This is a genomic window from Arthrobacter sp. TJ-265 (assembly GCF_058269135.1).
Map to the genome: position 1 here is coordinate 1,350,206 of NZ_JBZCND010000001.1, position 55,257 is coordinate 1,405,462.

A 55,257-nucleotide genomic window follows, 5' to 3' on the forward strand; every position below is an offset into this window, starting at 1 on the left:
CTTCGTGAACCCGCGGCGGCTCGACAGGAGCATGATCACGAGGGTGAGGAGGCGTTCGGTACGTTTTGCGGACACGGTGAAACCCTACCTTCACGGGAGCGGCGGAAGGGACGTACGCCGACCGTGGTCGACGTACGTCCCTTCCGTGTGGTGGTGCGGGGGCGCGGCCGCCGGGTCGCGGCCGCGCGGGTGGTGCTAGCGGACGCCGAGCAGGTCCACGACGAAGATCAGCGCCTCGTTGGGGCCGATCGCCGATCCTGCGCCGCCGGCGCCGTAGGCGAGGTGGGAGGGGATCTCAAGGCGGCGGCGGCCGCCGACCTTCATGCCGAGGAGTCCCTGGTCCCAGCCCTGGATGACCTGCCCGACGCCGACCTTGAAGTCGAGCGGGGCGCCCCGGTTCCAGGAGGCGTCGAATTCCTCGCCCGTGGAGAAGGCCACGCCGACGTAGTGGGTGGACACGGTGTTGCCGGGCTTCGCCTCGTCACCCGTCCCCGTGATGATGTCCTCGATCACGAGGTCGGTGGGGACGTCGTGGGAGGGGAAGTCGATCTCGGGCTTCTGGCGGTCGAATTGGCGGTGGCCGAATGACATGGGTACTCCTTGGGTTCAGTGGTGGGTGGTGCTACTCGGCGGCGGTCTTGCCGGTGATCTCGACGTAGAACACGAGGGTGCCGGAGGGGCGTCCCTCCGGGGCCGGGTCGCCGTAGCCCCAGGCTCCGGGGATGACGAGGAGGACCTGGGAACCGACCTTCTGCCCGGCGAGGCCCTTGGTCCAGCCCTCGATCACTCCGGTGAGCGGGAACTCGGCGGCCTCGCCGCGCTCGTAGCTGGAGTCGAACTGCTCGCCGTCCTCCCAGCGCCATCCGCTGTAGTTGGCGGTGATGGTATCGGCCTCGGTCACTTCCTCGCCCGTACCCTCCTTGAGGACCTTCACCACGAGGTCCTCCGAGGGCTCGTTGTCGGGGATGGTGACCGTGGGCGCGCCCTTGTCATCGAAGGTGAACGTGGGCAGCTGGCCGTCGTCGTCGAGCTTCTTGACGTCTTCCGGTGAGAGGACCTCGGGCTCGGGCGGAGGCTGCTCGGCCGAGATGACCTTCAGGACGATCAGCTGTTCCGGGGTGGCCTGCTGGCCCTCCGCGGGCTCGGGAGCGGGACGGGTGTAGGCCACCTGCGCGCCGACCTTCGAACCCGTCAGGACCTCGTACAGCTCGGCGTCCTGCTCCTTGAGCATGTCATCGACGGGGAGAACCTGGGGGTCGCCCTGGCTGTAGGTGTCACCGAGGACCTCGCCGTCCTCGGCATTGAGCGACACGAGCTGGTAGCGCACCTGCTCGCCGGCCTCGATCGCGTCCCCATCTCCCTCTACGACGGTCTTCACGGCCACACCGGTGATGTCGAGTGGTTCGTCGAACTCGACGGTCGGTGCCTCTTCGTCGGTTCCGCCGGTCACGGCGACCGACTCGAGGATCTCGGCGGCGCCGGCCGACGTCCCCGACGCGTCCCCTGACGAGTCCCCCGTCAGGTCGTCCGTCGTGGGCCCGCCACAGGCTGACAGGAACAGCGTGAGTGCAAGGGAGGTTGTGAGTACTTTTCGCACGAAGCTACTTTCGGGTTGGTGTCCGGTCCGCCCGTGGAACAAAGGGCCCTGACAAGCCTAACGGCAACGGGGGCCGGGTTGCTCCTGTGAATGTCCCGTCAGCACCCTGACAGGACCCTGCGGACGGGATGACGGGCACGGCCGCGGAGGCCGGCGGGCAGCGCCCTCGCCGTCACAGCTGCTGCAGGAGTGCCTCGACGCGCTCGTCGACGGAGGCGAAGGGGTCCTTGCAGAGGATGGTCTGCTGCGCCCTGTCGTTGAGTTTGAGGTGCACCCAGTCGACCGTGTAGTCGCGGTTCGCCTCCTTGGCGCGCCGGACGAATTCTCCGCGGAGGCGCGCCCGGGTGGTCTGCGGAGGGACGTCCACCGCCTCCTTCACCGCCGTCTCCTCGACGACGCGGGCGGCCTCCCCCCTGGCCTGGAGGAGGAAGAACAGGCCGCGCGTGCGGGAGATGTCGTGGTAGGTGAGGTCGAGCTGGGCGGCCTTCGCCGAATCGAGGTCGTCGCCGGAGCGCGCCAGGTAGCGGTCGATCAGCTTCTTCTTGATCGCCCAGTCGACCTCCCGGTCGATGCGCGCGGTGTTCCCCGTCTCCACCGCGTCCAGGACGCGTTCCCACAGGTCCAGGATGGCGGGCACGTGCTGGTTGTGCGCGCCGTCCTGCTCCACGAACGCCGTCGCTTTCGCCAGGTACTCGCGCTGCATCTCGAGCGCGGTCATATGGCGGCCGTTGGCGAGTTTGAGGAGCTGCCGGCCCGTGAGGTCGTGGGAGATCTCGCGGATGCTGCGGATCGGGTTCTCCAGCCGGTAGTCGCGCATCAGCTCCCCCGCCTCGACCATCCGCAGCAGCAGGTCCACGGAGCCCACCTTGAGCAGCGTGGTGGTCTCGGACATGTTGGAGTCGCCGGCGATGACGTGCAGCCGACGGTAGTGCTCGGCGTCGGCGTGCGGCTCGTCCCGGGTGTTGATGATGGGCCGCGAGCGGGTCGTGGCGGAGGAGATCCCCTCCCACAGGTGGTCCGCGCGCTGGGAGAAGGCGTAGATGGACCCGGTCTGGGTCTTCAGGACCTTGCCGGCCCCGACGAGCAGCTGGCGTGTCACGAGGAACGGGATGAGGATGTCGGCGAGCCGGGCGAACTCGAGCTTGCGCGGGATGAGGTAGTTCTCGTGGCTGCCGTAGGAGTTGCCGGCGGAGTCGGTGTTGTTCTTGAAGAGGTAGATCCGCCCGTCGTAGCCCTCATGGGACAGCTTCCGCTGCGCCTCGGAGACGAGATCCTCCAGGATCAGCTCGCCGGCGCGGTCGTGGGCGACGAGCTGCGCGAGGTCGTCGCACTCCGCCGTCGCGTATTCGGGGTGGGACCCGACGTCCAGGTACAGCCGGGACCCATTGGTCAGGAAGACGTTCGAGGACCTGCCCCAGCTGACGACCTTCCGGAAGAGGTAGCGGGCCACCTCCTCGGGGGACAGCGGGCGGGAGTTGGGCCCCGAGTAGGAGATGCCGAACTCGGTCTCGATCCCGAAGATGCGCCGGTCCATCAGCTGTCCTGTCCGCCCTGGAGCATGGTCTCGAGTTCGGGTCCGCCGATCCGGCGGAACGCGCGGTGGCTGCCCCGCAGGGTGTCCGGGTCGCGTTCGAGGAAGGCGACCTCGAGGACGGAGGGATCGAGGGCGGGAGTGCCTGGTCGGTCGCTGTCGGCCCCCGCGGGAGTCGCGAGGGCGCGGGCGGCGGCCCGCACGCCGTCGGTCAGGCCCACGTCCGCGGACCAGGTGCCGCGGAGGGCGCCGACGACGGCGTCGGCCGCGCCGCCCATGACCACGAACCCGGCCTCGTCGGCGATCGAGCCGTCGAAGGTGAGGCGGTAGAGATGGTCGGCGTCCTGGACGCGCCCCACCTCGGCGACCACGAGCTCCACCTCGAAGGGCTTGCTCTCGGCGGTGAACACGGCACCGAGGCTCTGCGCGTACACGCTGGCGAGCCCGCGCGCCGTGACGTCCTCGCGCGCGTAGGAGTACCCGCGGACGTCGGCGTAGCGGACCCCGGCCTGGCGGAGACTCTCGAACTCGTTGTACTTGCCGACCGCCGCGAAGGCGATGCGGTCGTAGATCTCGCCGAGCTTGTGCAGGGAGGGCGACGGGTTCTGGGCGACGAGGGCGATGCCGTCCCGGCAGCTCATCACCACCACCGACCGGCCCCGCCCGATGCCCTTGCGCGCGAAGTCGGCGCGGTCCTTCATCAGCTGTTCGGGCGAGACGTAGAACTGCTGGGTCATGGCCTATGCCTCCCGGCCCGCGGAGGAACGGGCGTCGATGATGTTGTGCGCGACGGCTTCGAGGTCACGCTCCGGGACGCGACGCGTGCCGGCCGCGTCCACGACGTACATCACGGGCCACAGGCCGCGCACGATGTCGGGTCCGCCGGTCGCGGAGTCGTCGTCCGCGGCGTCGTAGAGGGCTTCGACCGCGACGTGGACGGCGGACGCCTCGTCGAGTCGTGGGTTCCACAGTTTCTTCAGGGCCCCACGGGCGAAGACCGAGCCGGATCCGATGGAATGGTGTTCGTGCTCCTCGTAGCGGCCTCCCGTGACGTCGAACGAGAAGAGGCGCCCGAGGTGCCGGTCCGTGTCGAAGCCGGCGAAGAGCGGCACGACGGCGAGGCCCTGCATGGCCATCGGGAGGTTCTGCCGGACCATCGCGGCGAGGCGGTTGGCCTTGCCGTCCAGGCTCATCATGGTCGCCTCGATCTTCTCGTAGTGCTCCAGCTCCACCTGGAAGAGCCGCGCCAGGTCGACGCCGATGCCGGCGCTGCCGGCGATCCCGAGCACCGAGGAGCGATCCGCGGGGAACACCTTCTCGATGTGGCGGCTGGCGATCACATTGCCCATCGTGGCCCGACGATCGCCGGCCATGAGCACGCCGCCCGGGAAGGTGAGCGACACGATCGTCGTCGCGTGCGGGGCGAGATGGGAGGCGTCGGAGGTCGCCGTGACCGGTCCGAGGGTCCGGTTCGACGGCAGCATGCCCGGATGGTGCGCGCCCAGGTAGTCGGCGAAGGACGTCGAGGCGGCCCGCGGGACCGCTGCCGCGGCATCATCCGGAAGCATCCGCTACTGGCCGCCCTTCTGCACGAAGCCGCGGACGAACTCCTCCGCATTGGACTCGAGGACGCCGTCGATCTCGTCGAGGAGGTCGTCCACGCCCTGGGTCTGGCCGGAATCCTGCGCCGCCGCGGGAGCCGCGGGGGCGGCGTCGGGGAGGTCCTCCTCCTCCGCTGCGGAGGAGGCGCCGCTGGTGTTTCTGCGGTCCTGTGTCGCCACGGTATCCACCCTTTCCGTCGTCGTCATCAATTCGGTGGTCAGGCTCCTATGGTGCCACGCGCCGATCCGGGCCGCTCAACAATCGGGCGAGGAAATCCTCGGCATCCGTGGCTGCATCGAACAACGCCCCGGTGAGCGCCTCCGTGCCGCGCAGCGGTTCGCGGGTCTGGACACGCTGCAGCCGCCGCTCCCCCGGGAGCTCGAAGATCAGCGAGTCCCAGCTCGCGCCCACCACTTCTGCGGGGTATTCGGCGATGCACCGGCCGCGGAAGTAGGCGCGCGTGTCCCGGGGCGGTTCGACGGCCGCCCGCGCGACGTCGGCGGGATCGACGAGGAGCTCGATGTCGCCCCGGCGGGCCAGCCGCTGGTAGATGCCCTTCTCGGGCCGCAGGTCGGCGTACTGCAGGTCGATGAGCGCGAGCCGGGGATCCGTCCATGCCAGGCCGTCCCGTGCCCGGTACGCCTCCAGGACCTTCAGCTTCGCGATCCAGTCGACCTCGCGGGCCGCCTCCATCGGATCGCGCCGCAGCGTCGCCAGAAGCGCCTGCCAGCGGTCGACGACGTCGCGGGTCTGCCGGTCCGCGTCCGCCGGCAGCGCGGCCAGGACCGCGTCGCAGTAGAGTTCCTGCAGCTGGAGCCCGGTCAGGCTCCGCCCGTCCTTCAGCCTGACCTCCACCGTCAGCGAGGGGTCGTGGCTGATGGCACGCAGCGCCTCGACCGGGTCCTCGAGTTCGGGCACCGGCGCGAGGCCCTGCTCGATGAGGGACAGGACGAGGGCGGTGGTCCCCACCTTCAGGTAGTTCGACACCTCGCTCAGGTTGGCATCGCCGATGATGACGTGCAGCCGCCGGTACTTCTCCGCGACCGCGTGGGGCTCGTCCCGCGTGTTGATGATCGGGCGCCGCACGGTCGTCTCGAGGCCGATCTCGTTCTCGAAGAAGTCGGCCCGCTGGCTGATCTGGAAGCCGGGCTCCTGGTTCACGGGGCCGAGGCCCACGCGACCGGCGCCGCAGATGACCTGGCGCGAGACGAAGAAGGGGATGAGCGCTTCGGCGAGCTTCGAGAAGGGCACGCTCCGGGGGACGAGGTAGTTCTCGTGGGAGCCGTAGGAGACGCTCTTGTTGTCGGTGTTGTTCTTGTAGAGGATCACGGGCGAGAAGCCGGGAGTGGTCCTGATGCGGTCCATCGCGGCGACGGCCACATGGTCCCCGGCGCGGTCCCAGAGGACGGCGTCGAGGGGATTGGTGACCTCGGGCGAGGAGTACTCCGGGTGGGCGTGGTCCACGTAGAGCCGGGCGCCGTTGTTGAGCACGAGGTTCATGAGCACGGCGACCTCGGCGGGCTCCCCGCGCTCGAGGGCGATCTGTTCGGCGCTGAGCTCCACGGGTTCGTCCGTCAGCTGGCTCGGGTGGGCACTGCCGCGGTCCATCCGGAAACCGCGGGCATCGGTCAGCGGCGTCTCGTCCGTGTAGTCCCAGCGCGTGCCCACGAGGTTGCCCAGCCCCTCGCGCAGCGTGGCGGCGTAGGCGTTGACCACCTGCGAGGACAGCAGCGTGGGGTTCGCCGACGGCAGGGCCGGCGCGATGATGCCGTACTCGGTCTCGGTCCCCATGACACGGTGGACGGAGACACCGTCACCGACGGCGGGCAGCTCCCCCGGCCGTCCGGCTCCCCGTCCACCCGTGACGATCACAGATACTGGCCCGTGTTCGCCGTCGTCTCGATCGACTTGCCCGGCTCCTGGCCGGCCTTGCCCTGCACGATGGTGCGGATGTACGTGATGCGCTCACCCTTCTTGCCGGAGATGCGCGCCCAGTCGTCCGGGTTCGTGGTGTTGGGCATGTCCTCGTGCTCGCGGAACTCGTCCACCACGGCCCGCATCAGGTGCTCGATGCGCAGGCCCTTGCTGCCGTCGAGGAGGAGGTCCTTGATGGCGTACTTCTTGGCACGGTCCACGACGTTCTGGATGACCGCTCCGGAGTTGAAGTCCTTGAAGTAGAGCATCTCGGTGTCCCCGTTGGCGTAGGTCACTTCGAGGTACTCGTTGGACTTGTCCGTCGAGTACATCTGTTCGACCGTGCGCCGGATCATCTCGGCGATGGTGGTCTGGGGGTCGTCGCCGTTCTCGGCGAGGTCGTCCGCGTGCAGCGGCAGGTCCGCCGTGATGTACTTCGCGAAGATCTCGGCGGCGCCCTCGGCGTCGGGCCTCTGGATCTTGATCTTCACGTCCAGGCGCCCCGGCCGCAGGATGGCCGGGTCGATCATGTCCTCGCGGTTGGAGGCACCGATGACGATCACGTTCTCGAGCTTCTCGACGCCGTCGATCTCGCTGAGCAGCTGCGGCACGATCGTCGTCTCGACGTCGGAGGACACACCGGTACCGCGGGTACGGAACAGGGAGTCCATCTCGTCGAAGAACACGACGACGGGGCTGCCGTCCGAGGCCTTCTCCCGTGCGCGGGCGAAGATGAGGCGGATGTGGCGCTCGGTCTCGCCGACGTACTTGTCCAGCAGCTCGGGGCCCTTGATGTTGAGGAAGTAGCTGCGGATCTGCTCGACGCCGGCGCGTTCGGCCGCGCGGGCGGCCAGCGAGTTGGCGACGGCCTTCGCGATCAGGGTCTTGCCGCAGCCCGGCGGTCCGTACAGGAGGATGCCCTTGGGCGGCTTGAGTCCGTGTTCCCGGTAGAGGTCGGGGTGCAGGAACGGGAGTTCGACCGCGTCGCGGATCTGCTCGATCTGGGGGCCGAGGCCGCCGATATCGCCGTACGCGATGTCCGGGACCTCTTCGAGCACGAGGTTCTCCACTTCGCTGCGCGGCACCTTCTCCAGGCCGTAGCCGGACTTCGTGTCGACGGCGAGGGCGTCGCCCACGCGGATCTTCTCGGCCTGCAGGGGGCCGCTGAGCTTGATGACGCGTTCGTCGTCCGTGCGCCCCACGACGAGCGCGCGGTCCGCGCCCAGGAGCTCCTTGACGGTGACGATCTCCCCGGCGCGTTCGAAGCCGAGCGCCGCGACGATGGTCAGGGACTCGTTCAGCAGCACTTCCTGACCGGGAGCGAGCTGGCGGACGTTGATGAGCGGGCTGACGGTGACCCGGAGCTTCCGCCCCGACTGCAGGATGTCCGCAGTGTCCTGCACCGTCGCCTCGGTGGTGGTGCCGGGCTCGGAAGGGCGTTTCGGGTTCACCTGCATCACGGTGGCGAAGCTGAACGGGGCCGCGCCCTCCTTCTCGAGGGCCGCCTTCAGCCGGACGATCTCGGTGCGCGCGGCCTCGAGCGCCGCGACGAGCTTCCCGTTGTTCTGGGTGGCCGACCCCAGCTGGCGGTCGATCTGGCGCAGCTTGTCCCGCAGGACGTTCAGCTGGCGTTGCGCGGAGGAGTGGTCGACGAGAGGGGAGGCCGGCTCGCGCGATCCGGCGGCTGGAGCGTGGTCATCGGATTCCGGCATTTCGGTTCGCCACCTTCGGTTCGACCTTCGGCTGTCTTTCGACCTTAGCGCAGACGTCTGTCCGCCATGCGTACTGTTGCTGCGAGGTGACAACGCACGAGGGCGGCCGGTCTCTTCCCGCCGCCCGTGGGCGGGCCTACTCGACGGTGCCGCCGTCGGCGATCGCGTCGCGGCGGGCCTGGGCCTCCTCGGCGGGTAGGGACCCGCGCTGGATGGTGGACGCCGCATCCCGGGCGACGCGGCGCAACCGCTTGTCGGACACGTCGCGCTCCCCCACGGCCTGCGGCGTCCAGGCGTTGAGGTCCTCCTCGCTGAAGCCCGTCTTGGACGGCCGGCGCTTCGGGGTGAAGCCGGTGGCGCCCTCCGCCAGGCGGCGGGTGGTGAGGAGGAACCCGGTGTGCGCGACCATGCGGTGGTCGGGACGCACGGCGAGGCCCTCGAGGTGCCAGCCGCGCACCATCGACTCCCAGGCCTCGGGCTCGGTGAAGCGGCCGTCCGCGCGGATGGCCTCGGCGGTGCGGGAGAGCTGGGTGACCGTGGCCACGTAGCTGATCCAGACGCCGCCGGGGGCCAGGACCGTGGCGACGGCGTCGAGGCACTCCCAGGGGGCCAGCATGTCCAGCACCACGCGGTCCACCGATCCGGGGGCCTCCTGGGCGAGGACCTGTTCCTGGAAATCGCCGAGCGTGATCTGCCAGGCCGGGTGGGGCCCGCCGAAGATGGTCTCGACGTTGCCGCGGGCGATGTCCGCGAATTCCTCGCGGCGCTCGAAGGAGTGCAGGTAGCCGTGGTCGCCCACGGCCCGCAGCAGCGAGATGGACAGTGCGCCGGAGCCCACGCCGGCCTCGACCACGCGTGCGCCCGGGTAGATGTCGGCCATCGTGACGATCTGCCCGGCATCCTTCGGGTAGACGACTGCCGCGCCGCGCGGCATGGACAGGACGAAGTCCGAGAGGAGCGGCCTCAGGGCCTGGTACAGCTGACCGGTGGTGTTCTCGAGGATGGTGCCCTCGGTGGCGCCGATGAGCGCGTCGTGCTGGAGGAAGCCCTTGTGGGTGTGGAATGCGCCACCGGGTGTGAGGGTGATGGTATTCATCCGGCCCTTCTCGTCGGTCAGCTGCACGCGCTCGCCGGCGCGGAACGGCCCGCGGCGGGCTGCTGCACCATGCGGGTCGGCGGATGCTTCGGGTGTGGGGGTGGTGCTCATGGGTGGTCCTTCGGCGCGGGCCGGCGGGGCCGGCATGAATGAGGCGGGATGACTCGTGAGGAGGTGGGGGCGGGTGGGCTGGAGCGCGGCCGCCGGTCAGGCGTCGGGCGGGGTTCCCAGTGCGCTCTTGCCGGTGATGGCCTGCACCACCGTCCGCTGGTGGAGCAGGCCGGTGACCGCGCCCGAGCGGTTCACGACGGCGTACTGGTTGCCCTCCAGCCGCGCGAGGAACTGCACGAGCTCCTGTCCCTCCGCCCACTCCGGGACGTAGGCGCCGGCGGCGAGGCGGCGTGCGGCGGCATTGACGGGCGTGTCGGCCGCGGCCTCGTCCGGGACGGCGAGCAGCGCGGCGTCGTCGACCACGGCCTCGGGGACGCCGGAGGCCCCGGTCAGGACGACCGAGACACCCGGGTTCTCCCGGAGGATGCGCCGGACGGCGAGCACGCTGGTGCCCGCCGGAACGCCGACGGCGGGTTCCTGCAGTCGGCCCGCGCTGATCGCGGGGAGGCGCAGGCGCATCCGCGCGTTCGTGATGGCGGCCGTCGCACCCATCCACAGGAACGCTCCCATGACCACGGCGATGAGGATGAACGTGAGGTCGGGACCGCGGCCCTGGACCAGCAGCACGCCGACCACGCCGCCCAGCAGCAGGACCACGAGGATGCGTCCGGCCCAGCCGGCGGCCACGGTGCCCTTCTCCTGGCTCCCGGTCACCCGCCAGACCGCGCTCTCGACGAGCCGCCCGCCGTCCAGGGGCAGCCCCGGCAGCACGTTGAAGACCGCGACGAGCAGGTTCGCCCAGACGAGGATGGTCGTCAGGAGGTAGGCGGCACCGCCCGGTGCCACCGCCTGGAGGATCACCCAGCCGAGACCTGCGAGCACGAAGTTCGCGGCGGGCCCTGCGAGGGCGACGAGGAGGGACCGTCCCGGAGAGGCGTTGAAGCTCGCGAACTGGGTGTGTCCGCCCCACAGGTTGAGCACGATCCGCGTGGTGGGCCAGCCGAAGGCGCGGGCCGTGAGGGCATGCGCCAGTTCGTGGACGAGCACGGAGGCCGCGAGGAGCAGGGCATACCCGAGGGCGACGGCATACGCGCCGGCGCCGATCCCGGGGATCAGCTGGCCCACGCGCGGTCCGAAGACCAGCACGATGAAGGCCGTGATCACGAACCAGGACCACGCCAGGACCACGGGAACACCGGCGATCCGGCCGAGCGGCAGGCCGGGGGTCTTCTCCTGCCGCGGTGCGTCCTGGACTCCGCTCACGCGACGTCCTCGCTGTCCTCGAACTCGTCCTCGGCGTCGGCCGCGGGCAGCAGTGCCGCGAGATCCGCAGGCGTGCGTCCGGCGAGTGTGTCCCACTCGGTGCGGCGTGGGTCGGGCGGCAGCGGCACGAAGTGCGGGACGGCGAGGGTGGTGAGCCCGGCGGCGAGGGCGGCGGTCACCCCGGGCAGGGAGTCCTCGATCGCGACCACCTGGTGCTTGTTCAGTCCCGGGTGGTCGGCGGCCAGCAGGTCGAAGCCCAGCTGGTAGGACTCCGGGTCGGGTTTGCCGGCACTCACGCGGTCCCCGGTGACGAGGTGGGTGAAGGTCCCCTCCGGCAGGTGTGCGGCGACCGCGCTCGCGAGGAGGGTCTCGGACATGGTGACCATCGCGCAGGGGATGCCCTCGGCGTGCAGCGCGGCGAGCAGTTCCCGCGCTCCCGCACGCCAGGGGACGGCCTGGCTGACGTCGGCCGCCACGCGCCCGATGAGGTGGTCGATGATGTCGCGGATGCCGAGGTCCACCCCGGCCTGCTGGAGCTGCCCGGCGGAGAACTCGAGGGCCTGGCCGACCAGCGTGGTGGCCTGCTCGTCCGTCCAGGTCCCGCCGTGCGCCTCGACCAGGTCCTTCTCGGCCCGGATCCAGTACGGCTCGGTGTCGACGATGGTTCCGTCCATGTCCCAGAGCACGCCGCGGAGGCCCCCGGAGTTCCCGGCGACGGCCGCCCGCCCGTCGTCGGCCTCGTCGGGGGCAAGGATGTGCGTGCTGCCGGTGGGGTGGGTTGCCATGCCTCCAAGTCTACGGTGGCGGTCCGGGCGGACCCGCCGCCGTGCCCCCGCGGCGGCGGGAGGCCGCCTGACATGGCCGCGCACCGGGGTCTAGGGTGAGAGCGTGGATAGCTTCGAAGAGAACCAGCCGGTCGGCGTGCAGGATCTGTTCCAGGACGCGGACGAGCCCGAGCGCAGGATCACGATCATGCTCGCGGCCTTCGAGGGATGGAACGACGCCGGTGAGGCGGCCAGCGACGCGCTGAAGTACATGGGGCGCTTCTTCGGCAGTGAACGCATCTCGACGATCGACGCCGACGAGTTCTACGACTTCCAGTTCACCCGCCCCATGATCAAGCGGAACTCCTCGGGACAGCGCCGCATCAAGTGGCCCAACACACGCATCAGCAAGACCGTCGTGCCCCACTCGAATGTCGACCTGATCCTTGTCAACGGCGTGGAGCCCTCCTACAAATGGCGGGCCTACACCGCCGAGCTGGTCGCGCTGGCGAAGGAGCTCAGCGTGGACTGCATCGTCCTGGTCGGCGCTCTCCTCGCGGATGTACCCCACTCGCGTCCCATCCCCGTGACCGTCACGTCCGACGACGACCTCGTCCGGCAGAGCCTCGACGTCGAGCCGTCCACGTACGAGGGTCCCATCGGGATCGTCGGGGTGCTGGCGGAGATGGGCCTGCTCGCGGACATCCCCACCATGTCCCTGTGGGCCGCCGTGCCGCACTACGTGGGTCAGTCGCCCTCACCGAAGGCGCAGCTCGCACTCCTGAACAAGCTCGAGGAGATCCTGCAGATCGCTGTGGACACGCACGTCCTCACGGAGGAGTCGGAGGCCTGGGAACGCGGGGTCGATGAGCTCGCCACCGAGGACCCCGAGGTCGCCGCCTACGTGCGCCAGCTCGAGGAGGCGAAGGACACCGTGGACCTCCCGGAGGCCAGCGGCGAGTCGATCGCCCGCGAGTTCGAGCGGTACCTGAAGAAGCGCCGGCGCGAACAGTAGGCCGGCCGCCGCCCGGTACGCCTGGAGCAGCTACGCCTGAAGCAAGTACGCCTAGAGCCGTACGCCGAGCAGGGCGTCGACGACGTCTCCCAGTGCACGTCCACCGGTCCAGCCGCCGGTCCGCGCGGGCTGCGCCGCGGCCCACCCGTCGATCGCGGCCAGCGCGGACGGCGCATCGAGGTCGTGCGCCAGGTGCGCCCGCACCCGGTCCCGGACCTCCACGACGTCCTGCTCCGTCGCGGACCGAGCCGCCCGGCGCCACGTGGCGAGACGGCGGATCGCGGCGTCGAGGACGCCGTCCGTCCACGACCAGTCCGCGCGGTAGTGGTGGGCGAGGATCGCCAGACGGATCGCCGCCGGGTCCACGCCTTCCTGGCGCAGCCTCGACACGAGCACCAGGTTCCCGCGCGACTTGCTCATCTTCTCGCCGTCGTAACCGACCATCCCGGCGTGGGCGTAGTGCTGCGCCAGGGGTGTGCCGCCGGCGGCCCAGGCATGCGAGGCGCTCATCTCGTGGTGCGGGAAGACGAGGTCCGAACCTCCGCCCTGCACGGTGAACGGGGCCGGCAGGAACTGCTGGGCGATCACGGCACACTCGATGTGCCAGCCCGGCCGGCCCTCGCCGAGCGACCCGGCGGGCCAGCTCGGCTCCCCCGGCCGCGCGACGCGCCAGAGGAGGGGATCGAGTGCGTTGCGCTTGTGGGGCCGCCGGGGGTCGCCGCCGCGTTCGGCCGACAGCGCGAGCATGGTCTCGACATCGAGGTGCGAGACCTGCCCGAGGAACCAGCGGGCGGTGTCGTCCGGGTCGAGGGCGGCTGCCGCGTCGAGGGAGAAGTAGACGTCGCCGTCGGGCTCCCCGCCCTCCCCCGGCACCGTGTAGGCGAGGTCGCGGTCCACCAGCTTCTCGACGATCGGGACGATCCAGTCGATCGACTCCACGGCGCCGATGTAGTGATCCGGCGGCAGGACGTTCAGGGCCTCCATGTCCTCACGGAACAGGGCGATCTGGTCGGCGGCGAGGTCCTGCCAGTCCACGCCCGTGGCGGTGGCCCGTTCGAGGAGGGGGTCATCGACGTCGGTCACGTTCTGCACGTAGCGCACCGTGGAGCCCGCATCACGCCAGGTCCGGTTGAGGAGGTCGAAGGCCACGTAGGTCGACGCGTGGCCGAGGTGCGTGGCGTCGTAGGGGGTGATGCCGCAGACGTAGAGACTCTGCTCGGGGAGGTTCCCGAGGGGTGCCGGCCCCTGGAGCGCCGTGTCGAACAGGCTGATACCCGACTGGGTGCCGTCGAGTACTGGGACAGGGGTCGAATTCCACGCAATCACAGTGTCAACCTTACGGGCCGCCGTCAGGCGCTGATGACGCCGAAGCCGAGGAGCACGTACAGGGCGAGGCCGAGCAGGATGCGGTACCAGACGAAGAGGCCGTAGCCGCGGGTCGTGACGTACCGGAGGAACCAGCCGATGATCGCGAAGCCGACGACGAAGGCCACGACGGTGGCCAGGGCGGTTTCCGCGAGCCCGTACGGACCGGTCTCGTCAAAGCTCTTCACGAGCTGGAACACGCCGCTGCCGAACACCGCGGGGATGGCCAGCAGGAACGAGTAGCGTGCCGCGGCTTCGCGGGTGTAGCCCATGAGCAGCCCGGCGGTGATGGTGCCGCCGGAGCGGGACACGCCGGGGATCAGCGCCAGGGCCTGAGCCAGTCCGTACAGGATGCCGTGCCGGTAGGTGAGGCTCCTGAGGTCCCGTGTCTGCCGTCCGACGGCGTCGGCGATAGCCAGGATGATGCCGAAGACGATCAGCATCGTCGCGACGATCCACATGCTGCGGAACGAGCCCTCGATCTGCTCCTGGAACAGGAGCCCGAGCACGACGATCGGCACACTGCCGATGATGACCAGCCAGCCCATGCGCGCGTCCGGGTCGTTCCGCGGAACCGTGCCCCTCAGCGCGCCGAACCAGGCTTTGACGATCCGGACGATGTCCCGCCAGAAGAACACGACGACGGCGGTCTCGGTGCCGAGCTGGGTGATGGCGGTGAACGCCGCACCCGGGTCCTCCGCGTTCGGGAGGAACTCGCCCACGATGCGCAGGTGTGCGCTCGATGAAATGGGTAGGAATTCGGTGAGGCCCTGGACGAACCCCAGGATGATCGCTTCTATCCAATTCACTCTTACGACCCTAAGCCATGCGGCGGGTGGCAGGCTTTAGGCTTGGCCTCATGCAACGGCGAAATGTGGGGATGAGCGGCCTGACCGTGTCCGCTCTGGGGCTGGGCACCATGAACTGGGGCCAGGAAGTGTCCGAGGAGGCCGCCCGGGAGCAGCTCCGCCTCTTCGCCGATGCCGGCGGCACTCTCATCGAGACCGCGGCACGCTATGGCGAGGGCCAGGCGGAGGCAATACTGGGCGGTTTCATCGGCGACACCGTGGCCCGCTCGGAGCTCGTCCTCGTGGTGCAGGGCGGCACCACCCGCACCGGGAGTCGACGCCTCGACGCCTCGCGCCGGGGTCTGCTCGATTCGCTCGACGCCTCCCTGTCGCTGCTCGGCACGGACCACGTCGACGTGTGGCTCGCGCCATCCCCTGACTCCGCCGTGCCGCTGGAGGAGACGCTGAGCGCGCTGGAAGCGGCCTACGTGACCGGTCGGGCGCGCTACGTCGGCGTCTCCGACTACGCAGGTTGGGAGTTCGCCCGCGCGGCCGCGACGGCGTCCTTCCCGCTCCTCGTCAACGACGTCGAGTACTCGCTCGTGAACCGTGGCGCCGAGCGGGACGTGCTCCCCGCCGCGGAGGCGTTCGGGGCCGCGGTGTTCGCCTGGGGTCCGCTGGGCCGCGGCGTCCTGACCGGCAAGTACCGCGGCAGGATCCCCACGGAGTCACGTGGAGCCTCCGATGTGTGGGCGCCGTACGTGGAGCCCTACCTCGCCGGGAAACCCCAGCGCATCACGGAGGCGCTGTGCACGGCGGCGCGCGGACTGGATCTGCAGCCCCACGAACTCGCCCTGCGCTGGCTCCTCCACCGGTCCGGTGTTGCCTCGGCGATCGTGGGCGCCCGGACGCCGCAGCAACTCAAGGAGATTCTGCAGACCAGCGGCTCGCCCGTGGCGGAACCCATCGCTGCGGTCCTCGACGAGGTTTCTGCCTGAAGCACGAGGTCTCCGCCTCAGGGGTCGGGCCTCAGGGGTCAGTTCTGAGGAGTCAGTTCTCCACTTCGGCTTCCACGAGGTCCGGCGCATACTCGGCGTCGTCGTCCTCGTCGTCCGCCTCCTCGTAGATCTCGAGGGGGGTGACCTCCCCGAAGGCGTCGTAGAGGGCCTCCTCGTAGACCTCGAACGCATCGGCGATCCCCACGTAGGCCGCCTCGACGGCCGGGTCGTCCTCGCGCCGTCGTGATGCCGAGGCCGCAAGGTGCTCTTCGAGGGCTGTCACGAGGGACTGGAGCGCGACACGCGGATCTATGCTCATGGCTAGACGTTATCGGTAAAGTGGACCGAATTGGAGGGATATGCGAGAACATTTTCTGAACGCCACAGCCGTCCGGGAGCGCGATTACGGCCGCCAGTACGAGTACCTAGTCCTCACGGTGAACGCCGGGGAACCGCTGCCGGCCGCGCGCAAACTCGTCGCCGAGCACGCCGAGTACGGCAAGTGGGAACTCGAGCGCAGCTGCATCTACATGGGGGGCGGCCGACGGTACTGGCTGCGGCGGAAAGTGCTCCGCGTCGAACGCACCGCCTGAGCCCCCCTGCTTCGAGGAGGTCCCGAGCAGGTGGGTGGGCCCGTCAGCCCGACGGCGGACCCAGCAGCGCGGTCGCGACCGTCGCCCGCGCGGACTCCTCCGTCGACGGATGGAACTGCCCGGCCAGCGCGTCGCGGTGGAGGCGGGCAGCCTCCGACGACGCCGAGAACCCCGACCCCCCGCCCACGTGGAGCGCTGCCGTGGTGGAGGCCACCGCAGCCTCCACCGCATGCGTCTTGAGCGTCACGAGGCGCGCGAACCACTGCGCCGTATCGCCCGCCCGTGCGTCCAGATCCCACGTGACCTGCCGGAGTTCCGCCTCCGCGCCGGTCCGCCGCATGGCGGGCCCGGCCAGCAGGTTCCGCAGCACAGGGTCGTCGGACAGTGCGCGGTCCCCCACGTGGCTCCGGCGGCGCGTCATGGCGTCCACCGTGAGCTCGAGGGCGCGGTCCGCGATCCCGAGGTAGACGGACGCGACGAGCGTCTCGAACGCCGCGAAGATCCCGAAGACCAGCGGGTCCGCATTCGGCCCCACCGGCAGGGTGCGGAAGACCGCGTCCGGGGGGACCCTCACTCCGGCCAGGCGGGTCGTGTTGGACTGCGTGGCGCGCATCCCCAGCGGATTCCAGTCCTCGAGGATCTCCACCCCCGGGGTGCCGCGGGGGACGAAGGCGTGGAGGATCGTGTCGTCCCCGCGGTTCCCGCCCTCGAGCTTCCCGAAGATCCCGAGGCGGGTCCACACGGGTGAGAGGCTCGTGAAGACCTTCGTGCCGGTGAAGCTGTACCCGCCGTCCGCCAGGCGTTCCACCCGTGTCAGCGAATCGAACAGGACGGCGTCGTTGCCCGGCTCCGAGACGCCGAACGCGAAGACCTCTCCTCCCGCGGCGTCGTCGAGGACGAACCGCAGCGAGGAGTCGCCGCGGTCCGCGAGGAGGCCGGCGACGGCCGTCCAGACCAGATGCATGTTGATGCCAAGTGCCGTGGCGGGGGCGGCCGCGGCGAGCCGCCGCTGGGCTGCGGCGGCCAGCGCCATCCCGCCCGCGTCGCCCGGCGGTGTATCCGTCAGGAGGCGCAGGTACCCGAGCGCGGTCAGCTCCTCGAAGTCCTCGGTGAAGAAGGTGTTCGCGGCGTCGTAGCCGGCGGCGCGTCCCCGGAACCGCTCGAGCAGATCCTCCGGCAGGAGCTGCCCGACTCCGTGAGCCGTCGTCGTGGTGGTCATGGCGCCTCCCGGGGTGGTCGGATCCTGCTCAGTAGGTGGTGAGCAGACGGGCCAGCACCTTCGCACCGAAGCGCAGCGAGTCGGTGGGCACGCGCTCGTCCACGCCGTGGAACATGCCCGTGAAATCGAGCTCGTCGGGCAGCTGCAGGGGCGCGAAGCCGTAGCCGGTGATGCCGAGGCGGCTCAGCGACTTGTTGTCCGTGCCGCCCGAGAGCGTGTACGGGAGGACCTTCGCGCCGGGGTCCTCCGCGTGCAGGGCGTCGATCATCGAGTCCACGAGGTTGCCGGCGAACGGCACCTCGAGCGAGGTGTCCTTGTGCTCGTAGCTCACTTCGACGCCGTCGCCCGCGAGCCCGCGGATGATCTCCAGCACCTGGTCCTGCTGGCCGGGCAGCGTGCGCACATCGATCAGCGCCTCGGCGGTCCCGGGGATCACGTTGTGCTTGTAGCCGCTCTTGAGCACCGTCGGGTTGGCGGTGTTCTGCAGGGTCGCCCCGACGAAACGCGCCACGGTGCCGAGCTCCCTGAGGAGCACGTCCGGGTTGTCGGGGTCGAATTCGACGCCGGTCAGCTCGGTGACGCCGTCGAGGAACTGGCGTGTGGTGGGCGTCAGCTCGATGGGCCAGGCGTGGTCGCCGATGCGCGTGACGGCCCGCGCCAGGGCGGTGACGGCGTTGTCGGTGTTGATCTGGGAACCGTGACCGGCGCGGCCGTGGGCCACCAGGCGCAGCCAGGAGATGCCCTTCTCCGCCGTCTGCAGGAGATACGTCCGCTGGCCGCCGATCGTCGCGGAGAACCCGCCCACCTCCGAGATGGCCTCCGCGGCGCCCTCGAAGACCTCCGGCTTGTTGTCCACGAGCCAGGACGCACCGTAGGCCCCGCCGGCTTCCTCGTCGGCGAAGAACCCGAAGATGAGGTCCCGCTTGGGCTTGATGCCGTCACGCTGCATGGACCGCAGGACGGACAGGATCATGGCGTCCATGTCCTTCATGTCCACCGCGCCGCGGCCCCAGATCAGACCGTCCTTCTCCTCGCCGCCGAAGGGGTCGACCGCCCAGTCCTCCTTCTGCGCGGGGACCACGTCGAGGTGGCCGTGCACCACGAGCGCGGGCAGGGAGGAGTCCGTGCCCTCCATGCGGGCGAGGACGGAGGTGCGGCCTGGAGCGGCCTCGAACAGCTGGGTCGGGAGTCCCACCTCCTCGATGAGTCCGGCGGTGTACTCGGCGGCCTTCCGCTCCCCCGGGCCCGCGTTGTCCCCGAAGTTCGAGGTATCGATGCGGATCAGTTCCTGGCAGATCCTGACGACTTCATCTTCGGGTGTGATGCCCACGTGGTCCTCCTCGGTAGCGGTTGCGACTCCAGCCTACCGAGCGCCCGCCCCCCGGGTCCGGCCGACCTGCCTGCAGACACGAGAAGGCCCCGGCCGGATCTGTCCGACCAAGGCCTGACTGGTGCAGGGCACGTGTCTTCGAGGCGTGCCGCGTTCCCGTATTCAGGGTTTGGCGTAGTCGGCGAACCCCTGCCAGTCGATGAAGACACACGGTGTGTCTCCCACCACCCAGGCGTCATGCCCGGGGGCCATGGCGGCGAAGTCACCCGGCCCGTACTCCATCTCCTCTCCGTCGTTCATGACGACTCTCATCCGGCCGGACACGAAGTAGCCCACGTGGGCGGCCTGGCAGCTGTCGGTCTTCGCGATCGGTTTGACGTGCTCGGACCAGTGCCAGCCGGGATGGAAGGTGGCGCGGCCCACCGGGCCCCGTTCCGAATCGACGAGTTGGAGCTGGCCCGAGTCGCCCTCGAACGGACGCGTCTCCTCGGGCGCATCAAGGCTCTTCCGAATCAAACCAGGCATCGTGACCTCCTGTGGGTCGTAGTGATCGTTCGTTGTGGTGAAGCGCCGGCGGCTGCTCCGCGGCTGCTCGTCCGGTCCGTGCACCGTGGGGAGAATGTGCATCCATTCCGAGAAGGCGGCGATGTCGTTTCACCCTCCGGTGACGTCTGCGCAGCTCAGGCGATGCCCCTGCACACGGCTTCGGGCGGGGACATCCAGCTGGTTCTGCCTGTTTTGTGGGACCAGAATGAACCTGCCGTCCCGAGGGGTCAAGAGCACATCGGACCCGATCTCGAGTTCGGCGCCGTTCCGGCGGCAGCACGGGGAGGCGCATGATCCCTACTTCCGCCGTCCTCTCCGTGCCCGAGTGCCCCTGGACGTCGAGAGCGCTGCCTCGGGCACAGCTTCCCCTCCCGGCACGTTTCCGGACCCACGCCGCGGCACTGTCATGGCGGCAACCTCCTTGAGCCGGGGGTGGAGATGGTCGTCACCGTCCACCGTGCCCGACTGCCACGACAGCGTGAGCCCGTCCGCGGTGTCCTCGAGCGACGCGAGGTTGTTGTCGAACCACGGTCCCCTGATGTTCCGCCAGCGGAACGGTGGGTCGGGAACTTTCACGGAGCGCGCCACGAGTGCCCCGAGAGGTGCCGCCACGGCGTAGGACAGGATGGCGGTGGAGGAGCGCAGGAGCCGCGGCAGCGGATTGCGGATCGGGGAGCAGACCACCTGGAGGATACGGCTGCCCGACGTCCTGTCCACCTCCGCGACGTACGAGAAGTGGACGTCTCCCGACAGGAAGGTCACCGTCTCCGGTGCCGGGCCCCGGTTGCCGTCCGCCACGTCCGTCGCCATGAGGGCCACGGCGCGGAAGCTGTTCTGGAAGGCGGCCCAGTGTTCGAGATCCATGCCCTGCCGCAGTTTCTCGCCCAGCCGTGCGCCCAGCGCGCCCCACGCACCCTGAGCGAGGGCCTCGTCCCACGACTCGATGTGATGCAGCCCCAGCGGCAGGAGGAACGGCAGCGAGGTTCCCACCAGCAGGTGCCGGAATCCGCCCACCATCCTGTGATCCAGCCACGCCGTCTCCTCCTCGCTGAGCAGGGAGCGCGCATCGGGTGTCAGCACGCGGGATACGCGGGAGTCGACCACGATCAGGCGCGTGTCATCGAAGTCGCGGCAGTAGCTCCAGCGGTAGCTGGCCGGGTCCTTGTCCGCCCGGTCGGCGAAGGCGTCGAGCTCCTCGCTCAGGTCGAGCTCGGCGGCGTCGTGATGGTCGACGATCCGTTGCCAGATGCGGTCCTCGGCACGCCCGTCCGGTGACAGGTTGCCGAGGTGCTGGTACACCCAGTACGACGCCAGGCCCGCGACGATCCGGTCCTGCCACCAGGAGGTGGCCTCCATTTCCTGCTTCCAGGAGGTGGAGGCGTTCCAGTCATCACGGATGTCGTGGTCGTCGAAGATCATGGCACTGGGAAGGGTGGACAGCAACCAGCGGTTGGCACTGTCGGACCAGGCCAGGTTGTACAGGTGGGCGTACTCCTCGTAGTCCTTCAGCTCGGCGCCGGGCTCCTCCTCGATGTCCCTCCGCCCGCGGATGAACTGCTGCATCTCCTCACTGGTGGAATCGGCGTACACCTGGTCGCCGAGGAAGAGCATCAGGTCCGGCCGCGGTGAACTGTCGTCCTTCATCCGGTGGAGCGCGTACGCACGCATGGCGTCGATGCCGTGGGTCCGATTGCCCTCCTTGGTGTGGGGGACGCTCGTGCGGCAGGACCCGAAGGCCAGTCGCAGGGGCTTCCCCGGGGTGCGTGTCGCGATGCTCGACGGCGGGAATTCGGGAACGGATCCGGGGTCCGGCCAGGCCTGGTGTCCGTCGATCTCCACCGTGTAGGCGGTGACGCTTCCCGGCTCGAGTCCGTCCACCTCGACGAGCGCGTAATGGTGCCCGTGGACCGCGAAGGTGCGTGCTTCCCAGGATCGCCGGGCGGCCCGGACGACGACGTGAGCCGCGGCACCGACCTCCACCCAGATACTGGCCGAGGTTTCGTCGACGTACCGCAGTATGGGGCCGAGGACCAGAGGATTTGGTGTCATACGTATGTTCTACCCTTCGGCACGCAGGTTGATACAGAAGAGCTTGCCTTGCAGATCACCATGCGAACCGCAGGCCCACGGATGGCCGAAGTCGGCACTCGCGTGGTCGGATCCGCCTCCACAAGGTCGAGGGCACAAAAAAACCCCGGCGAACCGGGGTTTTCTTTGTGCGCGGAGGGGGACTTGAACCCCCACCCTCAATAAGAGGACTAGCACCTCAAGCTAGCGCGTCTGCCATTCCGCCACCCGCGCGGGTGGTTTTTCACCGTAGAAACCGGCGAAAGCAACGAGAAATACTCTAACACGACTTCACCCGGGTTGTTGAATCGGCGGGCGCTAGGGGGGCGACCACCGTATCCCCCATGGATCCGGTCGACGACGGCAGCCATACGTACTGCCGGGGAAAGGGCAACATCAGCCGCACCCTGCCCGCCGCCGTCGCCCCACGCCTATGCTGGAGCGAGGACTGACCGGTGCCCGCAGCGCCAGGAGTGGAAGGAAGGAACCACATGGACCACGAAGACCACGCCGATTCCGACCGGGACCACGACACGGAGCCGCACGAGAAACGCGACCGGGAGCAGCACGCCCTGACCAGCGACGCCATGGAACGCGCGAACATCTCGATCGGCGACCTGTGGGAGCACTACTTCAGCATGGGCGGAGGCGTGGACGAGTACGAGGTCACCGCCTATCTGCACGGCCTGATCGAGCTCCCGGCACACGAGCGGGACTGCATCTCGCAGGCCGTCAACGAGCTCTACGACGATCTCTGCCGGCAGCAGGGAGCCCCTTACAGTTCAGGGCACCTCCGCCGCGGCGACGGCTGAGGTCAGGACGACGCCCCGGCGATCAGCGCGAGCGGCGTGAAGGACAGGGCCACGGCTGCGCCGATGACGAGCGCGAACATGCCGAGCCACACCGGCGACGGGATACGGGTCGCTACGCGGAGCAGGTGGGCGTTCGAGGAGACGAGGTCCCGCCGTCGTCGGTGGACCCGCACCACCTTCACCCAGTCGCGGCACGCGCCGACCAGCAGCGCGACGCCGAGCACCAGGCAGGCGTAGCCGGCGGCCGCCGCTCCCCCGAACCAGACGAGGCCGAGCGACACGGCAGCGCTGCCGCCGAGAATGAGCACCCCCTGCCCGTTCCGGATCAGGGCCAGCGCCGCCACGAGGACCACCGCACTGATCGACAGCGCCGCCGGCGCCCAGCCGTGCGCGGTACCCCAGAGGAGCAGGGAGCCGACGACGGCGGGCACCGGATAGCCCCAGAAGGTCGTGAAGGCCGCCCGCCAGCCCCGACGGCCGAGGCTCGTCGTGGTTCCCGAGTGGTCGAGGCGGAGCGTGATCCCCGTGACGCGCTGCAGGGTCAGCAGGGCGGCGGTCGCGTGGCCCAGCTCATGGACCACCGTGACGAAGAACCCGAAGACCCGCCACGAGCGACGGGGCACCGAGAGGGCCACGGCCACCAGCACGATCGCGACGAGTCCGACGGCGCCGATCGCGGGAGGAGCCACCCTGAGGAAGCCGTCGGTGATCCGCTCCCAGAGCTGCCCCGGCAGGGTCTCCACTGCCGTTCCCCCTACCCGGCCCCGCGTGCCGCCGGGTCCAGTCGCTCGGCGTCGGACCCCTGGGCCGCCTGCTCCAGGCGCGCGGCGATGGCCGCGACGGCGACGGCGACCTCATGGAACGACGTCGACAGGGGCGAGAGGCCGAGCCGGATCCCGTTCGGATTGCGGTAGTCGGGGATGATGCCGTCCTGCCACAGCTCCGGCACCATTCCGGCGAAATCGGGGTGGTCGATGGTGATGTGGCCGCCGCGGGTCTGCGCGGCACGCGGCGAGGCGAGGAGAACGCCGTACGGGGCCAGCACGACGTCGACGGCATCGACGGCGAAGGCGGTCAGGTCCTCCGACTTGGCCCGAATGGCCGGCATGCCGACGTCCTCGATCAGGGCGAGCATGTCGCGCATCGGGAGCATCCCGAGAATCGGGGGCGTGCCCGAGACCAGGCGCCGGACGCCGTCGGCGGGCTGGTAGGTGGAGCCCATGGCGAACGGGTCCGCGCTGCCCAGCCAGCCGAGGACGGGCTGGTCGAGGGTCGGCAGGTGCCGCTTCGCGACATACGCCCACGCCGGCGCTCCGGGCCCACCGTTGAGGTACTTGTAGCTGCATCCCGCCGCGAAGTCGACATCCCAGGCATCGAGGTCCGCCGGAACGGACCCGACCGAGTGGCTGAGGTCCCACAGGACGAGGGCGCCGGCGTCGTGGGCGATCCTCGTGATGGCGGGCACGTCGGCGATGAACCCGGAGCGGTACGCGACGTGGCTGAGCAGCACGAGCGCCGTCCGGGGGCCGACGGCGGCGGCGACATCCGCGGGCGTCGCACCGCCGTCGTACGCGACGTCGATCCAGCGGAGGGTCAGGCCGCGCTCGCGGGCGATCCCCTCGACGATGAACCGGTCCGTCGGGAAGTTGTCGCGGTCGATGACGATCTCCGTCCGCCCTGGGCGGGCGGCCACCGACGCCCGGGCGAGCTTGTAGAGGATCACGCTCGTCGAATCGGCCACGACGCACTGGCCCGCGGCCGCCCCGAGCGCCACCCGGCCCAGCTGGTCGCCGATCCGTTCCGCCAGCCCGAGCCACCCCTCGTCCCAGCCGCGGATCAGGCGACCGCCCCACTGGTCCCGGACGAACGACGCCAGGCCGTCCGCGGTTGCGGCGAGGGGACGCCCCAGGGAATTGCCGTCGAGGTACGAGAGCACGGTGTGGTCGTCGGTGCCGAGGAACAGCATCCGGTGCCTGCCGAGGGGGTCAGCGGCGTCGAGCTCCGCCGCGCGGGTGAAGAGGTCGAAGCCGGTCATGCGCCTAAGTCTAGGGGCGGCAGGGACGAGGGCGGCGGGGCGGGGCCGGACGAGGCACGGGCGGTCCCCCGTGAGGGAACCGCCCGTGCACTCCTGGCTGACCGGCTGGACTACCGGCTGGCCGCCGTGGAATAGGCGGACTGGATGGAGCTGCCGAAGTACGGGCCGTACATCACGTTGCTCTGGGTGCTGTAGCCGAAGCTGTTGACCGAGTTCTGGGTCCCGGTGGAGCCGGAGCCGATGAACCACGGGCCGCCGGAGGAACCACCGGTCATGTTGCAGGGGATGCCCTGGGACTGGGTGCCGCCGATGCGGTCCGCCGAGGTCTTCCCGTAGCAGCTGAGGAGGCGCTCGCCGCTGAACGGGGTCGCCGCGGGGTAGCCGTAGGCACTGTAGGTGAGGCCGCGCGCCATGTTGAAACCGATGCTCGATGCACCGACGGTCGCGGAGAGCGTCCTGCCGTTGAGCGTGTTCATGACGGCGAAGGCGGCGTCATAGCTGATGTCGTTGCGGGCCACCCACTCGCTGGTCGGGTGCAGTGACCGCGCGGTGAACTTGCCGTAGGGCGCGGCGCCGTTGTTGTAACCGGGGACGAAGACGAAGTTCGTGACCCATCCGGTCGAGAGATCGTGCGTACAGTGTCCTGCGGTGGCGACGACGCTCTGGTTCCCGCTCTGGACCGCGTTGCCGGAGCAGACGTAGTTCTGTCCGCCCTGGGTGAAGAACACCTTCCCGATGCGCGGGACCGGCGACTGCGCGGTGGCACGCGCCTCAACGAGGGGTTCCTTGGGTGCCTTCGCCACCGACTGCTGTCCTGCCTTCGGCATGACCGAGCGGCCCTCGGCGGCCCATCCGGAGTTGATCGTGTTGGCGGGTTTGGCGCTCTCCATCCTGTCCGCCGTCCAGTAGGCGTCAAGGGCGGCCTGGCCTTCGTTCTGCGTGTGGGACACGGTGGCGGCGTCGGTGGAGGGTGCTGCCTGGACGGGACCGGCTGTCATCAGCGCTGATGCCATCAGGGCCGAGGCTGCGATCAGCCCTGCTTTGAGACCTCGAGAGTTCACGGGACTCCTCTTTCCATACAGTGGGGCAGCCGTCGGGGGCTGGTAGTCGGAGTCTGCCCCGACGAGCGGGCGCCTGCCCAGTCGAACGACGGATTTTCCACGGATTGCCCCCGAAAATCACGGTGTGTCTGGACAGGGCCCGGCCGGCATGGAACTATTCCGCGCGCACCCAGCCTGTGAAGTGGGGGCGGCGGCGCTTCGCGGACCACCCGACCACGTCCGTCCGGCGCCCGGACTCGTCACCGGCCCGCGTGAACGACGTCGTCACGCTCCCGGGCAGGAGCACCGGCGTGGCGAAATCGATGCGCCACTGCAGGGCTCCGGACGGCGCGGGGACGGCCTGGTCCACCATGCGAGCGGCGAGGTACATGCCGTGCGCGATCGCCGTCGTCATCCCGAGCGCCTTCGCGGTCAGCGCGCTGAGGTGGATGGGATTCCAGTCGCCCGAGACCGCGGCGTACCGCCGGCCCGTGTCGGCGCCGAGCCGCCAGACACCCGTGGGCGTGGGCGCGGTGAAGGACGGCCTGTCCTCGTCACGGCGCCCGTCCGAGCCTGCACTGTCGAGCCGGACACCGCGCGCCAGGTAGACCGACCGCCCGGTCCACACGAGCTCGGCTCCCAGACGCACCTCGATGACGACGTCGACCTGCGTGCCGGCCGCGTGCGGGCGCAGGTGCTCCGCCCAGGCCACGACGTCCAACGTCTCGGCGGCGTCGATCGGGCGCTCCTGGTACACCTCGTTGCTGAGGTGGACCATGCCGAGCAGGGGCAGCGGGAAGTCGGGTCGCGTGAGGACGCTCATGGCCACGGGGAACGCGAGAGTGTGGACGTAGGCGGACGGCACAGTGTCCCGCGCTGCGGACCCGAGCAGCTGCTGGAACCGGGTGAGCGCACCGAGGTCCACCCGGACGCCGTCCGCGCGGTGCTGCACGGCGGGGACGGCGGGCGGGACGGCCGCCCGGAGCATCCTCCGCCGAGCGGCCAGCCCGAGGGCCTGGCGGTAGAGCCCGGGCAGGGCCGGCACACCGGGCAGCATCACCTCCTCGCGGGGTGTCCCGCTCATGCGCCCACGAGGTTCTGCCCGCACACCCGGAGGACCTGCCCGTTGATGCCCGCCGCGGCGTCGGAGGCCAGGAAGGCGATCGCCTCGGCCACGTCCACGGGAAGACCGCCCTGCTGCAGGCTGCTCAGCCGGCGGGCCACCTGGCGGGTGAGGGGCGGGATCTTCGCCGTCATGTCCGTCTCGATGAAGCCGGGGGCAACGGCGTTGACGGTCCGGCCGGCGCCGTCGAAGGAGGCGGCCTGCGCCCGGACCATGCCGATCACGCCGGCCTTCGACGCCGCGTAGTTGCTCTGCCCGCGGTTGCCGGCGATCCCGCTCGTCGAGGCGAGGCTGATGATCCGCCCTGTCGTGGAGAAGACCGATGAAGCGAGGAACTGCTCGTTCATGCGCAGCTGGGAGGCGATGTTGACGGCGATGACCGAGTCCCACCGGGAGGCATCCATGTTGGCCAGCAGCTTGTCTCTCGTGACGCCGGCGTTGTGCACCACGACGTCGAGGGTGCCGTAGCGCCCCCCGACGTGCTCGAGGATCCGTGCCGCCGCGTCGGGGTCGGTGATGTCGAGCTGCAGGGCCGTCCCGCCCACCCGGTTCGCGACCTGCGCGAGCTGCTCGCCCGCCGCCGGGACGTCGACCGCGACCACGCGGGCTCCGTCCCGGGCGAGGATCTCGGCGATCTTCGCCCCGATGCCGCGGGCCGCTCCCGTGACCACGGCGGTCTTGCCCGCCAGCGGTCGGTCGGGCACGCCCTCCCCCACCGCCGTCGTGGCGGCCGCGAGTCCGGCGAGGCTCTCGGCCGGCGTCCCCGATACCTCGAGGAACTGGCCGTCGACGTAAGCACTCCTGCCGGACAGGAAGAACCGGAGGGCGCCGAGCGTGGTGGCATCCGTCGTCGTCGCGTCCCCGCGCAGGATGATGCCGTTGGCCGTGGCTCCACCGCGCAGTTCGTGGGCGACGGACCGGATGGCGCCGTCGATGCCCTGCCGCGCCGCCGCCACTGCTGGGTCCGTGGTGTCCGCGGAGGAGCGGAAGACCGCCACCACGCGACCGCCCGGCACCAGCACCTTGAGCGCCTGCCCGAGCTCGAGCAGGGGTGCCGCGAGATCCGCGGGCGAGGCCGCCCGGTCCAGCACGACGACGGCGGCGCTGAGCTTCTCGCCCGGCAGGACGTGGCGCCGTACTTCGACGTCCCAGCTCAGCAGGACGTCGGCGAGCGCCTCGGCCCCGGCACCCGATCCGGTGACGAGCACCGGCTTCGACGCGATGGACTCCCCGGGGGTGTAGCGGCGCAGGACGGAGGGACGCGGCAGGCCGAGGGCCTTGGCGATCTTGCCGGGCAGGGGGCTGTTCACGAGGTTCAGGTAGTTGTCGGTCATGCCTACCTCGCCTCGAGGATCGCGACGACGCCTTGGCCGCCGGCGGCGCAGACGGAGATGAGGCCGCGGCCGCCCTTCTCGGAGAGGGTCTTGGCGAGCGAGGCGACGATGCGCCCGCCCGTGGCCGCGAACGGGTGGCCTGCGGCGAGGGAGGACCCATTGACGTTGACCTTCGAGCGGTCGATGCTGCCGAGGGCGCCGTCGAGACCGAGGACGCGCTTGCAGTAGTCCGGGTCCTCCCATGCCGCGAGGGAACTGAGGACGGTCCCGGCGAAGGCTTCGTGGATCTCGAAGAAATCGAAGTCGTCGAAGGTGAATCCGTTGCGCTGCAACAGACGGGGCATCGCGTGCACGGGGGCCATCAGCAGGCCCTCCTCGCCGGTGACGAAGTCCACTGCCGCCGCCTCTGCGTCGACGATGGTCGCGAGCATCGGGAGGTTGTTGGCCCGCGCGTAGTCCTCGCTGCCGAGCAGGACGACGGCGGCGCCGTCCGTGAGCGGGGTGGAGTTGCCGGCGGTCATGGTGGCCGGGGTGTCGAGGCCCTTGCCGAAGACGGGCTTCAGGGTGGCCAGCTTCTCCAGCGAGGTGTCCGCCCGGAGGTTGGCGTCCTTCGTCAGGCCCCGGTACGGCGTCATGAGGTCGGAGAAGAACCCGCGGTCGTAGGCGGCGGCGAGGTTGTGGTGGCTGCGGTACGCGAGTTCGTCCTGCGCTTCACGCGTGATCTCCCAGGCCGCGGTGGTCAGGGCCTGGTGCTCCCCCATGGACAGGCCCGTCCGGGGCTCACCCGTGGTCGGTGCGTTGGGCGAGAGGTCCTTCGGGCGGAGCGTGGCGAGTGCCTTGATCTTCTGCTGCGTCGTCTTGGCGCGGGAGAGGTCGAGCAGCACGCGGCGGAGACCCTCGCTGACGGCGATCGGGGCGTCGGAGGCGGAGTCGACGCCGCCGGCGATGCCGGAGTCGATCTGGCCGAGCCTGATCTTGTTCGAGAGGCCGACGACGGTCTCGAGGCCCGTAGCACAGGCCTGCTGCAGGTCGTAGGCGGGCGTCTCCGGGGACAACGCCGAACCGAGGACGGCCTCCCGCGTGAGGTTGAAGTCCCGGGAGTGCTTGAGGACGGCACCGGCCGCGACCTCCCCGATGCGCTCGCCCTGCAGGCCGAAACGCGCCACGAGGCCGTCCAGCGCGGCGATGAGCATGTCCTTGTTGGACGAGTAGGCGTAGGCGCCGCCGGAACGGGCGAAGGGGATGCGGTTGCCGCCGATGACGACTGCCGTGCGCGGTGGGAGGGCGGCGGTGTGCGCCCCGGCCTGATCTGCCATGGGAGTGCTCCTGGTGCGAGAAGGTGGATTACCGATACCTAGCGTACCTGATACGCTGGGTATCATGAAGCTTGCCCATGCCCTCAAGGGTGCCTCCGCGAAGAATGCCGGCCGCGCGGCCCCCGTCCAGGACGGCCGGTCGAGTCGATGGGAAGGGCACCGGGCCGAGCGGCGGCGGCAGCTGATCAAGGCCGCGAGGCGCGCCGTCGACGCGCTCGGTCCCGGGGCTTCCATGGAGGACATCGCCGCAGCGGCCGAGACCTCGAAGTCCGTGTACTACCGCTATTTCGGGGACAAGACCGGATTGCAGCGGGCCATGGCGGAAGTGGTCATCGGCCAGATGCAGCAGAAGGTGCTCGACGCTGCGAAGGCCGCACCCACCCCTCGGGAGGGCCTCTACGCCATGGTGCTCGCCTACCTGCAGATGGCCCGGACCTCGCCCAGCGTCTATGCGTTCGTCACGCGCGTGGGTGTCGCCGAACCGACGGCGACGCCCGCTGCAGCTTCCTCGACCGCCTCCACGGCGATCGACGGCCAGGACACCCTCGCGCACTTCCTCGCCGCGGTCACCGACATGATCGCGCGTCCCATGCGTGGCTACCTGCTCTCCCCGGACCGACCCTCGGCTCCCGACGATGCCGCACCGGAGTACTGGCCCGCCGCCGCGATCGGCATGGTCCGGGCCGCCGGCGAGCACTGGCTCTCCTCCCCCGACACCCCCGACAAACCGACCGAGGAGCAGATGGCCCGGCACATCACCGGCTGGCTCTTCGACGGCATCAGCCGGTACGAGGCACTCGTGCCACCGGCGGCCCCCCATTCCCCAACCCGCCAACGCGCGAAGGACACGCCATGACCCAGACCATCACCCGGCCGCAGCAGATCCCCGCCACGGCTGACATCAAGGACGACGAGCAGGCCACCGTGGACACCGCCGAGCTAGGGGAGCTGCTCCTCGGCCGGTGGGCACACATCCGCCGCACCGCACGGGACCTCGCAGGCCGCCCCGAGGTCCAGAAGATCGAGGGCCTCACCCACACCGATCACCGGCTGCGCTGCTTCGACCAGCTCCACTACCTCGTGGAGCAGCAGGCCGTCCACCGCGCGTTCCCCAAGGCCCTGGGCGGCAACGACGACCACGGTGGAAACGTCGCGGGCTTCGAGGAGCTCGTCGTCGCGGATCCGTCGCTGCAGATCAAGGCGGGCGTGCAGTGGGGTCTCTTCGGCTCAGCCGTCATGCACCTCGGTACCGCGAAGCACCACGAGGCATGGCTCCCGGGCATCATGGACATGCGGATCCCCGGTTGCTTCGCCATGACCGAGACGGGCCACGGCAGCGACGTCGCGAGCATCGCCACCACCGCCACCTTCGATCCCTCCACGGAGGAGTTCGTCATCGACACGCCCTTCCGCGCAGCCTGGAAGGACTACATCGGCAACGGCGCCATCGACGGCCGGGCCGCCGTCGTGTTCGCCCAGCTCGTCACCAACGGCGTCAGCCACGGCGTGCACGGTTTCTACGTGGAGCTGCGCAACGAGGACGGGTCCTTCAAGCCCGGCGTGGGCGGAGAGGATGACGGCATCAAGGGTGGCCTCAACGGCATCGACAACGGCCGCCTGCACTTCACCGGCGTCCGGATCCCCCGGACCAACCTGCTGAACCGGTACGGCGACGTCGCCGAGGACGGCACGTACACCTCGCCCATCGCATCTCCGGGACGCCGCTTCTTCACGATGCTCGGGACCCTGGTCCAGGGCCGCGTCTCGCTCGACGGCGCGGCGGTCGCGGCGAGCAAGCTCGCCCTCACCGCCGCGATCACCTATTCGACCCAGCGCCGCCAGTTCAACGCGTCCTCGAACCTCAAGGAGGAGGTGCTGATGGATTACCAGCGGCACCAGCGCAGGCTCCTGCCTCGCCTTGCCGCGACCTACGCCGCATCCTTCGCGCACGAGGAGCTCCTCGAGAAGTTCGACGGCGTCTTCTCCAGTGAGCTCGACACCGACGAGGACCGCCAGGACCTCGAGACCCTCGCCGCCGCGTTCAAGCCCCTGAGCACCTGGCTGGCACTCGACACCCTGCAGGAGTGCCGCGAGGCGACCGGCGGGCAGGGCTTCCTGGCAGAGAACCGGTTCACTTCGCTGCGCGCGGACCTCGATGTGTACGTGACCTTCGAGGGAGACAACAACGTCCTGCTGCAGCTCGTGGCCAAGCGACTCCTGACGGACTACGCCAAGGAGTTCACGGGCGTGGACTTCGGTGTCCTGGCCCGCTACGCGGTGTCGCAGGCCGCCGGCAGGACGCTGCACCGCTCGGGCCTGCGCCGCGTCGCCCAGACCCTCGCGGATACGGGCTCAGGCAAGAAGTCGGCCATCGCCCTGCGTGACGAGGACACCCAGCGCGAGCTGCTGACCGATCGCGTGCAGTCCCGCGTCGTCGATCTCGCCGCCGCCCTGCGCGCCGCGAAGGGGATGTCGCAGGAGAAGGCCGCCGCGCTCTTCAACGAGCACCAGAACGAGCTCATCGAGGTGGCTCACGCCCACGCGGAACTGCTGCAGTGGGAGGCATTCACACGCGGCCTCCACAGGATCACCGACCCGGGCACGCGACAGGTCCTCACGCGCCTGCGCGACCTGTTCGGCCTGTGCCTGATCGAGAAGGACCTGGCATGGTTCCTCATGAACGGGCGACTCTCCGCGCAGCGTGCCCGCACCCTCGACGGCTACATCAACCGCCTGCTGGTGAAGATCCGTCCGCACGCCCTCGACCTCGTGCAGGCGTTCGGCTACGGCCAGGAGCACCTGCGCTCGGCGATCGCCGGCGGCGCGGAGCAGGAACGCCAGGAGGAGGCCGCCGAGTACATGCGGCGTCGGCGGGCCAGCGGCGACGCGCCGATCGATGAGAAGACGTTGCTGGCCCGCGAGGCCCGGGAGAAGAAGGCGAAGAAGGCCCGGAAGACAGCGTCGACGCCTGCCGCGGGTTGACGGTACGGCGGCCCGAGGTCACGAGCGGTCGGGCCGGATGACCCACGAGGACCTCCCGGTGAGGTGGAGCTTCCAGGCTCCGCCCTCACCGGGAGGTCCTCAGCATCCATGGATCAGCCTGACCTGACGCGGGAGACGGTGCCGTCCGCGTCCAGCACGCAGGCGAGTGCCCTGCTCCTGGAAACGATCACGACGGCGACAAAGGCAACGGAACCGAGAAGCCCCAACAACGTCGCCGGGCCGCCGACCCTGGCGACGGACCCGGCGTGAAGGCAGATCCCCGCGATGAGCAGTGCCATCAGACAGAGGGACACCGCCATTGCATCGACCCACTGCTTCGAGCGACCAGGCGGACTCCCCTTCTTCCGGGCGGAAAGTAAATGCCACGCCGCCAGCAGAGCCGCCTCCAGGCCACCGATTGCCACGGCGACCGCTGTCACGAGGCCAGAACTCCGATGACGCTGCGGATCAGTGCAACCTGGTGACCGGTCATCGTGCAATCATCGTTCTTCTCGAATGCGATGTCCTGTCACCGGAGAGCCGGGACCGCGTCGGAGGGAATGATCCCCGGTGCGGTGGAATCCCGGTGGTCCACGATGACCGTGGCACGTTCCCGAGGTCGTACGGCCTCGAAATAGAGGCGCTGACCACCGATACAGCGGCGCATCGAACGATGCTCGGGGTCGCGATTGCTCCCTGGTCGCACAGGGCCGCGTAGTCGTAGGTGTCCGCCCGGAAACCCTCCGGCGAAGGACGACCTTCCGCGTACCTGATGGGCGAAGGATTCAGGAAGTGATCGGCGTGGACAACAAGGGCGGGCCGATCACGGATCGCGGCAGCGAGGTTCGCAGCATCCTGCACGTGCCGCAAGATACGAACGCTGGTACCGGACCGTCGCTACTCGGGAGTCAGGGGCTCCCGGTGGCGGGTACGACGAGCGTGGGGCACGGCGGACACAGGAGTAAGGTGCGCGTCACCGAGCCCGGCTTCCCCCCGGCCCTGGCGCCCTCGCCATGGCGGCCGACCACCAGCAACACGGCGTCGCGGCTGTGCCGCATCAGGGCATGAACAGGGCTGCGCAGCACGTCCACGATCCAGCTCACGGCAAGGTGAGGAAAGTCGGTCTGCACTTTCGAAAGAGATGCGGAAGCTCCGTCCATCAGTGTCCTGGACTCCGCCGATCCCGACTTCAGCGCCATGATGACCCGCAGGGCCGCACCAAGCCGGTCGGCTTCGGCCGCCGCGTACATCAGTGCCACGGAGGACTGCGCCGATCCATCGACCCCGACCACCACATGACCCGTGACGGTCCTCTGATGGGTGCCGACCCCCCGCGGGCTGGCCGGCACCACCAGGACAGGAGCAAGAGACCCTGACACGACCCCCAGCACCACCGGATCCTGAACCCCACCAGGGCCGAGAGCAACCCGGTCCGCGCCGACCACCAGCAGCGACGCACTCGCGGACAACCCGACCAGCACCTGGACGAAGCTGCCACGGTAGAGGCCGACGTCTACCTGCAGTGCCGGAAATCCGGACGACAGGCGAGACGCTTCACGTCGCAGCAGCGAGCTACCCGCGCGGACAGCATCAGCGTCGCAGGTTCCACGAGGCAGTGAATCGGCGGCGGCAACACTGTGGATAAGGGTCACCGGAACACCCGACTCCCGTGCCCGGCACGCAGCCCACTGAAGACACCAATAGCCGAACAACGGTGCGCGCACCGCGACCAGGACTCCTGGCAGGTCGATCGGGGGCGACAGGACTCGATCAGAGGCACGCGACGCTGTCAGCACGGGAACCCACCGAATTCGCCCTGGACGACAACCGGTACCCCTGCGTGTCCACCGCGGGCGCGACGCCAAGGCGGCGTCACCGAGTTCCGCCCCCGGACAGGCACCCGGACCGGGACCCGGACCTGTCCGAGGTCGCGCAGGAATGCGACGCACAGGGGTCCGGAATTCGTCGGAGCGCTACCTGCTCGCTGCCGGCTGGTGCTGCCGTGTTGAGCCTTCATTCGTGGTGTCCTGCTCGTTGACGTGTCCACGAAAGGAACTCCCCCACATCACTGTGCTCTTGGGTCCCTCTGCGGCTTGGACGTTCATCACTGCCTTGCCAGATGCAGGTCACCCATTGATTGTTGCCGGGAAGAACCAACCTCGTCAGGGCCTTTAGTCCCTGATCCGGGATCATCACCCCTGATGGGCGACGCGTGGCCGCCGGTGTTTCGGGGTGGTGGCGGCGATGCCCAGGTGTCGGCTCAGGCCGAGGGAGAACCCGCCGACGCGCTCGGTCACGGCCCCGGCCAGGCCGGTCCAGTCCGTGATCAAGCGCATCGTCGGGGACTGCTCTTGGGGTCACGCTTGCTGCTGGGCGCGAACGGCTTCACGGTCCGGGCTGGTCGGCATGGTCGCTGACGGTGCGGTGTGGGGCCAGGTCCAGGCGGAGCGCAGGATGAAGGCCAGGATCAGCACCTCGATTCCGATGGAAAGGCCGTAGAAGGAGGCCCATTCCCAGGACTCACCTACCGCGTTGAACACCATGACGGGGATGTAGAGCGATGCCACGACGAGGTTCGTGGCGCGGTTCACCCCGGTGGGCAGCGTCATGGAGAGCAGGATCATCAGGGCCGAGATGCCTATGACCGCGACGAAAATGGTCAACAACGTCGGGGTGATGTCGAACTCGAAGATCTCGCCACCCCGGATCTGGTCGATGGCGCCGGGCTTGTAGAGGTGGAAGTAGTCGACGTAGATAACGAAGAACATCAAGCTGGTCCAGGCGGCAGCGAGCTTGGCCTGCACCGGGATCCGCTGGTTCTCCAGTGCGGTGATGGTGGGTTGACGTGTTCTCATGATGGGCTCCGTTGTTGTAGTGGGGATCGGCAGTTCCACGATCGCTGAGCCCGGCGGCCCGCACATCGTCCCCGAGGCCGGAGTTCGCCCGGCCGATGGCATGGTCTCTCCCTCGTGCTTTCGGCTGATCCGCCGCTGCCGTGCTGGCCCTACGCTGGACAGATGGTGACGAAGGTGCTGCGCTCGTTGTGGTCGGAGCCTCGACCTGCGGACCCCCCGCGGCGGGTGTGGCGGGACGGGGCGCTCGTCGCGGTGCTCCTGGCGTGGTCCGTGGTGGAGGTGGTGCTCCGCGAGGACCTGACGTCGCGCCCGCTGGTGCTCGCCGTCGTATTCGTGGTCCTTGCTCCCCTGTGGTGGCGCCGCACTCACCCCCTGGCGGCGGTCGCGATCTCCTTCGGCACTCTGACGGCTGTCGACGTCGCGAGGATCCTCGCGGGCGAGGAGGCTCCCCTGCTGATGAGCATCTCGGGCGTGCTCGTCCTGACCTACGCGCTGTTCCGGTGGGGAGCCGGCCGTGAGGCCGCCATCGGCCTGGGAGTCATCCTGGTCTGGCTGGTCATCACCCACGTCGCCGACCTGACCAGCCCGGCAGATACGGTGGCTGCATACGCCTTCTTCCTGTTCGCCGCAGCGCTGGGCGCTGCAATCCGCTACCACGCGTACACGCGCACTCGCGACATCGACGAGGCCAAAGCCCGGGAGCGCGAGCAGCTGGCACGTGACCTCCACGACACGGTCGCCCACCACGTCTCCGGCATCGCCATCCAGGCCCAGGCCGGACGTGCCGTCGCAACGTCGCACCCCGAGCGTGCCACTGAGGTCCTTGCCGTCATCGAGGACGCCGCCTCGCGAACGCTGACCGAGTTGCGCACCATGGTCGGTGTCCTGCGCGCCTCCGGGGGGGCGGACTTCGCGCCACGCCCGGGCGTGGCCGACCTCGGGCGTCTCGCCGGTCGAGCCGAGGGAGGGCCACAGGTCCACGTGGAGCTGTCCGGTGAACTCGACGATCTCAGCCCCGCGGTCGGGGCCGCGCTCTACCGCCTGACCCAGGAGTCGGTCACGAACGCGCGACGGCACGCCCGCTACGCGACGCGGGTTGCCGTGCGTGTCGTGGGTGACGCCGAGCGGGTGCAATTGACGGTCGATGACGATGGTGCCATCAGCGCAGCCGGCGGCAGCGCGTCGGGTTACGGCCTGGTCGGTATGCGGGAACGCGCCACGCTGCTGGGTGGCACGTTCCACGCCGGCCCGAGCGCGGGCGGTGGCTGGCGGGTCGAGGCGATGCTGCCCCGAGCGGGCGCTCCCCGATGACCATCCGGGTGCTTGTCGCCGACGACCAGGACATTGTGCGCACCGGCCTGACGATGCTGCTGAACGCCCAGCCCGACATCGAGGTCGTGGGCACCGCCACCGATGGGCGACAAGCGGTGGGCCTGGCGCGTCAGTTGCACCCGGACGTGTGCCTGTTCGACATCCGCATGCCGTTGATGGACGGTATCGAAGCCACCCGCCAGCTCGCCGGACCCGAGGTCGCCGACCCCCTGCCGATCATCGTGATCACCACTTTCGACCTCGACGAGTACGTCCATGGGGCGTTGAAGGCCGGTGCCCGGGGCTTCCTGCTCAAGGACGCCGGACCTGCGCTGCTGACCCAGGCGATCCACGCTGCAGCCGATGGTGATGCCCTGATCGCTCCCAGCGTCACCGTCCGCCTCCTTGCGGCGTTTGCCAGATCGCAGAAGGGACCATCCGCGCAGCCGATGGAACCGCTCACGTCCCGTGAGGAGCAAGTGCTCCTCACCGTGGCGCAGGGACGAACCAACAGTGAGATCGCCGCCGATCTCCACATCAGTCCCAGCACCGTCAAGACCCATCTGGCCAGCCTGATGCGCAAGCTCGGCGCGCGTAATCGGGTCGAGCTCGCCATGTGGGCTCACGAGACCGGCCGCACCTGAGCTCCCTGCTCGATCGGTTCCCAGCGCGGGTCGAGCGCGTAGTCCTGTCGGCGCCTTTCCAACGCTGCCTGCACCTGACCGGGCGCGTCGTCACCGGCAAGGAGTCGGAGCCTACCGGCGTCGTTATCGGCAACGTGGGCGAGGACCGCCGCGGCGATGTCTGCAGGTGCTGTCCCTCCGGCGGTACCGTCGACCGGCCACGGGACCTCGGGTGCCCCGAAGAGAGTCCTGCGGAGGTCGTCGTAGGGGCGCATCGGTTCCGCGAACCGCATACTGCCGCCGGCCCAATCGGTGTCGATCGAGCCGGGCTGGACGATGGTCACCCGGACCCCGAAGGCGGCGACCTCGGCGGCCATCGCCTCGGTCCATCCCTCGAGGCCCCACTTCGCCGCGTTGTAAAGACCGAGAGTAGGCATCGTCCCCACGGCGCCGACCGTCGAGATCTGGACGATATGGCCTACCCCCTGCTTCCGCATCACGGGAAGCGCAGCCTGACAGAGCCACAGGGGCCCGAGAAGATTTGTGTCGAGGAGCTCCCGGACCTCCTCTTCGGACGCTTCCTCGATCGCTCCGACAAGACCGTAGCCGGCGTTGTTCACCAGAACGTCCAGGCGCCCGGATTCCGCGACAGCGACGTCGACGGAGGCCGCCGCGGCGGAGCGGTCGCAGACGTCGAGCCGGTGGACGCGCAGCCGGTCGTGCGCGGGCAGGGAGTGCTCGCCTCTGACGGTGGCAATCACCGTTTGTCCTTCTTCCAACGCGGCAAGCGTCATGGCGCGCCCGAGCCCGCGTCCGGCTCCCGTGATCATCCAGGTCTGCGAGGTTGTCATGGTCGCAGGATACCCAAAACGAGACGAACCGTCTCGTTCTTGAGCTAGGGTGGGTCGATGGCCAGTAGAAGAACGCGTGCTCGCGTCCACGAAGCGGTGCTCTCTCTCGCTTCGCATGAAGGCTTCGCCAGGCTCACGATGGAAGGTGTGGCTTTACGGGCTGGCGTGGGCAAGCAGACGCTCTACCGCAGCTGGCCGTCGACAGGGGCGATCCTGTTCGACGCCTTCCTGGCGCGCAGCCAGAGCCCCGACGGCATCCTCGTTGTGCCGGACAGCGGCGATCTGGAGAATGACCTCATCCGGCTGGTACAGGAGACGATTGCCGAGCTTTCCGATCCGGTGGCGGAGCCGCTGCTACGTGCAGTCACGGCCGCGATCCAGACCGACATGACTCTGGCGACCCAATACCGCGAGATACTGCTCGAACCCCAGATGCAGGCAGTCGCCGAACGTCTCCGGCACAGTGGGGTCAAGAGAGCCGATGAGTCAGCGGAACTCCTTCTCGGACCCCTCCTTCACCGCTGGCTGTTACGCAGCGGGGCCCTCGACCACTCCTGGGCAGAAGATCATGTCGACCGAGTGCTGCGCGCCTTCAGTACGAGCTGACCTTGGCGCCGAGGTGTGCTCGGCGTAGCAGGTATGGCGAGCAGTGTACCCACGGAGCGGATCAGCGCCCGCTCACCTGGTACAGCTGGGTGTCGCGTCATGGGAGCCCGTGGATGGAGACGCAGATCTTCGAGTATGCGTCAGGTCTTGCAGGGGCGAATCTCTGACTCCGAGATCAGGTGCGGGACAGTTTCGGGGTGATCAACAGTAGGATGGGACGCTCATGATGCGTTGACTGACCGCGTTACTGATCCGACCAGGAGAATCGTCGTGCCGACGCTGCGTGCTACCCGATCCAGGGTGGCCCGTGCCCTGTCCACGACCGCCGTGCTGCTGGTCCTCACGAGCTGCTCGTTCGCCGATCCACCACCCGATGCCCGGCAACCCGCTGCAGAATCACCGATGAGTTCGGCACCCTCCGGCGAGCCGGCCACCGACGCGGCCGTCGACACCGTCGACGACGCATGTGCTCGCATCGTCGACATGGTGCGCACAGCACCTGAACAGCTAGGCACAGACCCGCTGGGACTGCTGCTCGAGATCGATGAGATCGCCAGAACAGCCCCGCCGGAGCTTTCCAGCCAGATCTCTGAGCTCCGTGATGCCGTAGAGAACTTTCGGCAGGGCGACGAATCACTGATCAGTGTGGTGCGCAAAGCCCGGCAGCTGCAGGAGCGCTGCTCGGCCTGACGTGCAAGCAGTTCGTTGCGCGGCGATGCACGGTAGCCGGTTTGGCCGCTCCAGCGGGGGTCGAAACGGCCGTGCAGCAAGACCGCGGATCCGTCGATGCAGGGCACCGACCCGTCGCCCGAGCCTCAGGGCGGGCCTCTAGGAAACCAAGCGAGCTCAGCCGACGTGCCAGTAACGACGAATGAGCTCCTCCCGAGCAGCCTCGTCCTTCGCAAGCTCCCCGTCCGGCGTGTCGTCGTCGGCGTCGCGTAGGCCCACGAGCAAGGCGTCGATGAGCGCCTCGGGGAAGACGCCGTCGGCCTCGAACATCTCGCGCTCGGCCTCCAGCACGTCGGCCGACTCCGCGCACGAGGTCGGCAGTTGCTCGAAGTCGTCGTGGTTGGCGGTGCTGAGCCGCTCGGCCAGCTCCAGGCTCCCGGGATCACTCAGCCCGCGCTTCGCCGCGACGGCCATGCCGGCCAGCAGCAGATGCACGTCGGCGGAGCCGTCGCCGAGCCGGAGCTCGACGGTCTGGGGGTGTGTGGCGGGTTCGGGGACGGGCTCGGTGCTGCCAGGATTGGCGTGGGCGACCATCCCGGCCAGCACATCCCCGCCCCAGGCGAGCGGGACCCGGACCAGACCGGAGCGGTCTCTCTCACCCCAGCAGATGCCCTCGGGCGACTCGCCACCGTCGGTGAATCGCAGGTAGGACGTGGGGACCGTGTTACCGAATGCGGTCAGTGCTCTGGCTGCCGAGAGGTAGCCGGCGATCAGGCGACGCCCCGTGTCGTTGATCCCCTTCCTGCCGACGATGGCGCTGGCGCCGTCGTGCACCAGCCGACTGTGGATGTGCAGGCCGTTCCCTGCACCCTCGTCGCTCACCGACGGGGCAAAGGTCACCTCGAGACCGTGAGCATGGGCGACCTCGCGCACCACCCACTTCGCCAGGACGAGGTTGTCGGCTGCCTGCTCCAAGGGCACGGGTTGGAGCTCGATCTCGTGCTGGACCAGCTGCCGGTCGTCCTCGAGGATGTTGCCGACTTCGCCGTGGGCGTACTTCAACGGGACCCCCATGGCGCAGAGGTGACCCAGCACCTGCTCTCGGATTTCCTCTCCTTTGGAGAAAGGTCCCGATTCCTGATAGCCGCGCTCCTCCTCGACGGGGTAGATGCGCTCGGGCTCGTCCACGAGGTAGTACTCCAACTCGCCGAAGGCTTCGAGCGTCATGCCGGTCTCCTGCGTCAGCACCTCGGCAGCACGACGCACAACCTGCTCGCGCGCGTAGGGCAGCGGCTTCCCGAACTCGTCATAGAAGGAGCACAACACGTCGAGCGAGGACCGCTCTCCAAAGGGATTGACGAAGGCGGTGCGGTGACGCGGAACGATGTAGACGTCACTGCTACCGGTATCGGTACCGGCAAAGACACTCGAGCCGTCCACACGCTCACCCCGCGTCAGCACCTCGATGAGGTGCTCGCGCGAATTGATGGGGAAGGCCAGAGTCTTCAGGCGCCCGTCGCCGCCGACGTAGCGCAGGTTCACCTGGTGCAGCCCCAACTGTTCGATCGCCCGCACGAGGTCGCCGCCGGTGAAGTCGGCCGAGGGCTTGCCGAGCAGGCGGACGATGGGGTGAGGTTCGAACGCGTCGATGGTCATACTCCTTACTACCAGCGCCAAGGTGCGTTCCACCAGCGCCAAGAGAAGCGCTACGGTGACCGGTCGGACCTGCGAGAAGCGCCGGCCGCTTGTCGAGCCGGTGACACCCCATGTCCTCCTGGCATGGCCGGCCGCCCGTGATCGAAGCGTGGTCTTCAGCTTCGAGGTTCCTGGCACGCTCGACCTTCGCATGGTCGCCGGTGATTTCTCGCCGGCAGGAGGGGTCGAGGGTAGGAACAGGGGCAGGAGTCGGATTGATGCACCAGACGATCCCGACTCCTGCCCGAGAGGCTCAAGCATTGGCCGGCTTCTTGACCAACTAGTAAGCCTGCTGACTAGTTGATCACGGATAGGGAGGGAAAGGTCAAGGGGAAGGCGAAATTACTCGTTCCCACTGTGGGGAATCGGGCTTCTACTCGACCTGCTCCCGCAACGAATCATGCGAGTCAGTCCTGGATGCGACGGCGCCCAGGTCGGAGATGTCGACCGGGGCTCTGACGTCGGATCGCCGGGTCGCGCGCAGGATGCACCGGTCTCGCAGATTCACCCCGGCGGGTCCTCGCACCGCCATTCCCCTGGGCGTATCGTCGTCACACGCGGCTGATCGAGGAGCGGCTCCCATCATCGAGAAGAGCGCCATCATGGCGAACAGCACCTACCCCGTCAGGGGAATGACCTCCAGCCCCGGGTTCATCACCACCGGACACCAAGATGCCGGGTGTGTCGGGTGCGTGAGCGAGTTCATCGAAGAAGGTGGCTACGCCGCCTCGCCTCGGTGTCATCGGGGATCGGCAGTGCCGGCGTTGGGCCGGTCCTCGGGAACCTCGTCCCCGGCGGGTGTCGATCACAACAACCGATAACCGAAAGTAAGGAAGTACCCCTCATGCGATCCCGACTGAGCGTCAAGTGGGTGAAAGCCGGTTTGGTGACCTTGCCCGCTTACGGGCTGCTCACCGCATGGTCCTCCATCAAGGCCCAGCCCGACCAGACAACCGATCCCGAGGCATGGGCGCAGTTCGTCACCTCCCCCTCCTACCTCGCCAGTCACCTCATCGGCAGCACCGGCGGCACAATACTGGCCATCTTCGGCGTATTCGCCCTGGGCTGCTATTTGGCTCCCGCAAGTACGGGCCGATTGGCCCTGCCCGCCATGGTCGTGACCGTCCTCGGTCATGCGTTGTTGATGGTGCCGGCAGTGATCTCCACGTTCGCAACACCGGCCCTTGGTCGGGCATACCTGTCGGGGATGCCCGACGTCCTGCAGGTGGAGTTTCCCGATGCCTTGACGGGGACGTTCCTCCTGGGCCTCCTGCTTGCGCTGGTGGGCAACCTACTCCTCGGCGTCGCTATCTGGCGTTCCGGCACTCTCCCGAAGGGGGCCGGCGGGCTGTGGATCGTGTCCGCGCTCATCTTCTACGTCCTGGGGGTCGTTCTGGGGCTTGCGACCACCGGTGCAACGCTTCCCACGCAGCCGCTCGGCGCTCTGCTCGTAGCAGGAGCCGGAGCGTGGATAGCGGGGAGCGCCTTCCGTCGAGACTCCGCAGCTGGAGCCGCGCGCGACTATGGGCGTGGATCAATAGGTGATACCTCGCATGGATCTTCCCTTCCGTGACGGGGCAAGAGGCCCATTGGACACAGGCCAGACACATCGCCGCTCCCTGGGTCTCGAATCAGCGCTGCCAGGAACACGCCGGTCGTCGTTGTGATCCACAGGACGGTTCCGGAGCTGTGCCATCGGAGCGAACTCGGGACAGGGTCGAGTAGTTTGCTTGCCGTAGGGACGGACTCAGATGTCCAGGATGGTGTTGTGCGCGTTCGTGACCGGGGGAAGATCCCGGGTATCCAGGTCCTCCACGAGGTGGATCGCTGGGAACCCTGTTGGCTTGATGCGGCCCGCGTCGTCGAAGACCCGGTAGGTCCGCCGTAGTCGCCCTTCCGGATAGTGGGGGTGAATGAAGCTCACCTCGACCCGGGTGGCGGGCCACTCACCGACGACGTCGACACGCGTCCCGCTGAGGCCGTCCGACAGTGGAGTCTTGGCTCCCGAGGGCGCTGTCCAGTACGAGTGGAGATGGGCGAACTCCGTGCAGACCGCCTCGATCGCAGCCTTCTTCTGCTCGGATGGAAGCTCAACCAGGGTCCATGAGGCACGAGGATCATCCATGGTGATGGGATGCGTTCCAGGCCCCTCGTCTCTGGATCTCCCCGGAATGTCGTCGTCCTCGACGGGGACGGGCTGGTGCTCGGTCATGTGAAGCGTCGAGGGAAGAGCGCCGGCAGGCAGGTCGATCTGTGAGAAGCGGTAGGTGTACGAGGCGCCGCCGTACCCATCGTGGGACGGGTCAGGGGCCGACGAATAGACCACCAGGTGCGCTGACTGGTCATCCTCGAAGGCGGCAGCGGGCATCCGGTCGGCGGTCAAACGGTGAGTTCCTCCGTTCGCCTCCAGGACCAAGAGGTCACGGTCGGTGAGCCAATCTGCTTCCGTGTCTACGTCGGCCTCCCAGTGCCCGACCGAGAGCCACAAACCGTGCCGGGTCGTACCGAGGCAATCGACGTGACCGAGGTCGGAGAAAGGGGTGAGAATCCCATCGGGTGAGATGTGGAGGGCCGTCGCCCCGTTGTGCGATGTTTCATATCCATCCTTCTCGACGGGCATGTAGAGGACCCAGGCGCCGTCAGGGGCGGGCACGATCCTCACATGAAGGCCGAGCAACCCGACGGGAAGATCGGGCCAGGTAATCGTCCTATCAGATTCGCCGCTTCGCCGGATGACGGCGATCGGTTCCGTGAGATTGACGCGGATGAGCCATTGCGGGCTAGGAACTTCCTGCCAACCTGTGGGCTCATCGATCATGCGGTAAGTGTCGCAGGCGAGCTGCGCCATGGAGAACAACGCGAGAACAATGAGGACGAGAGTGGTGCGGCTCGGCTACTGGGCGGCCTCACTCTTCTTTCCGAGGCGGCGGGTGATGAACAGCCACCCCAGAATCCACCCGCCGAGAGCAGTCACAATCCAGACCAGGAGGGTGGCGCCCACCCACGCCATGAAGCCGCTGATCGAAAGCCCGCCATCGAACAAGGACGCGATTGCCAGAGCGATCAGCGTGGTGACCAGCCCAATGCCTCCAAGGATGGCCGACGCGTATTGCCGGGCGACGTTGAACACGAACGGTCCGAGCACACCCTGGGCGAGGGCGAAGACGACCACAGCAACGATGAAACCGGTCGGCTGCAGCTCCACACCGGGGACGATCCAACCCGCGAGGAGCAGCCCGATCGCTGCCGTCACGAGATTGATCAGAATGTGTATCAAGAAACGAATCATTCCGAGGTCCGATCTTGTCGAGCTTTTCGTCCCAGACTCCAGACTCTCGAGCGATCACGCGTCGCCCACTCCGGGTGAATCTGATCGAGCGGGGTGGGCAGTTCTACCGACCGGGACCAGGTGGGCCAGTACGTGGCGACCACCGGTGGGGCGGTGAACCGCAACGGCCCCCCGCTGACCGCGGGTCGAGGGAACTTTGTGTTTGTCATGTCAGCGCTCTCAATAAGACATCCCGGGCTTTCGGCCGCCTTCTGGTCAAGCACCTGCTGTGACTTCTCGCGCGTATCCGAGTAGTCACAGATGATTTTCAGGTAATTCAAGGATGTGCGCCACATATTCGCGCTGCGATAGAGTCGATGAATAAGGTTCACTAATTCATCTCGATGATTTCAGGAGAAACAAAAAATGGCACAGCGCGTACAGGTCGAACTGGTCGATGACCTCAACGGGGAGATCGCCCAGGAAACCGTCCGTTTTGGGGTCGATGGCACGGAGTACGAAATCGACCTGACCACGGACAACGCGGAGAGATTCCGCTCAACCCTCACCGAGTACGTGGACAAGGCGCGCAAGGCGACCGGCCGGAAGGGCCAGAAAGCTTCGACGTCCAGGGCGTCCACGAACCGGTCCAAGCGTGAGGACACCCAGCAGATCCGCCAGTGGGCACAGGACAACGGCTACAACCCCAGCACCCGGGGACGTATCACCCAGTCCATTCTCGACGCCTATAACGAAGCGCACTAGACCCCCTACCGGCGGCTCCACGTAGTCCGATGAACGGTGAGGCCCGGCCGATGGGGCGGATGCGATTCATGCCGAGATCCGCCTCGTGGCGGACGAGTCCGACGGCGGCCGCCATCTCCCGCTCGGTGCGCTGCAGCTACTCCTGGTGGCCTTCCAGCAGGTCCCGCCAGCACTCGACGGGCCGGCCGCGCCCGAACAGGTCCTCGTCGTCGGGGAGCTCGAGGGCAGTCATCGAGGAGCCGGCACGGGTGCAGCATCGACCTCCCGTCACGTGGCGAGATCTTCGTGGAAGTCGGTTCGCCCTGTTGGTGCCGGGGTACTGACGGATGACCCGTCCAACAGCAGTGGCCGGGAGGCTCGGTTACAACTCCGAGCCGCCCGGCCACCGTCGGTGGATCCCGTTGGATCAGCCGAGGATCGCGTTGGCAATGAACAGGAGTGGGATCGAACCGGCCCACACCGCCGTCGTGATGCCTGACCAACCCTTGAGCGCTGCGACGCCGTCAAGGCCGGCAAAGCGGGTCACGACCCAGAAGTAGGAATCGTTGAAGTAGCTGAACACCATCGAACCTGCCGTGCATGCCAGGGCCGCGACGATGGGGTCGATGCCGAGCGAACTTACCAGCGGCGCCGTCACCGATGCGGCAGTGATCATGGCCACTGTGCCCGAGCCCTGAGCGATGCGGACCAGGGTGGCGATGAGGAACGGCACCAGGAACGCCGGCAGTGGAGTACCGGCAATGGCCTCTGCGAGGGCATCGCCCACACCCGAGCTACGCAGCACCTGGCCGAGTGCACCACCTGCACCGGTGATGAGAAGAATCAGGCCGGCCGAGGCAGCTGCCTCGGCGAACCAGCCCTGCACCTTTGCGCGCGGAGTCCAGCGTGGCAGCAGGACGTAGACGGCGAGGATGACGCCGATGATCAGCGCAACCACCGGATTGCCGATGAACGCCAGTGGGATTGCCCAGGACGACGGGGTGTACTCCCCCGTGCCGACGACGCCCTGGTTGGACTGGTCGATCGCACCACTGACCGTGTTGAGGATGATCAGGAGCAACGGGACCAGCAACGGCAGCGATGCAACGAAAGCGCCGACCCGGTGAGGCTTGGCGCCCGTGGGAGGTGTACCGAGGGCGGTGTTGTCGACGTCCATCGACGGAGTATCGTCACCAGCGCCGGCGCCGCCGTCGTGCTCCGCAACAGCAGTCCCGCCGCGGCCTTCGGTCCTGGCGTGAGCCGTGCCGTAGACGGCCTCACGGACCGATTCGTTCATGGATGGCTCGATCTTCGGCCCCATCCACTTGGCGTAGAAAACCACGATGGGCAACAGCAGGACCGTGAAGACGAGACCCGCAAGGATCAACGCTCCGAGGTCGGCCCCGAGGATGCCGGCGACGGCCAGCGGGCCGGGCGTCGGTGGCACCATGTGGTGGGTCAGCGTCATGCCGCAGCCGAGGGCCAGCGCGAGGGTGATGTAGCCGGCGCGTTTGACCCGGGCGATCGAACGGGCCAAGGGGTTCATGATGACGTAGCCGGAGTCACAGAACACCGGGATGGACACCAGAGCGCCCACACTGCCCAGTGCCCACGGCTCGCGGCCTTTGCCGAAGAGCTTCAGGAAGGCCAAGGCCAACGAATTGGCGGCCCCCGAGACCTCGAGGATCTTGCCGATCCCGACGCCCAGGCCGATCACGATACCGATCGACGCCAGGGTGTTGCCGAAGCCCGTCGTGATCGACGAAACGATATCCAGCGGCGCCTGGCCGGCCACCATGCCGGTCACCAGGGCCGCGATCAAGAGTGCTACGAACGCATCAAGCCGGGTCTTCAGCACCAACACGATGATGGTGGCGATACCCAGGACGAGCGCCAAAAGAAGTTGTATATCCACGTACTGCTCCTCGGTCACTGAGCAAGCCTCGTTGCCCTCTCAGGTGGGTAGCACTGACCTGCTCGGCACTTTGACGGGCACTGTGCTGAATGTCACACTAGCACTGGACATATGACATCTGACAAGTGTTCTGTGGCGGATACCCGGTGACGAAAGTGCGGATCAGTGATACTCGAAGAAGAGTTGCTCAGCGGCTACCCGACCGTCCGCGCCATCGAACCGGCGGTGATCGCCGCCGCCGTCAAGGCCTCCGGGCGGATCCTGGTAGTTCTCGACGACGACCCGACCGGCACGCAGTCCGTCGCCGACCTGCCGGTCCTCACCTCCTGGGAGCCGAGCGACTTCGCGTGGGCCTTCGACCAGCGCATCGACGGTGCACCGGCACCGGCGGTGTACGTCCTCACCAACACCCGCAGCCTCGACCCGGAAACCACGGCGTCGCGCAATCGGGAGATCGTCACGAACTCCCTCACCGCCGCCACGGCTGCGGGAGTCACCATCGGGTTCGTCAGCCGCAGCGACTCGACCCTCCGCGGCCACTTCCCGCTCGAGACCGACGTCATCGGCGCCACTCTACTGGCGCTCGCGGGCACCGGGACCGACGGCGTCGTGATGGTGCCGGCCTTTCCCGACGCCGGCCGCATCACCATCGGCGGGGTCCACTACCTGCGGGGCGACGACGGCGCCGTCGTTCCCGTCGCCGACACCGAATTCGCCCGGGATGCCACCTTCGGGTTCGTGTCGTCGGACCTGGGCGACTACGTGGCCGAGAAGACCGGCGGTTCGGCCCACGCCGTCATCCGGCTCGACCTGTCGATCATCCGCTCCGGTGCGGAGGGCATCGCCGACGCCCTGGCCCGGGCAGCCGATGCCGTCCCCATCGTGGTCGACGCCGTCACCGAGGACGACCTCCGGGCACTCGCCCTGGGCCTCGAGGAATCGGAACGTCGCGGTAAGAAGCTGCTCTATCGGGTGGGCCCGCCGTTCGTCCGTGCACGGATCGGCCAGCGCGAGCGCCCACCACTGACGGCCGCGGACGTCTTCGCCGGCCACGACGCCCCCGCTTCGGGTGGACTGGTCGTGGTGGGCTCGCACGTGGGACTGACCACCCGGCAGTTGGACGCACTGGTGGCGCGGCGGCCCGAGGCCCGACTCGTGGAGCTCGACGTCGAAGCCGTCCTCGATCCCGCAGAGCGGGACACAGCGGTGGTTGAGGCGGTGCGGGCCGTCGTCGAAGGCCTCTCCACCAGCGAGGTCGTCCTGCACACCAGCCGCCGTCTGGTCCGGTCCGACGATCCGGAGCAGAGCCTCGAGTTCGCCCGCACCATCTCGCGGGCAGTGGTCGACGTCGTCCGGTCCACCATCGCCACGGCTCCTGTGCGCTTCGTCATCGCCAAGGGCGGCATCACCTCCTCCGACGTCGCCGCGCACGGGCTGTCGATCCGCCGTGCGCTGGTGCGCGGGCCGATGCTGCCGGGCATCGTGTCCCTCTGGCAACCGGCCGACGGCCCGGCGCGCTCGATCCCGTTCGTCGTCTTCGCCGGCAACGTCGGCACCGATGATTCCCTTGCCGACGTGGTGGAGATCCTCCGCTCCCCCGCGACGAGTTCCGCCTCAACGACGGGTGCCTCCCATGATGTCTGATTCCGAACACACGAAGGTCGCCGTCCTGGGCCTCGGTGCGATGGGCCTGCCGATGGCGACCCGGCTGGCCGGCGCGTTCACCGTCACCGGGTACGACCCGATGCCGTCCTCGCGGGAGAGGGCCGAGAAGACCGGCCTGACCTGCGCCAGGACGGCCGCCGACGCAGTCATCGACGCCGGGATCGTCCTGCTTGCGGTCCGTGACGCAGCCCAGGTGGAGGGTGTCCTCTTCGGGGACGACGGGGTGGCCCCCGTCCTCGCACCGGGCGCCGTCGTCGTGATGACCAGCACCGTGGGGATGGACGCCGTCGCTTCCTGGACCGAGCGGCTCGGGGCCCTGGGTGTGGCGCTGGTCGACGCACCGCTGTCCGGCGGGCCGGTGCGGGCCGGCGAAGGCGATCTGCTCATCGTGGTGGGTGCCGATCCGTCGGCCCTGGACACCGCCCGTCCGGTGCTCGAGCGGCTCGCCTCGACATTGATGGTCGTGGGCGGCAAGGCCGGCGACGGCCAGGCCATGAAGACGGTGAACCAGTTGCTCTGCGGCGTACACATCGCCGCGGCCGCCGAAGCCCTGGCTCTTGCCGACGCGCTCGGGCTGGACCAGCTGCAGGCCCTGGCTGCACTGGAGACGGGAGCAGCGGCGTCGTTCATGCTCTCCAACCGCGGACCGCGCATGGTGCAGGGATACGACGGCGACGCCGACGTACTGAGCCGGCTGGACATCTTCGTCAAGGACCTCGGCATTGTCGGGAAGGCAGCCCGGACGGCAGGACTTGCCGCGCCGGTCGCTGCGGCGGCCGAGCAGCTGTTCCTGCTCGGGCAGACGCAGGGCCTGGGCAACGCCGACGATTCGTCGGTGATCAGGGTGGTCGCGCCACAGCGGCGTTCCGCCGCAGTGGACGCCATCGGAATGCACGCCACCGGAACGGGCGCCGATGGAGAGGACACCGATGGCACGGAAACCGCTCGCTGAATCGGTGTTCGATGACATCCTCGGACAGATCATCGACGGCACATACCCTCCCGGCGCGACACTCCCCCCGGAGAACGACCTCGCGGCTTTCCTCGATGTCAGCCGGCTGACGGTGCGCGAGGCGCTCAAGCAGCTCCAGGCGCAGCACGTGGTGCAGATCAAGCGGGGCCTCGGGACCTACGTGAATCCTGCTGCCCAGTGGACCGATGTGAAGGCCATCCTCAGGTACGCGTCGACCACCGCCGATTCCCCCGATGTCGCGCTGCGTCTGCTGGAGATCCGGCGGATGGTGGAGACCGGTGCCGCCGAGCTGGCCGCGATGCATGCTACCGACGAGGACCTGGCCGTGATGGAGGCAGCGAATGCCGGGCTGCAGGCGGCCCACGAGGCGAACGACCTCGACGCTGTCACCGCGACGGACATCGCGTTCCATGAGGCGATCTTCAGGGCCTCGGCAAACCCGTTCCTGCCGGTGATCCTCGGACCGCTCAGCCAGTTGCTGTACACGATGCGGCGGGAGACCTCGTCCTTCCGTGAGGTGCAGCAACACGCCATCGCCCATCACGCGCTGGTGCTGGAGGCGATCCGTACCCGGAACCCGGAGGTGGCGCGCAAGGCGATGCAGGACCACATCAACCAGACGTACGACGACTACGAACACTTCATCCACCAGAAGAACAACACCAGGAGCTCACGTGACTTTTCCGACTGAACGCACAGCAGTCCTCACCGGTGCGGCCTCGGCCCGCGGCATCGGCCGCGCGACGGCCGACCGGCTGGCCCGCGACGGCTGGTCCATCGCGATCCTCGACATCGACGGCACAGCGGCCGAAGAGGCCGCGTCGGAGATCGCACAGCGACACGGCGTGCAGACGGTCGGCGTTGCAGCCGATGTCTCCGACGAGGCGTCGGTCGATGCAGCACTGACCACCGTCGAAGCCTCGGTGCCGCCCATCGTCGCGCTGGTGAACCTTGCCGGGATCAGTTCTCCCACCGAGTTCATGCAGGAGACCAAGAAAGCCTGGGACCGCGTGTTCGCGGTCAACATGACCGGCACGTTCCTGGTCACGCAGCGTGTCCTGCACGGCATGATCGAACGCAAGCTCGGCCGCGTGGTCAGCATCTCCTCCATCTCGGCGCAGCGGGGCGGCGGCACCTACTCGAAGGTGGCCTACAGCGCCTCGAAGGCCGGCATCATCGGCTTCACCCGTGCGCTGGCGCGTGAGATGGGCGAACACGGCATCACCGTCAACGCCGTCGCTCCCGGACCGGTGGACACCGATATCATGGGCGGCACCCTCACCGAGGAACGCAAGCAGGACATGTCCAGGGACATCCTGATGGGCCGGGTGGGTACCGTCGACGACATCGCCGCTCTGATCTGCTTCCTGGTGGGACCCGACGCCGGATACATCACCGCCGCCACCTACGACATCAACGGTGGCCTGCAGATCTCCTGAGCCTCCGGCGAGGCGGCGCGGATGTGAGCAGTCGCCTCGTGGTGCTCCGGGCTACCCGACGATCGGTTCGGTTGCCGTGGTCATCCTGGCAGGCGTGGCGGTGTGCTTCTTTCGCCGCGTCGGTGCGAGGTTCGAGAACCTGTCAGGAAGTCGGCGAGGCACGCCAGAATTGGTGTGACTGGGTGTGTATGGCACGGAATCCCCTGGTGGAACGGCAAAAATCGGTTCTCTGCCAGGGTCCGGGGCGAGAACCGAACGCGTGCTGGTTCATCGGGGAGAAGTCGATAGCGACAGAACCCCTGAGGTGCCCCTGTAGCCGAAGCGAGGTGGAACGATTCCTCACGCCGACCGCGGCGTATCGTTCTATGTATTGCCCGATGCGCCCGGCCCTCCGCCGTCCTCATTCCCGTTCTCCCGGTCATCGAGGACATCCAGGGCGACCAGAGTATCCGGTTCGTCCGGGTCCTCGGAGTCGTTGCTGTAGGGGGCGGTCGGTGGGAGTCTTTCGGCGATGAGTTCGTTGACCGCAAGGGACACGAGGTCCCGATCCAGGGGTGTCAGGGTGATCAGCCCGTTGAGGTAGGCGTCGACCTCGAACTCGTCGACGTCCCCGGTGAACGAGAAGTAGCGGACCCATACGCTCTGCACCCCGAGTCCACTGCTGTGGATGGCGTGCAGTGTGCGCTGTCGTTGTTCTTCAGGGGTGTGCTTGGACATCACGGATCAGGGGTGGGCTCGGTGTCGTCCTGACGTTCACTGATGATGGCAGCCATGAAGCCGATGGTGGTGTTCGCGTCGGTGGCGAGGTCGATCAGGTGGTTCATGGCTGCCTGCCGGTCCACACCAAGGCGTTCCATCAGGATGCCGCGGGCGACTCCGATGGTGTCCCGTTCGGCCAGGGACGCTTTGACGTCGTTGCTGATCCGCTGGGGGGTGTCGCTGGCCTGGATATGGTCGAGGAGGGTCGCGGCGGAGCGGGCGAGGTTGATCAGCAGCCGCCGGTCCTTGCCCGAGAACGCGTCGACGGTGTTCGAGTAGACCTTCATCGCCCCGAGGCCTGTCGGTTTGTCCAGCAGGGGCACGCTGAGGCAGGAGCGGACACCGAGCGGTGCCACCGCAGTCGTCCACTCCTGCCACCGCTGATCGGTGTGGGTGTCGGCGATGTACACGGGCTCACCCGACACCCAGGCGCTCATGCAGGGTCCTTGGCCGAGCTCGTACTGCTGGTCATCGGCTTCGAGCACGCGCGGGTCGGTCGCGCCCACGCTCATACGGGTGCCGTCCGTGTTGATCAGGCTGACGCCGGCGCCCTCGGCGGCGCCGATGATGTCGCGGGCGATCTCGGCCAAGCCATCGACCGCGTTGTGGGCGGTCTGCTCTGTGAGGAGGTGACCGTTGGTTCGCCCGAAAATCGCCAACAACTCAGGCGGGAGCGGGGACGACGATGAGGAGGAGGGTGCGGAGGTATTCATGGAGGGCCTCAACTGTCCTGCACAGGGGTCGCACCCTGCCGGGAAGGGGCTGGCTGCTCAACCCGATAGTTCCGCTCACGGACAGATCCCCGCTCACGCAACATCTGCTACGAACTGTACAGCCGCACCCGCACCACTGGGAGAAGTTTCCCGCGGAGCCTGTTCCCCGCGCTGCCTACCAGGAGTGCGCTACCAGCAGGATAAGGTTCGAATATCGAAGTGTGGTGGGTAGTTCCTGTCCGATGAAGAGCAGGACTGCGGCGTCAACTCCAGTTCTGGATAGAGACTGTCGACTTCGAGTGGGAGGTCGTCGATCAGGACGGCTACGCCTACAGAACGATCGAGGCACGGGTTCCCTCGGCAGACTGAGAAACATCGCCTGGAGGTCGTCCCGGCGACGATCCACCCGCGGGAACCGCAGTGCTACTCGCTGAGCCAGGATCCAAGCAACCTACCCTGATCCTCGGTCAGCCAGAAGGTGACCTGCTGCTCACCCTCCGGTGTAACGATGACCAGGCTCACCGAGAAACCGATCTCGCTGCCGATGGTCGGACTCAGACCAAGGTCCTTCACCCGTGGCTCGTCCGGGAGGTCCTGGCCCATCAGAATCGTGACGTCAACGGAACCAGCCGCCTCCCTCAAAGCTCCCGTCGGCGTACCGGGATTGGCCATCCAGGGGGCGCCGTCGTCCAGCCTCGTCTTGTGCGCGGCGCAGACCGGCACTTCGCGGCCCGAGTAGGGCGCCAAAGTCACCGAGGTCGATCCCGACTCCAGACAACGCAATACGGAGCAAGCGGTCATACCCGAGAGGGTACTGACTCGCTTGGATATGGGCACCCCTCCCGTACTCGTATCGCTGGAATCGAGCAGTGAGCGATCCTTCAATTCAGCGCGCGGGCCATGGGTCGAAACGTTCTGAGTACCCGCCGGAGACCACCGTGCGTACGGTCCACTCCAGTTCTGTGGCAACCGCCTCCACGTCCTCATCGCAGGCATCCCATCCGCAGTCAGGAAAGTGGAAATCGTGGAGTGAACCGGCATGGAGGAACACGCCGGGGAACGGAGTGAGGACAAAAGTGAGAGGCGCTTCGTCCGAACCGTTCGGCACGATACGGGTTGCGTCGAGGATGTCCTCCTCCGCTCGCGAGTACGCCTCATCCGGAGGAAGGTCTTTCCACCGATTGCCGTAGTCGATCACGTCGCCCTGCTCGCCGAGGTAGGTTGCGACCGGGAACTGAGGGCGTCGATACTCACTCATCGCCATACGCTAACGTCGCTGAGACTCGATCGAAGCACTCCCTTCCAAGTCCGTAGTGATCCTGACTCGGACACGGCCGCTGAGACAGCGATCGGCCGCCCCCGATCACTACTTCCGCATGGTCGGCTCGTAGATCTCACCCTGTTCCTCGGCAGGTCGGTGCAACCGTGCGGGACGTGGACCCTGCGCTCCCCACACGACCCCTGGTAACTGGCTAGTGGAATACTGATGCCCACCATCAGTGGGGAAAGGACACCGAAGCCATGCCCGACCAGCGACCCGATCGCCCCGCTGATCACCTGTCTGATCCTTGGCCGGATCACTTTCGTGGGGTCGTGGTGGACCTGACAGCACGGGAGGTCGGGTGAGACTGGATGTGGTGACCCTCCAGGTCGCGTTCGGGCTGATCGCGTTGACCCTGCTGGTGCTGTTCTACGGAGTCAGTGTCCGCCAGCAACAATCGACCTACAGCAAGTGGTGGTGTGCGGCCATTGCCTGCTTCCTCACCGGGACGGCCCTCTACCTGCTCGACGGGACACACCATCAGGTGTGGGCCAATCCCACGGGCAACGCGCTCCTCGTCGCAGGAGCCGCCTGCGTGTGGGGCGGGGCGAGAGTGCTGCGGGCACTGCCTCCACGGCGCTGGCTGATCCTTGCACCGCCGATCATCACGATCCTCGCGTCCGCCCTCGACAGTCCCTCGACGAACACGTGGTCCGCAGGAGGGTTCCTGCTCGGCTTCATGACCTTCTACATCGCGCTGGCCTCCGTCGAGACCTGGCGGCTGAAGCCGGACATCACCACGACCCAACGCCCGCTGGGCGTAGCCTCTGGCCTTCTCGGCTTCTACTATTTCGGCCGGTGGATCACTTTCCTGGTGGCAGGGCCCGACTCCTACGCGTTCACCACCTACTTCGGCACGGTACCGACAACCATGTTCACCATCGTGCTGCTGCTCATCGTGTCCTTCACCATGGCCACGCTCAGCACCGAACAAGCCCTCCGTGACCTCAGAGCCCAGGCCAGCCACGACGACCTCACCCAGATTCTGAACCGGCGCGGGTTCCTCGACCTCGCCACCGCCGAGATCCGGCGGCCGCATTCCAGAGACACACCGTGCACCCTGATCCTGGCCGACATGGACCACTTCAAACAGATCAACGACACCTACGGACATCCTGCAGGAGATGCCGTCCTCCAGGCCGCAGCGGCAGCGTGCACCCGCGCCATCCGGTCAACAGATCTGGTCGGCCGCTACGGCGGAGAAGAATTCATCCTCCTGCTGCCCGGTGCAACCCCGGACACCGGAGAACTGGTCAGTGGCCAGATCAGCCGGACCCTGCGCTCCATGCAACCCGCCTTCGACTTCCCCCTGCCGACCATCAGCTACGGGATAGCAGCCCTCCCACCCGGACCCGACCGACTGCAGACCGCCATCGCTGCCGCTGATACTGCGCTCTACGAAGCGAAAACCGCCGGACGCGATCGTGCGCTCCAAGCCCATCCCGCCCACCACGAACGCGCCCGGTCACCCCAACGCCCCCAGTCCCTCGATGACAGGTCCACGACCGGCCCCCACACGAACACTCCATCGCCCGACCAGCCCTGAAAAGGGAAGAAACTCGCGGGCCTACATGAGCAACACGAAACAAGGTCGGCCGCTGCACCGCTCACCCAAGCACTCTGGGTCCGCACTGGTAGGGTTGCCGCACCCTGGCTAACTCAGTGTTCGTGGCGTCGAGATCTTCAGGCTGCACAAG

At 68.2% G+C, this 55,257-nt stretch carries 56 protein-coding genes and 1 tRNA gene (1 of these 57 running past the window's edge); 17 read left to right on the forward strand and 40 right to left on the reverse strand.

The genetic code is table 11. The features are described from left to right. From AC4D2E_RS06480 to AC4D2E_RS06535, 12 genes are all read right to left on the reverse strand, one after another. On the reverse strand, window positions 1–75 hold the 5' end (the start) of the coding sequence (locus AC4D2E_RS06480) for a helix-turn-helix transcriptional regulator (RefSeq protein WP_490952016.1). 1,914 nt of this gene lie to the left of the window's left edge; the window shows 75 of its 1,989 coding nt (coding positions 1–75); the start codon lies at window positions 73–75; its stop codon lies beyond the left edge, outside the window. A gap of 120 nt (window positions 76–195) precedes the next feature. Further along, window positions 196–591 carry an FKBP-type peptidyl-prolyl cis-trans isomerase gene (locus tag AC4D2E_RS06485; protein ID WP_104164996.1) on the reverse strand — a complete coding sequence of 132 codons (396 nt, stop codon included), beginning with the start codon at window positions 589–591 and terminating at the stop codon, window positions 196–198. 31 nt (window positions 592–622) lie between these two features. Further along, window positions 623–1,597, reverse strand: coding sequence for an FKBP-type peptidyl-prolyl cis-trans isomerase (locus AC4D2E_RS06490; RefSeq protein WP_104164995.1), 975 nt, complete (start codon window positions 1,595–1,597; stop codon window positions 623–625). A gap of 172 nt (window positions 1,598–1,769) precedes the next feature. Continuing rightward, window positions 1,770–3,131: a Pup--protein ligase gene (pafA, locus tag AC4D2E_RS06495; RefSeq protein WP_490952017.1), complete on the reverse strand. Its 1,362-nt coding sequence runs from the start codon at window positions 3,129–3,131 to the stop codon at window positions 1,770–1,772. Then, window positions 3,131–3,865, reverse strand: a complete 735-nt coding sequence (gene prcA / locus AC4D2E_RS06500) for a proteasome subunit alpha (RefSeq protein ID WP_104164991.1) — start codon at window positions 3,863–3,865, stop codon at window positions 3,131–3,133. Before prcA ends, pafA begins: the two co-directional genes overlap by 1 nt. A 3-nt stretch (window positions 3,866–3,868) precedes the next feature. Then, window positions 3,869–4,696: a proteasome subunit beta gene (gene prcB / locus AC4D2E_RS06505; RefSeq protein WP_490952018.1), complete on the reverse strand. Its 828-nt coding sequence runs from the start codon at window positions 4,694–4,696 to the stop codon at window positions 3,869–3,871. A gap of 3 nt (window positions 4,697–4,699) precedes the next feature. After that, entirely contained in the window at window positions 4,700–4,909 is a 210-nt protein-coding gene (locus AC4D2E_RS06510; protein WP_104166648.1) for a ubiquitin-like protein Pup, read from the reverse strand. 46 nt (window positions 4,910–4,955) lie between these two features. Beyond that, window positions 4,956–6,521: a depupylase/deamidase Dop gene (gene dop / locus AC4D2E_RS06515; protein WP_490952333.1), complete on the reverse strand. Its 1,566-nt coding sequence runs from the start codon at window positions 6,519–6,521 to the stop codon at window positions 4,956–4,958. Window positions 6,522–6,598: 77 nt separating this feature from the next. After that, the gene (gene arc / locus AC4D2E_RS06520) at window positions 6,599–8,356 is read right to left on the reverse strand and encodes a proteasome ATPase (protein WP_490952019.1); all 1,758 of its coding nucleotides are present in this window, start codon (window positions 8,354–8,356) and stop codon (window positions 6,599–6,601) included. 136 nt (window positions 8,357–8,492) lie between these two features. Further along, window positions 8,493–9,563 (reverse strand): tRNA (adenine-N1)-methyltransferase, encoded by a 1,071-nt coding sequence (locus AC4D2E_RS06525; protein WP_181033526.1) that lies wholly within the window; start codon window positions 9,561–9,563, stop codon window positions 8,493–8,495. A 96-nt stretch (window positions 9,564–9,659) separates the two neighbouring features. Next, on the reverse strand, window positions 9,660–10,826 hold the full coding sequence (locus AC4D2E_RS06530; RefSeq protein ID WP_104164983.1) for a site-2 protease family protein: 1,167 nt from the start codon (window positions 10,824–10,826) through the stop codon (window positions 9,660–9,662). After that, window positions 10,823–11,611 (reverse strand): HAD family hydrolase, encoded by a 789-nt coding sequence (locus AC4D2E_RS06535; protein WP_490952020.1) that lies wholly within the window; start codon window positions 11,609–11,611, stop codon window positions 10,823–10,825. The genes AC4D2E_RS06530 and AC4D2E_RS06535 overlap by 4 nt, the downstream gene beginning before the upstream one ends. A 136-nt stretch (window positions 11,612–11,747) precedes the next feature. Here AC4D2E_RS06535 and AC4D2E_RS06540 point away from each other — a divergent pair, with 136 nt between their 5' ends. Continuing rightward, window positions 11,748–12,605 carry a PAC2 family protein gene (locus tag AC4D2E_RS06540; RefSeq protein ID WP_258069786.1) on the forward strand — a complete coding sequence of 286 codons (858 nt, stop codon included), beginning with the start codon at window positions 11,748–11,750 and terminating at the stop codon, window positions 12,603–12,605. Window positions 12,606–12,656: 51 nt separating this feature from the next. On the opposite strand, the gene mshC is transcribed toward AC4D2E_RS06540, so the two are convergent. Next, on the reverse strand, window positions 12,657–13,931 hold the full coding sequence (gene mshC / locus AC4D2E_RS06545) for a cysteine--1-D-myo-inosityl 2-amino-2-deoxy-alpha-D-glucopyranoside ligase (RefSeq protein WP_490952021.1): 1,275 nt from the start codon (window positions 13,929–13,931) through the stop codon (window positions 12,657–12,659). Window positions 13,932–13,954: 23 nt separating this feature from the next. Continuing rightward, a complete protein-coding gene (locus AC4D2E_RS06550; protein ID WP_490909342.1) occupies window positions 13,955–14,779 on the reverse strand; it encodes an undecaprenyl-diphosphate phosphatase in 825 nt (274 codons plus the stop codon). Window positions 14,780–14,829: 50 nt separating this feature from the next. Here AC4D2E_RS06550 and AC4D2E_RS06555 point away from each other — a divergent pair, with 50 nt between their 5' ends. Continuing rightward, a complete protein-coding gene (locus AC4D2E_RS06555; RefSeq protein ID WP_490909341.1) occupies window positions 14,830–15,756 on the forward strand; it encodes an aldo/keto reductase in 927 nt (308 codons plus the stop codon). Between the two features lie 52 nt (window positions 15,757–15,808). On the opposite strand, the gene AC4D2E_RS06560 is transcribed toward AC4D2E_RS06555, so the two are convergent. Then, window positions 15,809–16,075 carry a hypothetical protein gene (locus tag AC4D2E_RS06560; RefSeq protein WP_104164975.1) on the reverse strand — a complete coding sequence of 89 codons (267 nt, stop codon included), beginning with the start codon at window positions 16,073–16,075 and terminating at the stop codon, window positions 15,809–15,811. 40 nt (window positions 16,076–16,115) lie between these two features. On the opposite strand from AC4D2E_RS06560, the gene AC4D2E_RS06565 reads away from it, so the two are divergent. Next, window positions 16,116–16,349, forward strand: a complete 234-nt coding sequence (locus AC4D2E_RS06565) for a DUF5703 family protein (RefSeq protein WP_104120479.1) — start codon at window positions 16,116–16,118, stop codon at window positions 16,347–16,349. A gap of 43 nt (window positions 16,350–16,392) precedes the next feature. On the opposite strand, the gene AC4D2E_RS06570 is transcribed toward AC4D2E_RS06565, so the two are convergent. The 5 genes from AC4D2E_RS06570 to AC4D2E_RS06590 all read right to left on the reverse strand — a co-directional run bounded on the left by AC4D2E_RS06570 (window position 16,393) and on the right by AC4D2E_RS06590 (window position 21,745). Beyond that, on the reverse strand, window positions 16,393–17,568 hold the full coding sequence (locus AC4D2E_RS06570) for an acyl-CoA dehydrogenase family protein (RefSeq protein ID WP_490952022.1): 1,176 nt from the start codon (window positions 17,566–17,568) through the stop codon (window positions 16,393–16,395). Between the two features lie 28 nt (window positions 17,569–17,596). Next, a complete protein-coding gene (locus AC4D2E_RS06575) occupies window positions 17,597–18,898 on the reverse strand; it encodes a M20/M25/M40 family metallo-hydrolase (protein ID WP_104164971.1) in 1,302 nt (433 codons plus the stop codon). 162 nt (window positions 18,899–19,060) lie between these two features. After that, a complete protein-coding gene (locus AC4D2E_RS06580) occupies window positions 19,061–19,423 on the reverse strand; it encodes a cupin domain-containing protein (protein WP_104166640.1) in 363 nt (120 codons plus the stop codon). 318 nt (window positions 19,424–19,741) lie between these two features. After that, the gene (locus AC4D2E_RS06585) at window positions 19,742–21,493 is read right to left on the reverse strand and encodes an alkaline phosphatase D family protein (RefSeq protein WP_490952023.1); all 1,752 of its coding nucleotides are present in this window, start codon (window positions 21,491–21,493) and stop codon (window positions 19,742–19,744) included. A 168-nt stretch (window positions 21,494–21,661) separates the two neighbouring features. Beyond that, window positions 21,662–21,745: transfer RNA gene (locus AC4D2E_RS06590), tRNA-Leu, on the reverse strand. 257 nt (window positions 21,746–22,002) lie between these two features. On the opposite strand from AC4D2E_RS06590, the gene AC4D2E_RS06595 reads away from it, so the two are divergent. Continuing rightward, window positions 22,003–22,323 carry a hypothetical protein gene (locus tag AC4D2E_RS06595; RefSeq protein WP_490909338.1) on the forward strand — a complete coding sequence of 107 codons (321 nt, stop codon included), beginning with the start codon at window positions 22,003–22,005 and terminating at the stop codon, window positions 22,321–22,323. A 2-nt stretch (window positions 22,324–22,325) separates the two neighbouring features. Here the strand turns inward: AC4D2E_RS06595 and AC4D2E_RS06600 are convergent, their stop codons facing one another. The 6 genes from AC4D2E_RS06600 to AC4D2E_RS06625 form a co-directional block, all read right to left on the reverse strand. Further along, window positions 22,326–23,066 carry a M50 family metallopeptidase gene (locus tag AC4D2E_RS06600; RefSeq protein WP_490952024.1) on the reverse strand — a complete coding sequence of 247 codons (741 nt, stop codon included), beginning with the start codon at window positions 23,064–23,066 and terminating at the stop codon, window positions 22,326–22,328. 11 nt (window positions 23,067–23,077) lie between these two features. Then, window positions 23,078–24,358, reverse strand: a complete 1,281-nt coding sequence (locus AC4D2E_RS06605; RefSeq protein ID WP_490952025.1) for a kynureninase — start codon at window positions 24,356–24,358, stop codon at window positions 23,078–23,080. Window positions 24,359–24,468: 110 nt separating this feature from the next. Next, on the reverse strand, window positions 24,469–25,419 hold the full coding sequence (locus tag AC4D2E_RS06610; RefSeq protein ID WP_490952026.1) for a trypsin-like serine peptidase: 951 nt from the start codon (window positions 25,417–25,419) through the stop codon (window positions 24,469–24,471). 154 nt (window positions 25,420–25,573) lie between these two features. Then, complete coding sequence (locus AC4D2E_RS06615; RefSeq protein WP_490952027.1) at window positions 25,574–26,482, reverse strand: MaoC/PaaZ C-terminal domain-containing protein; 909 nt, start codon at window positions 26,480–26,482, stop codon at window positions 25,574–25,576. Beyond that, the gene (locus tag AC4D2E_RS06620; RefSeq protein WP_490952028.1) at window positions 26,479–27,855 is read right to left on the reverse strand and encodes a 3-oxoacyl-ACP reductase; all 1,377 of its coding nucleotides are present in this window, start codon (window positions 27,853–27,855) and stop codon (window positions 26,479–26,481) included. The genes AC4D2E_RS06615 and AC4D2E_RS06620 overlap by 4 nt, the downstream gene beginning before the upstream one ends. Before the next feature lie 2 nt (window positions 27,856–27,857). Continuing rightward, a complete protein-coding gene (locus AC4D2E_RS06625; RefSeq protein ID WP_490909333.1) occupies window positions 27,858–29,171 on the reverse strand; it encodes an acetyl-CoA C-acetyltransferase in 1,314 nt (437 codons plus the stop codon). A gap of 64 nt (window positions 29,172–29,235) precedes the next feature. Here AC4D2E_RS06625 and AC4D2E_RS06630 point away from each other — a divergent pair, with 64 nt between their 5' ends. After that, window positions 29,236–30,027 carry a TetR/AcrR family transcriptional regulator gene (locus AC4D2E_RS06630; protein ID WP_490952029.1) on the forward strand — a complete coding sequence of 264 codons (792 nt, stop codon included), beginning with the start codon at window positions 29,236–29,238 and terminating at the stop codon, window positions 30,025–30,027. Then, window positions 30,024–32,153: an acyl-CoA dehydrogenase family protein gene (locus AC4D2E_RS06635; protein ID WP_490952030.1), complete on the forward strand. Its 2,130-nt coding sequence runs from the start codon at window positions 30,024–30,026 to the stop codon at window positions 32,151–32,153. Before AC4D2E_RS06630 ends, AC4D2E_RS06635 begins: the two co-directional genes overlap by 4 nt. 113 nt (window positions 32,154–32,266) lie before the next feature. Here AC4D2E_RS06635 and AC4D2E_RS06640 read toward each other — a convergent pair whose 3' ends face one another. From AC4D2E_RS06640 to AC4D2E_RS06655, 4 genes are all read right to left on the reverse strand, one after another. Then, window positions 32,267–32,593, reverse strand: coding sequence for a hypothetical protein (locus AC4D2E_RS06640; RefSeq protein WP_490952031.1), 327 nt, complete (start codon window positions 32,591–32,593; stop codon window positions 32,267–32,269). A gap of 468 nt (window positions 32,594–33,061) precedes the next feature. Continuing rightward, a complete protein-coding gene (locus AC4D2E_RS06645; RefSeq protein ID WP_490952032.1) occupies window positions 33,062–33,805 on the reverse strand; it encodes a universal stress protein in 744 nt (247 codons plus the stop codon). 540 nt (window positions 33,806–34,345) lie between these two features. Next, window positions 34,346–34,489 (reverse strand): hypothetical protein, encoded by a 144-nt coding sequence (locus tag AC4D2E_RS06650; protein ID WP_490952033.1) that lies wholly within the window; start codon window positions 34,487–34,489, stop codon window positions 34,346–34,348. Window positions 34,490–34,510: 21 nt separating this feature from the next. Further along, complete coding sequence (locus tag AC4D2E_RS06655) at window positions 34,511–35,008, reverse strand: DUF6326 family protein (RefSeq protein ID WP_490952034.1); 498 nt, start codon at window positions 35,006–35,008, stop codon at window positions 34,511–34,513. 162 nt (window positions 35,009–35,170) lie between these two features. On the opposite strand from AC4D2E_RS06655, the gene AC4D2E_RS06660 reads away from it, so the two are divergent. Both AC4D2E_RS06660 and AC4D2E_RS06665 read left to right on the forward strand, forming a co-directional pair. Continuing rightward, a complete protein-coding gene (locus tag AC4D2E_RS06660; protein WP_490952035.1) occupies window positions 35,171–36,319 on the forward strand; it encodes a sensor histidine kinase in 1,149 nt (382 codons plus the stop codon). After that, on the forward strand, window positions 36,316–36,963 hold the full coding sequence (locus tag AC4D2E_RS06665; RefSeq protein WP_104164947.1) for a response regulator: 648 nt from the start codon (window positions 36,316–36,318) through the stop codon (window positions 36,961–36,963). Before AC4D2E_RS06660 ends, AC4D2E_RS06665 begins: the two co-directional genes overlap by 4 nt. Here the strand turns inward: AC4D2E_RS06665 and AC4D2E_RS06670 are convergent. Further along, on the reverse strand, window positions 36,942–37,793 hold the full coding sequence (locus tag AC4D2E_RS06670; protein ID WP_490952036.1) for an SDR family NAD(P)-dependent oxidoreductase: 852 nt from the start codon (window positions 37,791–37,793) through the stop codon (window positions 36,942–36,944). The genes AC4D2E_RS06665 and AC4D2E_RS06670 overlap by 22 nt on opposite strands. Before the next feature lie 57 nt (window positions 37,794–37,850). On the opposite strand from AC4D2E_RS06670, the gene AC4D2E_RS06675 reads away from it, so the two are divergent. Then, window positions 37,851–38,399: a TetR/AcrR family transcriptional regulator gene (locus tag AC4D2E_RS06675; RefSeq protein ID WP_490952037.1), complete on the forward strand. Its 549-nt coding sequence runs from the start codon at window positions 37,851–37,853 to the stop codon at window positions 38,397–38,399. A gap of 270 nt (window positions 38,400–38,669) precedes the next feature. Beyond that, the gene (locus AC4D2E_RS06680) at window positions 38,670–39,089 is read left to right on the forward strand and encodes a hypothetical protein (RefSeq protein ID WP_490952038.1); all 420 of its coding nucleotides are present in this window, start codon (window positions 38,670–38,672) and stop codon (window positions 39,087–39,089) included. A gap of 156 nt (window positions 39,090–39,245) precedes the next feature. Here AC4D2E_RS06680 and AC4D2E_RS06685 read toward each other — a convergent pair whose 3' ends face one another. Continuing rightward, the gene (locus tag AC4D2E_RS06685) at window positions 39,246–40,724 is read right to left on the reverse strand and encodes a glutamine synthetase beta-grasp domain-containing protein (RefSeq protein WP_490952039.1); all 1,479 of its coding nucleotides are present in this window, start codon (window positions 40,722–40,724) and stop codon (window positions 39,246–39,248) included. 883 nt (window positions 40,725–41,607) lie between these two features. Here AC4D2E_RS06685 and AC4D2E_RS06690 point away from each other — a divergent pair. Then, window positions 41,608–42,336: a hypothetical protein gene (locus tag AC4D2E_RS06690; protein WP_490952040.1), complete on the forward strand. Its 729-nt coding sequence runs from the start codon at window positions 41,608–41,610 to the stop codon at window positions 42,334–42,336. A 174-nt stretch (window positions 42,337–42,510) separates the two neighbouring features. Here the strand turns inward: AC4D2E_RS06690 and AC4D2E_RS06695 are convergent, their stop codons facing one another. Together AC4D2E_RS06695 and AC4D2E_RS06700 are read right to left on the reverse strand one after the other, a co-directional pair. Next, entirely contained in the window at window positions 42,511–43,581 is a 1,071-nt protein-coding gene (locus tag AC4D2E_RS06695; RefSeq protein ID WP_490952041.1) for a hypothetical protein, read from the reverse strand. Window positions 43,582–43,656: 75 nt separating this feature from the next. Further along, a complete protein-coding gene (locus tag AC4D2E_RS06700) occupies window positions 43,657–44,052 on the reverse strand; it encodes a phage holin family protein (RefSeq protein ID WP_490909318.1) in 396 nt (131 codons plus the stop codon). Between the two features lie 405 nt (window positions 44,053–44,457). Here AC4D2E_RS06700 and AC4D2E_RS06705 point away from each other — a divergent pair, with 405 nt between their 5' ends. Further along, the gene (locus AC4D2E_RS06705) at window positions 44,458–44,796 is read left to right on the forward strand and encodes a histone-like nucleoid-structuring protein Lsr2 (RefSeq protein ID WP_104164933.1); all 339 of its coding nucleotides are present in this window, start codon (window positions 44,458–44,460) and stop codon (window positions 44,794–44,796) included. A 406-nt stretch (window positions 44,797–45,202) separates the two neighbouring features. Here AC4D2E_RS06705 and AC4D2E_RS06710 read toward each other — a convergent pair whose 3' ends face one another. Next, window positions 45,203–46,708: a GntP family permease gene (locus AC4D2E_RS06710; RefSeq protein ID WP_490952042.1), complete on the reverse strand. Its 1,506-nt coding sequence runs from the start codon at window positions 46,706–46,708 to the stop codon at window positions 45,203–45,205. 147 nt (window positions 46,709–46,855) lie between these two features. Between AC4D2E_RS06710 and AC4D2E_RS06715 the strand changes: the two genes are divergently transcribed. From AC4D2E_RS06715 to AC4D2E_RS06730, 4 genes are read left to right on the forward strand one after another with little or no spacing between them, the layout of a single operon-like run. Continuing rightward, a complete protein-coding gene (locus tag AC4D2E_RS06715) occupies window positions 46,856–48,334 on the forward strand; it encodes a four-carbon acid sugar kinase family protein (protein WP_490952043.1) in 1,479 nt (492 codons plus the stop codon). Then, window positions 48,327–49,307 (forward strand): NAD(P)-dependent oxidoreductase, encoded by a 981-nt coding sequence (locus tag AC4D2E_RS06720; protein ID WP_490952334.1) that lies wholly within the window; start codon window positions 48,327–48,329, stop codon window positions 49,305–49,307. Before AC4D2E_RS06715 ends, AC4D2E_RS06720 begins: the two co-directional genes overlap by 8 nt. Further along, a complete protein-coding gene (locus AC4D2E_RS06725) occupies window positions 49,285–50,019 on the forward strand; it encodes a FadR/GntR family transcriptional regulator (protein WP_490952044.1) in 735 nt (244 codons plus the stop codon). The genes AC4D2E_RS06720 and AC4D2E_RS06725 overlap by 23 nt, the downstream gene beginning before the upstream one ends. Beyond that, window positions 50,003–50,767, forward strand: coding sequence for an SDR family NAD(P)-dependent oxidoreductase (locus AC4D2E_RS06730; protein WP_104164926.1), 765 nt, complete (start codon window positions 50,003–50,005; stop codon window positions 50,765–50,767). Before AC4D2E_RS06725 ends, AC4D2E_RS06730 begins: the two co-directional genes overlap by 17 nt. 363 nt (window positions 50,768–51,130) lie before the next feature. On the opposite strand, the gene AC4D2E_RS06735 is transcribed toward AC4D2E_RS06730, so the two are convergent. From AC4D2E_RS06735 to AC4D2E_RS06755, 5 genes are all read right to left on the reverse strand, one after another. Continuing rightward, the gene (locus AC4D2E_RS06735; protein ID WP_490952045.1) at window positions 51,131–51,415 is read right to left on the reverse strand and encodes a hypothetical protein; all 285 of its coding nucleotides are present in this window, start codon (window positions 51,413–51,415) and stop codon (window positions 51,131–51,133) included. A 68-nt stretch (window positions 51,416–51,483) separates the two neighbouring features. Continuing rightward, entirely contained in the window at window positions 51,484–52,239 is a 756-nt protein-coding gene (locus AC4D2E_RS06740; protein WP_490909313.1) for a GAF and ANTAR domain-containing protein, read from the reverse strand. Then, the gene (locus AC4D2E_RS06745) at window positions 52,190–52,318 is read right to left on the reverse strand and encodes a hypothetical protein (RefSeq protein WP_258069807.1); all 129 of its coding nucleotides are present in this window, start codon (window positions 52,316–52,318) and stop codon (window positions 52,190–52,192) included. Before AC4D2E_RS06745 ends, AC4D2E_RS06740 begins: the two co-directional genes overlap by 50 nt. Window positions 52,319–52,662: 344 nt before the next feature. After that, window positions 52,663–53,040, reverse strand: coding sequence for a hypothetical protein (locus AC4D2E_RS06750; protein WP_490952046.1), 378 nt, complete (start codon window positions 53,038–53,040; stop codon window positions 52,663–52,665). 85 nt (window positions 53,041–53,125) lie between these two features. Next, window positions 53,126–53,497, reverse strand: a complete 372-nt coding sequence (locus AC4D2E_RS06755) for a DUF6226 family protein (RefSeq protein ID WP_490952047.1) — start codon at window positions 53,495–53,497, stop codon at window positions 53,126–53,128. A gap of 379 nt (window positions 53,498–53,876) precedes the next feature. Here AC4D2E_RS06755 and AC4D2E_RS06760 point away from each other — a divergent pair, with 379 nt between their 5' ends. Beyond that, window positions 53,877–55,106 carry a GGDEF domain-containing protein gene (locus AC4D2E_RS06760; RefSeq protein WP_490909310.1) on the forward strand — a complete coding sequence of 410 codons (1,230 nt, stop codon included), beginning with the start codon at window positions 53,877–53,879 and terminating at the stop codon, window positions 55,104–55,106. The last annotated feature ends 151 nt before the right edge of the window (window positions 55,107–55,257 follow it).

What these genes read in the sequence shown, in the direction of transcription:
- pafA (WP_490952017.1), bottom strand. Translation starts at nt 3,131, where the DNA reads ATGGACCGGCGCATCTTCGGGATCGAGACCGAGTTCGGCATCTCCTAC.
- AC4D2E_RS06615 (WP_490952027.1), bottom strand. Translation starts at nt 26,482, where the DNA reads ATGAGCGGGACACCCCGCGAGGAGGTGATGCTGCCCGGTGTGCCGGCC.
- AC4D2E_RS06650 (WP_490952033.1), bottom strand. Translation starts at nt 34,489, where the DNA reads ATGCGCTTGATCACGGACTGGACCGGCCTGGCCGGGGCCGTGACCGAG.
- AC4D2E_RS06535 (WP_490952020.1), bottom strand. Translation starts at nt 11,611, where the DNA reads ATGGCAACCCACCCCACCGGCAGCACGCACATCCTTGCCCCCGACGAG.
- dop (WP_490952333.1), bottom strand. Translation starts at nt 6,521, where the DNA reads ATGGGGACCGAGACCGAGTACGGCATCATCGCGCCGGCCCTGCCGTCG.
- AC4D2E_RS06525 (WP_181033526.1), bottom strand. Translation starts at nt 9,563, where the DNA reads ATGAGCACCACCCCCACACCCGAAGCATCCGCCGACCCGCATGGTGCA.
- AC4D2E_RS06705 (WP_104164933.1), top strand. Translation starts at nt 44,458, where the DNA reads ATGGCACAGCGCGTACAGGTCGAACTGGTCGATGACCTCAACGGGGAG.
- AC4D2E_RS06620 (WP_490952028.1), bottom strand. Translation starts at nt 27,855, where the DNA reads ATGACCGACAACTACCTGAACCTCGTGAACAGCCCCCTGCCCGGCAAG.
- AC4D2E_RS06655 (WP_490952034.1), bottom strand. Translation starts at nt 35,008, where the DNA reads ATGAGAACACGTCAACCCACCATCACCGCACTGGAGAACCAGCGGATC.
- AC4D2E_RS06660 (WP_490952035.1), top strand. Translation starts at nt 35,171, where the DNA reads ATGGTGACGAAGGTGCTGCGCTCGTTGTGGTCGGAGCCTCGACCTGCG.
- AC4D2E_RS06630 (WP_490952029.1), top strand. Translation starts at nt 29,236, where the DNA reads ATGAAGCTTGCCCATGCCCTCAAGGGTGCCTCCGCGAAGAATGCCGGC.
- AC4D2E_RS06750 (WP_490952046.1), bottom strand. Translation starts at nt 53,040, where the DNA reads ATGACCGCTTGCTCCGTATTGCGTTGTCTGGAGTCGGGATCGACCTCG.
- AC4D2E_RS06625 (WP_490909333.1), bottom strand. Translation starts at nt 29,171, where the DNA reads ATGGCAGATCAGGCCGGGGCGCACACCGCCGCCCTCCCACCGCGCACG.
- AC4D2E_RS06570 (WP_490952022.1), bottom strand. Translation starts at nt 17,568, where the DNA reads ATGACCACCACGACGACGGCTCACGGAGTCGGGCAGCTCCTGCCGGAG.
- AC4D2E_RS06740 (WP_490909313.1), bottom strand. Translation starts at nt 52,239, where the DNA reads ATGAATACCTCCGCACCCTCCTCCTCATCGTCGTCCCCGCTCCCGCCT.
- AC4D2E_RS06580 (WP_104166640.1), bottom strand. Translation starts at nt 19,423, where the DNA reads ATGCCTGGTTTGATTCGGAAGAGCCTTGATGCGCCCGAGGAGACGCGT.
- AC4D2E_RS06665 (WP_104164947.1), top strand. Translation starts at nt 36,316, where the DNA reads ATGACCATCCGGGTGCTTGTCGCCGACGACCAGGACATTGTGCGCACC.
- AC4D2E_RS06670 (WP_490952036.1), bottom strand. Translation starts at nt 37,793, where the DNA reads ATGACAACCTCGCAGACCTGGATGATCACGGGAGCCGGACGCGGGCTC.
- prcA (WP_104164991.1), bottom strand. Translation starts at nt 3,865, where the DNA reads ATGACCCAGCAGTTCTACGTCTCGCCCGAACAGCTGATGAAGGACCGC.
- AC4D2E_RS06635 (WP_490952030.1), top strand. Translation starts at nt 30,024, where the DNA reads ATGACCCAGACCATCACCCGGCCGCAGCAGATCCCCGCCACGGCTGAC.
- AC4D2E_RS06675 (WP_490952037.1), top strand. Translation starts at nt 37,851, where the DNA reads ATGGCCAGTAGAAGAACGCGTGCTCGCGTCCACGAAGCGGTGCTCTCT.
- AC4D2E_RS06555 (WP_490909341.1), top strand. Translation starts at nt 14,830, where the DNA reads ATGCAACGGCGAAATGTGGGGATGAGCGGCCTGACCGTGTCCGCTCTG.
- AC4D2E_RS06560 (WP_104164975.1), bottom strand. Translation starts at nt 16,075, where the DNA reads ATGAGCATAGATCCGCGTGTCGCGCTCCAGTCCCTCGTGACAGCCCTC.
- prcB (WP_490952018.1), bottom strand. Translation starts at nt 4,696, where the DNA reads ATGCTTCCGGATGATGCCGCGGCAGCGGTCCCGCGGGCCGCCTCGACG.
- AC4D2E_RS06585 (WP_490952023.1), bottom strand. Translation starts at nt 21,493, where the DNA reads ATGACACCAAATCCTCTGGTCCTCGGCCCCATACTGCGGTACGTCGAC.
- AC4D2E_RS06685 (WP_490952039.1), bottom strand. Translation starts at nt 40,724, where the DNA reads ATGACCATCGACGCGTTCGAACCTCACCCCATCGTCCGCCTGCTCGGC.
- AC4D2E_RS06565 (WP_104120479.1), top strand. Translation starts at nt 16,116, where the DNA reads ATGCGAGAACATTTTCTGAACGCCACAGCCGTCCGGGAGCGCGATTAC.
- AC4D2E_RS06700 (WP_490909318.1), bottom strand. Translation starts at nt 44,052, where the DNA reads ATGATTCGTTTCTTGATACACATTCTGATCAATCTCGTGACGGCAGCG.
- AC4D2E_RS06690 (WP_490952040.1), top strand. Translation starts at nt 41,608, where the DNA reads ATGCGATCCCGACTGAGCGTCAAGTGGGTGAAAGCCGGTTTGGTGACC.
- AC4D2E_RS06695 (WP_490952041.1), bottom strand. Translation starts at nt 43,581, where the DNA reads ATGATCGATGAGCCCACAGGTTGGCAGGAAGTTCCTAGCCCGCAATGG.
- AC4D2E_RS06485 (WP_104164996.1), bottom strand. Translation starts at nt 591, where the DNA reads ATGTCATTCGGCCACCGCCAATTCGACCGCCAGAAGCCCGAGATCGAC.
- AC4D2E_RS06725 (WP_490952044.1), top strand. Translation starts at nt 49,285, where the DNA reads ATGGCACGGAAACCGCTCGCTGAATCGGTGTTCGATGACATCCTCGGA.
- AC4D2E_RS06605 (WP_490952025.1), bottom strand. Translation starts at nt 24,358, where the DNA reads ATGACCGGCTTCGACCTCTTCACCCGCGCGGCGGAGCTCGACGCCGCT.
- AC4D2E_RS06755 (WP_490952047.1), bottom strand. Translation starts at nt 53,497, where the DNA reads ATGAGTGAGTATCGACGCCCTCAGTTCCCGGTCGCAACCTACCTCGGC.
- AC4D2E_RS06720 (WP_490952334.1), top strand. Translation starts at nt 48,327, where the DNA reads ATGTCTGATTCCGAACACACGAAGGTCGCCGTCCTGGGCCTCGGTGCG.
- arc (WP_490952019.1), bottom strand. Translation starts at nt 8,356, where the DNA reads ATGCCGGAATCCGATGACCACGCTCCAGCCGCCGGATCGCGCGAGCCG.
- AC4D2E_RS06595 (WP_490909338.1), top strand. Translation starts at nt 22,003, where the DNA reads ATGGACCACGAAGACCACGCCGATTCCGACCGGGACCACGACACGGAG.